The organism is Lacticaseibacillus thailandensis DSM 22698 = JCM 13996, from assembly GCF_001436135.1.
GTDB classification, from domain to species: Bacteria; Bacillota; Bacilli; order Lactobacillales; family Lactobacillaceae; genus Lacticaseibacillus; species Lacticaseibacillus thailandensis.
The window spans coordinates 57,672-113,906 of record NZ_AYZK01000002.1 but is presented as its reverse complement, the minus strand read 5'-3'; the positions used below and the strand labels follow the sequence as shown (position 1 = coordinate 113,906).

The 56,235-nt window shown below is 53.2% G+C and carries 57 protein-coding genes, 1 tRNA gene and 1 other annotated feature (2 of these 59 running past the window's edge); of the genes, 42 read left to right on the top strand and 16 right to left on the bottom strand.

Annotated features, from left to right (window positions below; translation table 11 throughout):
• Positions 1–384 carry the beginning of a dihydrolipoyl dehydrogenase family protein gene (locus tag FD19_RS04205; protein ID WP_056969195.1) on the bottom strand. Its footprint begins 945 nt before the window's first position, so the window shows 384 of its 1,329 coding nt (coding positions 1–384); the start codon lies at positions 382–384; the stop codon falls past the left edge of the window.
• Between the two features lie 78 nt (positions 385–462).
• Complete coding sequence (locus FD19_RS04200; RefSeq protein ID WP_054750009.1) at positions 463–891, bottom strand: MarR family winged helix-turn-helix transcriptional regulator; 429 nt, start codon at positions 889–891, stop codon at positions 463–465.
• Between the two features lie 159 nt (positions 892–1,050).
• On the opposite strand from FD19_RS04200, the gene FD19_RS04195 reads away from it, so the two are divergent.
• From FD19_RS04195 to FD19_RS04180, 4 genes are all read left to right on the top strand, one after another.
• Positions 1,051–1,260, top strand: a complete 210-nt coding sequence (locus FD19_RS04195; RefSeq protein ID WP_054750011.1) for a helix-turn-helix transcriptional regulator — start codon at positions 1,051–1,053, stop codon at positions 1,258–1,260.
• The gene (locus FD19_RS04190; protein WP_054750012.1) at positions 1,241–1,789 is read left to right on the top strand and encodes a DUF3278 domain-containing protein; all 549 of its coding nucleotides are present in this window, start codon (positions 1,241–1,243) and stop codon (positions 1,787–1,789) included. Before FD19_RS04195 ends, FD19_RS04190 begins: the two co-directional genes overlap by 20 nt.
• A 327-nt stretch (positions 1,790–2,116) precedes the next feature.
• A complete protein-coding gene (locus FD19_RS04185) occupies positions 2,117–3,427 on the top strand; it encodes a cation:dicarboxylate symporter family transporter (protein WP_056969194.1) in 1,311 nt (436 codons plus the stop codon).
• A gap of 20 nt (positions 3,428–3,447) precedes the next feature.
• Positions 3,448–4,395 (top strand): phosphoglycerate dehydrogenase, encoded by a 948-nt coding sequence (locus tag FD19_RS04180; RefSeq protein ID WP_056969193.1) that lies wholly within the window; start codon positions 3,448–3,450, stop codon positions 4,393–4,395.
• A 50-nt stretch (positions 4,396–4,445) separates the two neighbouring features.
• Here the strand turns inward: FD19_RS04180 and FD19_RS04175 are convergent, their stop codons facing one another.
• The gene (locus tag FD19_RS04175) at positions 4,446–5,378 is read right to left on the bottom strand and encodes a magnesium transporter CorA family protein (protein WP_054750018.1); all 933 of its coding nucleotides are present in this window, start codon (positions 5,376–5,378) and stop codon (positions 4,446–4,448) included.
• Between the two features lie 120 nt (positions 5,379–5,498).
• Between FD19_RS04175 and FD19_RS04170 the strand changes: the two genes are divergently transcribed.
• The 3 genes from FD19_RS04170 to FD19_RS04160 all read left to right on the top strand — a co-directional run bounded on the left by FD19_RS04170 (position 5,499) and on the right by FD19_RS04160 (position 8,316).
• The gene (locus tag FD19_RS04170) at positions 5,499–6,239 is read left to right on the top strand and encodes a hypothetical protein (protein WP_054750020.1); all 741 of its coding nucleotides are present in this window, start codon (positions 5,499–5,501) and stop codon (positions 6,237–6,239) included.
• Positions 6,240–6,307: 68 nt separating this feature from the next.
• Positions 6,308–6,922 carry a DapH/DapD/GlmU-related protein gene (locus tag FD19_RS04165; RefSeq protein ID WP_056969192.1) on the top strand — a complete coding sequence of 205 codons (615 nt, stop codon included), beginning with the start codon at positions 6,308–6,310 and terminating at the stop codon, positions 6,920–6,922.
• A gap of 173 nt (positions 6,923–7,095) precedes the next feature.
• The gene (locus tag FD19_RS04160) at positions 7,096–8,316 is read left to right on the top strand and encodes an MFS transporter (protein WP_225353468.1); all 1,221 of its coding nucleotides are present in this window, start codon (positions 7,096–7,098) and stop codon (positions 8,314–8,316) included.
• 44 nt (positions 8,317–8,360) lie between these two features.
• Here FD19_RS04160 and FD19_RS04155 read toward each other — a convergent pair whose 3' ends face one another.
• Positions 8,361–8,948, bottom strand: a complete 588-nt coding sequence (locus FD19_RS04155) for a TVP38/TMEM64 family protein (RefSeq protein ID WP_056969191.1) — start codon at positions 8,946–8,948, stop codon at positions 8,361–8,363.
• Positions 8,949–9,293: 345 nt separating this feature from the next.
• Here FD19_RS04155 and FD19_RS04150 point away from each other — a divergent pair, with 345 nt between their 5' ends.
• Entirely contained in the window at positions 9,294–11,831 is a 2,538-nt protein-coding gene (locus FD19_RS04150) for a M1 family metallopeptidase (RefSeq protein ID WP_054750024.1), read from the top strand.
• A 288-nt stretch (positions 11,832–12,119) separates the two neighbouring features.
• Positions 12,120–13,091 (top strand): alcohol dehydrogenase catalytic domain-containing protein, encoded by a 972-nt coding sequence (locus tag FD19_RS04145; protein ID WP_054750026.1) that lies wholly within the window; start codon positions 12,120–12,122, stop codon positions 13,089–13,091.
• Between the two features lie 82 nt (positions 13,092–13,173).
• On the opposite strand, the gene FD19_RS04140 is transcribed toward FD19_RS04145, so the two are convergent.
• Entirely contained in the window at positions 13,174–13,911 is a 738-nt protein-coding gene (locus tag FD19_RS04140) for a LysR family transcriptional regulator (RefSeq protein WP_056969190.1), read from the bottom strand.
• 192 nt (positions 13,912–14,103) lie between these two features.
• Here FD19_RS04140 and FD19_RS04135 point away from each other — a divergent pair, with 192 nt between their 5' ends.
• From FD19_RS04135 to FD19_RS04125, 3 genes are all read left to right on the top strand, one after another.
• Positions 14,104–14,430 (top strand): tautomerase family protein, encoded by a 327-nt coding sequence (locus FD19_RS04135; RefSeq protein WP_082619497.1) that lies wholly within the window; start codon positions 14,104–14,106, stop codon positions 14,428–14,430.
• 232 nt (positions 14,431–14,662) lie between these two features.
• A complete protein-coding gene (locus FD19_RS04130) occupies positions 14,663–15,508 on the top strand; it encodes an oxidoreductase (protein ID WP_054750030.1) in 846 nt (281 codons plus the stop codon).
• A 127-nt stretch (positions 15,509–15,635) separates the two neighbouring features.
• Positions 15,636–16,031 carry an iron-sulfur cluster biosynthesis family protein gene (locus FD19_RS04125; protein ID WP_056969189.1) on the top strand — a complete coding sequence of 132 codons (396 nt, stop codon included), beginning with the start codon at positions 15,636–15,638 and terminating at the stop codon, positions 16,029–16,031.
• A gap of 213 nt (positions 16,032–16,244) precedes the next feature.
• Here the strand turns inward: FD19_RS04125 and FD19_RS04120 are convergent, their stop codons facing one another.
• Positions 16,245–17,213, bottom strand: a complete 969-nt coding sequence (locus tag FD19_RS04120; protein WP_056969188.1) for a dihydrodipicolinate synthase family protein — start codon at positions 17,211–17,213, stop codon at positions 16,245–16,247.
• A gap of 213 nt (positions 17,214–17,426) precedes the next feature.
• On the opposite strand from FD19_RS04120, the gene FD19_RS04115 reads away from it, so the two are divergent.
• The 9 genes from FD19_RS04115 to FD19_RS04075 all read left to right on the top strand — a co-directional run bounded on the left by FD19_RS04115 (position 17,427) and on the right by FD19_RS04075 (position 25,798).
• Positions 17,427–18,863, top strand: coding sequence for an FGGY family carbohydrate kinase (locus FD19_RS04115; protein ID WP_054750033.1), 1,437 nt, complete (start codon positions 17,427–17,429; stop codon positions 18,861–18,863).
• On the top strand, positions 18,863–19,822 hold the full coding sequence (locus FD19_RS04110) for an AEC family transporter (RefSeq protein WP_056969187.1): 960 nt from the start codon (positions 18,863–18,865) through the stop codon (positions 19,820–19,822). Before FD19_RS04115 ends, FD19_RS04110 begins: the two co-directional genes overlap by 1 nt.
• An 18-nt stretch (positions 19,823–19,840) precedes the next feature.
• Complete coding sequence (locus FD19_RS04105; RefSeq protein ID WP_054750038.1) at positions 19,841–20,779, top strand: phosphoglycerate dehydrogenase; 939 nt, start codon at positions 19,841–19,843, stop codon at positions 20,777–20,779.
• Between the two features lie 237 nt (positions 20,780–21,016).
• On the top strand, positions 21,017–21,985 hold the full coding sequence (locus FD19_RS04100) for a LacI family DNA-binding transcriptional regulator (protein WP_056969186.1): 969 nt from the start codon (positions 21,017–21,019) through the stop codon (positions 21,983–21,985).
• 493 nt (positions 21,986–22,478) lie between these two features.
• Positions 22,479–23,357, top strand: coding sequence for a LysR family transcriptional regulator (locus FD19_RS04095; RefSeq protein WP_054750044.1), 879 nt, complete (start codon positions 22,479–22,481; stop codon positions 23,355–23,357).
• A 148-nt stretch (positions 23,358–23,505) separates the two neighbouring features.
• Positions 23,506–23,919 (top strand): cupin domain-containing protein, encoded by a 414-nt coding sequence (locus FD19_RS04090; protein ID WP_054750046.1) that lies wholly within the window; start codon positions 23,506–23,508, stop codon positions 23,917–23,919.
• 4 nt (positions 23,920–23,923) lie between these two features.
• Positions 23,924–24,250: a carboxymuconolactone decarboxylase family protein gene (locus FD19_RS04085; protein WP_056969185.1), complete on the top strand. Its 327-nt coding sequence runs from the start codon at positions 23,924–23,926 to the stop codon at positions 24,248–24,250.
• Positions 24,251–24,289: 39 nt separating this feature from the next.
• The gene (locus FD19_RS04080; protein ID WP_054750050.1) at positions 24,290–24,658 is read left to right on the top strand and encodes an NADPH-dependent FMN reductase family protein; all 369 of its coding nucleotides are present in this window, start codon (positions 24,290–24,292) and stop codon (positions 24,656–24,658) included.
• A gap of 369 nt (positions 24,659–25,027) precedes the next feature.
• Entirely contained in the window at positions 25,028–25,798 is a 771-nt protein-coding gene (locus tag FD19_RS04075; RefSeq protein ID WP_056969184.1) for a DUF2238 domain-containing protein, read from the top strand.
• A 55-nt stretch (positions 25,799–25,853) separates the two neighbouring features.
• On the opposite strand, the gene FD19_RS04070 is transcribed toward FD19_RS04075, so the two are convergent.
• Positions 25,854–27,212 carry an MFS transporter gene (locus FD19_RS04070; protein ID WP_054750053.1) on the bottom strand — a complete coding sequence of 453 codons (1,359 nt, stop codon included), beginning with the start codon at positions 27,210–27,212 and terminating at the stop codon, positions 25,854–25,856.
• A 536-nt stretch (positions 27,213–27,748) separates the two neighbouring features.
• Here FD19_RS04070 and FD19_RS04065 point away from each other — a divergent pair.
• The 4 genes from FD19_RS04065 (at position 27,749) to FD19_RS04050 (ending at position 32,790) form a co-directional block, all read left to right on the top strand.
• Positions 27,749–28,414, top strand: a complete 666-nt coding sequence (locus tag FD19_RS04065; protein WP_056969182.1) for an EAL domain-containing protein — start codon at positions 27,749–27,751, stop codon at positions 28,412–28,414.
• A 262-nt stretch (positions 28,415–28,676) separates the two neighbouring features.
• Complete coding sequence (locus FD19_RS04060) at positions 28,677–30,566, top strand: GGDEF domain-containing protein (RefSeq protein ID WP_056969181.1); 1,890 nt, start codon at positions 28,677–28,679, stop codon at positions 30,564–30,566.
• 90 nt (positions 30,567–30,656) lie between these two features.
• Positions 30,657–31,370, top strand: coding sequence for a histidine phosphatase family protein (locus FD19_RS04055; protein ID WP_054750063.1), 714 nt, complete (start codon positions 30,657–30,659; stop codon positions 31,368–31,370).
• A gap of 247 nt (positions 31,371–31,617) precedes the next feature.
• Positions 31,618–32,790: a GGDEF domain-containing protein gene (locus tag FD19_RS04050; protein ID WP_056969180.1), complete on the top strand. Its 1,173-nt coding sequence runs from the start codon at positions 31,618–31,620 to the stop codon at positions 32,788–32,790.
• 56 nt (positions 32,791–32,846) lie between these two features.
• Here the strand turns inward: FD19_RS04050 and asnA are convergent, their stop codons facing one another.
• Positions 32,847–33,854: an aspartate--ammonia ligase gene (asnA, locus tag FD19_RS04045; protein WP_054750069.1), complete on the bottom strand. Its 1,008-nt coding sequence runs from the start codon at positions 33,852–33,854 to the stop codon at positions 32,847–32,849.
• A 75-nt stretch (positions 33,855–33,929) separates the two neighbouring features.
• Positions 33,930–34,177 (bottom strand) — a binding site (T-box leader).
• 514 nt (positions 34,178–34,691) lie between these two features.
• On the opposite strand from asnA, the gene pnuC reads away from it, so the two are divergent.
• The 7 genes from pnuC (at position 34,692) to FD19_RS09955 (ending at position 40,133) form a co-directional block, all read left to right on the top strand.
• Positions 34,692–35,426 (top strand): nicotinamide riboside transporter PnuC, encoded by a 735-nt coding sequence (gene pnuC, locus FD19_RS04040; protein ID WP_054750072.1) that lies wholly within the window; start codon positions 34,692–34,694, stop codon positions 35,424–35,426.
• Between the two features lie 124 nt (positions 35,427–35,550).
• Positions 35,551–36,267, top strand: a complete 717-nt coding sequence (locus FD19_RS04035) for a deoxynucleoside kinase (RefSeq protein WP_054750073.1) — start codon at positions 35,551–35,553, stop codon at positions 36,265–36,267.
• Positions 36,268–36,471: 204 nt separating this feature from the next.
• Positions 36,472–37,578 carry a GGDEF domain-containing protein gene (locus FD19_RS04030; RefSeq protein ID WP_054750075.1) on the top strand — a complete coding sequence of 369 codons (1,107 nt, stop codon included), beginning with the start codon at positions 36,472–36,474 and terminating at the stop codon, positions 37,576–37,578.
• A gap of 136 nt (positions 37,579–37,714) precedes the next feature.
• Complete coding sequence (locus FD19_RS04025) at positions 37,715–38,548, top strand: putative RNA methyltransferase (protein WP_054750076.1); 834 nt, start codon at positions 37,715–37,717, stop codon at positions 38,546–38,548.
• 12 nt (positions 38,549–38,560) lie between these two features.
• Positions 38,561–39,064, top strand: coding sequence for a GNAT family N-acetyltransferase (locus FD19_RS04020; protein WP_054750078.1), 504 nt, complete (start codon positions 38,561–38,563; stop codon positions 39,062–39,064).
• 367 nt (positions 39,065–39,431) lie between these two features.
• Positions 39,432–39,875 carry a histidine phosphatase family protein gene (locus FD19_RS09960; RefSeq protein ID WP_054750080.1) on the top strand — a complete coding sequence of 148 codons (444 nt, stop codon included), beginning with the start codon at positions 39,432–39,434 and terminating at the stop codon, positions 39,873–39,875.
• Between the two features lie 15 nt (positions 39,876–39,890).
• A complete protein-coding gene (locus FD19_RS09955; protein WP_054750082.1) occupies positions 39,891–40,133 on the top strand; it encodes a histidine phosphatase family protein in 243 nt (80 codons plus the stop codon).
• 54 nt (positions 40,134–40,187) lie between these two features.
• Here the strand turns inward: FD19_RS09955 and FD19_RS04005 are convergent, their stop codons facing one another.
• Together FD19_RS04005 and FD19_RS04000 are read right to left on the bottom strand one after the other, a co-directional pair.
• Complete coding sequence (locus FD19_RS04005; protein ID WP_056969179.1) at positions 40,188–41,930, bottom strand: GGDEF domain-containing protein; 1,743 nt, start codon at positions 41,928–41,930, stop codon at positions 40,188–40,190.
• Positions 41,931–42,036: 106 nt separating this feature from the next.
• On the bottom strand, positions 42,037–42,561 hold the full coding sequence (locus FD19_RS04000; protein ID WP_056969178.1) for a GNAT family N-acetyltransferase: 525 nt from the start codon (positions 42,559–42,561) through the stop codon (positions 42,037–42,039).
• A gap of 201 nt (positions 42,562–42,762) precedes the next feature.
• On the opposite strand from FD19_RS04000, the gene FD19_RS03995 reads away from it, so the two are divergent.
• Both FD19_RS03995 and FD19_RS03990 read left to right on the top strand, forming a co-directional pair.
• A complete protein-coding gene (locus tag FD19_RS03995; protein ID WP_054750087.1) occupies positions 42,763–44,115 on the top strand; it encodes a threonine/serine exporter family protein in 1,353 nt (450 codons plus the stop codon).
• Between the two features lie 198 nt (positions 44,116–44,313).
• The gene (locus tag FD19_RS03990) at positions 44,314–45,270 is read left to right on the top strand and encodes a YihY/virulence factor BrkB family protein (RefSeq protein WP_056969297.1); all 957 of its coding nucleotides are present in this window, start codon (positions 44,314–44,316) and stop codon (positions 45,268–45,270) included.
• An 81-nt stretch (positions 45,271–45,351) separates the two neighbouring features.
• Here FD19_RS03990 and FD19_RS03985 read toward each other — a convergent pair whose 3' ends face one another.
• Together FD19_RS03985 and FD19_RS03980 are read right to left on the bottom strand one after the other, a co-directional pair.
• Positions 45,352–45,873, bottom strand: a complete 522-nt coding sequence (locus FD19_RS03985) for a ClbS/DfsB family four-helix bundle protein (protein ID WP_054750089.1) — start codon at positions 45,871–45,873, stop codon at positions 45,352–45,354.
• A 318-nt stretch (positions 45,874–46,191) separates the two neighbouring features.
• Positions 46,192–46,563 carry a DUF4828 domain-containing protein gene (locus FD19_RS03980; protein ID WP_054750090.1) on the bottom strand — a complete coding sequence of 124 codons (372 nt, stop codon included), beginning with the start codon at positions 46,561–46,563 and terminating at the stop codon, positions 46,192–46,194.
• 230 nt (positions 46,564–46,793) lie between these two features.
• On the opposite strand from FD19_RS03980, the gene FD19_RS03975 reads away from it, so the two are divergent.
• The 4 genes from FD19_RS03975 (at position 46,794) to FD19_RS03960 (ending at position 49,658) form a co-directional block, all read left to right on the top strand.
• Complete coding sequence (locus FD19_RS03975) at positions 46,794–47,780, top strand: Gfo/Idh/MocA family protein (protein WP_054750092.1); 987 nt, start codon at positions 46,794–46,796, stop codon at positions 47,778–47,780.
• A 100-nt stretch (positions 47,781–47,880) separates the two neighbouring features.
• The gene (locus tag FD19_RS03970; RefSeq protein WP_054750094.1) at positions 47,881–49,182 is read left to right on the top strand and encodes a DEAD/DEAH box helicase; all 1,302 of its coding nucleotides are present in this window, start codon (positions 47,881–47,883) and stop codon (positions 49,180–49,182) included.
• Positions 49,183–49,206: 24 nt separating this feature from the next.
• Positions 49,207–49,530, top strand: coding sequence for a PTS lactose/cellobiose transporter subunit IIA (locus FD19_RS03965; protein ID WP_054750096.1), 324 nt, complete (start codon positions 49,207–49,209; stop codon positions 49,528–49,530).
• 54 nt (positions 49,531–49,584) lie between these two features.
• Positions 49,585–49,658, top strand: a tRNA-Arg gene (locus tag FD19_RS03960).
• Between the two features lie 301 nt (positions 49,659–49,959).
• Here FD19_RS03960 and FD19_RS03955 read toward each other — a convergent pair.
• The 3 genes from FD19_RS03955 to FD19_RS10020 are packed head-to-tail and all read right to left on the bottom strand — an operon-like array spanning position 49,960 to position 51,293.
• Positions 49,960–50,292, bottom strand: coding sequence for a DsrE family protein (locus FD19_RS03955; RefSeq protein WP_054750098.1), 333 nt, complete (start codon positions 50,290–50,292; stop codon positions 49,960–49,962).
• 19 nt (positions 50,293–50,311) lie between these two features.
• Complete coding sequence (locus tag FD19_RS03950; RefSeq protein WP_054750100.1) at positions 50,312–51,007, bottom strand: YjjG family noncanonical pyrimidine nucleotidase; 696 nt, start codon at positions 51,005–51,007, stop codon at positions 50,312–50,314.
• 28 nt (positions 51,008–51,035) lie between these two features.
• The gene (locus FD19_RS10020) at positions 51,036–51,293 is read right to left on the bottom strand and encodes an aminopeptidase (RefSeq protein ID WP_054750102.1); all 258 of its coding nucleotides are present in this window, start codon (positions 51,291–51,293) and stop codon (positions 51,036–51,038) included.
• A 295-nt stretch (positions 51,294–51,588) separates the two neighbouring features.
• On the opposite strand from FD19_RS10020, the gene FD19_RS03940 reads away from it, so the two are divergent.
• Positions 51,589–52,188, top strand: a complete 600-nt coding sequence (locus FD19_RS03940) for a TetR/AcrR family transcriptional regulator (protein ID WP_056969177.1) — start codon at positions 51,589–51,591, stop codon at positions 52,186–52,188.
• A 117-nt stretch (positions 52,189–52,305) separates the two neighbouring features.
• Here FD19_RS03940 and FD19_RS03935 read toward each other — a convergent pair whose 3' ends face one another.
• The gene (locus tag FD19_RS03935; RefSeq protein WP_056969176.1) at positions 52,306–52,773 is read right to left on the bottom strand and encodes a flavodoxin; all 468 of its coding nucleotides are present in this window, start codon (positions 52,771–52,773) and stop codon (positions 52,306–52,308) included.
• Between the two features lie 363 nt (positions 52,774–53,136).
• Here FD19_RS03935 and map point away from each other — a divergent pair, with 363 nt between their 5' ends.
• From map to FD19_RS03920, 3 genes are all read left to right on the top strand, one after another.
• Entirely contained in the window at positions 53,137–53,928 is a 792-nt protein-coding gene (map, locus tag FD19_RS03930) for a type I methionyl aminopeptidase (protein WP_054750112.1), read from the top strand.
• A 160-nt stretch (positions 53,929–54,088) separates the two neighbouring features.
• A complete protein-coding gene (locus FD19_RS03925) occupies positions 54,089–55,093 on the top strand; it encodes a YihY/virulence factor BrkB family protein (RefSeq protein WP_056969175.1) in 1,005 nt (334 codons plus the stop codon).
• 97 nt (positions 55,094–55,190) lie between these two features.
• Positions 55,191–56,235 carry the 5' portion of an MATE family efflux transporter gene (locus FD19_RS03920; RefSeq protein ID WP_056969174.1) on the top strand. It continues 308 nt past the right edge of the window, so the window shows 1,045 of its 1,353 coding nt (coding positions 1–1,045); its start codon is at positions 55,191–55,193; its stop codon lies beyond the right edge, outside the window.

The following is a 56,235-nucleotide window of genomic DNA, read 5'->3' as shown; positions in this document are numbered from 1 at the left end:
TCCCAGGACGAAGTTGTCGGCAGTGTAGGTGTCCCCACCGACTTTGACCGTATGTGCGTCGACGAGGGTGGCGTCACCGGTGATCATGGTGATACCCATTTGGGTAAATAGTTGTGTCATGGTCGGGGCGAGCGGGTCGATGACCTGGTGCTTGTAGGTCATGAGGGCCGGCCAGTCGATGGTAGTTGTACCGGTCACACCGCTGCCAGCAAAGCGGTGAAGTTGCTCGGTGAGCTGAAAGGCGCCATCTAGGGCAATCTTGGCGTCACAGCCATAATTGGTGCAGGTACCGCCAACGAGGTCGCGTTCGACAATGGCCACGTGTTTACCCGCCTGTAGTAGTGCCACTGCGGCGTGCCAGGTTGCGTGACCCGAGCCAATCATTATTACGTCATAATCCAAAGTTGTTTCCTCCTAATAATTATTAATCGTGCACGACTGATACGGTGGAAAGCAACCGCCCTAGTTGTTCAGGGCGGCAATCAATTTTTCGTTCAGTGCGAGCGCCTCGCGGTAATCATCCAGTGTCAGGGCGTAGTGACCCAAGCAGTCCGCTAACGTTTGGTGAATCGGGTCCTCGTTAGCACGGGCCTGGTCGGTGAGGCTGACGATCAACCGCCGCTTATCTGTAGCCGGATGGGTGCGGTTGACCCAACCACTTTGGGCCAACCGACGAACGAGGGGCGTCAGCGTGTTGGAGCTGAGGTGCAAAGTTACGCCCAGTTCCCGTAGCTCCTGGTGGTCGTGTTCCCACAACGCCGTGAGCAGTAAGTATTGCGGATAGGTGAGGCCGTATGGGCTCAGCGCCTCCTGGTAGAACTTGTTAAAGAGTCGGTTAACGTTGTAGACGCTGAAGCACAGTTGGTCCGCTAAATGAACATGAGTAGACATGATTTCCTCCGTATCAGTCGTGCACGATTGAGATTAGTATAGGGCTTACCCGCCAATAAGGCAAATGGCGGATAATGTCACATATAATTGACATAAGCAAGTACAGGTAGTATCTTATTGGTGTCAGATATATATGACAGTTAAGCGCGAGGTGGCAGAATGAATCATGTACGTGAATATCGTCGTGCACGGCACTTATCGCAGTTAGCACTCGCTAACGAAATTGGGGTTGCCCGGCAGACGGTTAACTTGATTGAGAACGGTAAGTATAACCCCTCGCTAGACCTTTGTTTGCGGTTAGCGTGGGTGTTGGGGACGGATTTGAACACCTTATTTTGGAGGCAGCAAGATGAAGCAGACCAAAGTTAGTTGGAACGACCGGCTGATCAAGTGGTTCTTTGGTATCCCGGGTGTGGTGGACGAGCACATTCGGGCCGCGGTTGGTCGCACTGCAGTTTGGGGCTTAGTGTCAATATTTCTCTTTGACTTACTCAGTAGCTTTGCGTTGAGCTTGTATGCGGTCAAAGCTGAGCAAGTTAACTTTGAACACCTGTTTTACGTTGCATTAATAACGCAGATGGTGGGTCTATTCGTGGTGGTAGTGGCGGTGGTGCTATTACCGTTGGAGCGCACTGATATCTTTTGGCAAGAAGTCAGTCCCGCGCAGCAGAAGCAGGCCGTGCGGAAGCTCCGACGGCGGTATGCCTACCTACTGCCCATTATTTTCATTGCGGAGTGGTTGCTGAACACGGCGATGGACTACGACCATGGTAGTTTCTGGCGGTTGATGTTCAGCTGGCGCGAATTACATCCAGCCTTGAGGTTTGTCATCATACTGGGTATTGTAATGTATGCTTATGAGCGCTGGCGCATCCGTACGGTCAAGGATGATGATTGAGGTGGCAAAGTGGTTGTGGTAGGTACAGCCACTTTTTTGTTGGACTTGATTAATTGGTATTGGCTTCAGTCTCGCGGTTGAGCTGACGTGCAGCCTCCGAGTGGCAGCGCGCACGCCCTGGAGGGGTTAGTACTGCCCTGTCATGTCGCTGGATCTGAAGGCCTAGTGGTATTGGGCTTCAGTCTCTCGGCTGAGCTGACGCGCAGCCTCCGAGTGGCAGCGCGTACGCCCTGAAGGGCTACGCGCTGCGCAATTTCACAAAAAAGTCCACCATTCACTAACTAATACCATTATAATGAAATCATTCTATTAAGCGGGGTGTTGGCGATGCATACACATAGACGGCTCCATATTTCTACCAGTTGGCAAATCCTCATTGGCCTGATTCTGGGCCTCATCTTGGGAACCGTTTTCTACCAAAATAAAACGGCAATTACCGCCATGAACAACGTGGGGACCATGTTTATCGACCTGATCCAAATGATTGTTTTGCCCATCGTGATCTCCTGCCTGACCGTGGGTATCGCCAGCATGGGGGATGTCCGCAAACTGGGTCGCGTTGGCGTGAAGACCCTGGTCTACTTTGAAATCATCACCACCATCGCCATCATCCTCGGGCTCGTCATTGCCAACGTGTTCCATCCGGGAACCCTGGTCAACATCAAGTCACTGACGGCGACCAACATTAGCCAGTACGTAGCCAGCGCCAAAACGGTAGCTAAGGATGGCAGCCTCTGGACGTTGGTCAAGAGCATCATCCCCACCAACATCTTTGCCTCGCTCAGCGCCGGTAACATGATGCCCATCATTTTCTTCTGCGTGCTATTTGGGCTCGGTACGGCGTCGCTCGGCAGTAAGGGACAAATCATTATTGATTTTCTGGATGCCGTTTCCCAGGTGATGTTCAAAGTCACCAACTGGGTCATGAAGACGGCGCCCATTGGGGTGTGCGCCCTGATTGGTGCCACCATTGCGCAGATGGGCCTGTCCGCGTTGAAACCCCTGGGATACTTCATCTTGTTAACCTACGTGGCCTTTGCCCTCCTGATTGTGGTGGTCATGGGGCTGACTGCACGGTTGTTTGGCTTACGTCTCGCCCACATCTTCAGCGTGATCAAGGACGAAGTGATCCTAGCGTTTTCCACGTCTAGTTCCGAAACCGTGTTACCACGATTAATGGACAAAATGGAAAATTATGGTGTTAGCCGCAGCATTGTCTCGTTCGTCATCCCCACGGGTTACTCCTTCAATCTCGATGGAGCGGCGGTTTATGAGTCGTTGGCCGCGTTGTTCCTGGCGCAGGCCTACAACATTAACCTGACGCTGATGCAGCAGTTATCGTTGGTATTGATTTTAATGCTGACGTCCAAAGGTACTGCGGGGGTCAGCGGCGCCGTCTTTGTGGTCTTGCTGGCGACCATGTCCAGCATTGGCGTGCCAACCTCGGGGCTGGCGTTTATCGCCGGTATCGACCGGATTGTTGATATGGGCCGCACCGCCGTCAACGTCTTTGGCAACTCCCTGGCGTCCGTAGTGGTGGCCAAATCGGAAGGTGAGTTTGACGCTGACCAAGCGCAGCGGTACCTTGAGCAGGTACGTGGTCACAACCGGGCCGTTCAGTCCGGTGCGGCCGAATAAGTAATGGGTAGGTGGAATGGATGCAAGCAAAGGTAATTGTGCCAACCGTCGCGGATAAATTAACGGATCACTATTTAGCGCATCACGGGTACCAGGTGCTGACGGTGGCTAACCCGTCGCAGGAGGACATTCTGCGGTTGGCGCCCGATGCGGCCGCGGTGATGATGATCAGCAAGCGCCTGACCAACGATTTGTACGACCAGATGCCCAATCTGAAAGTGTTAGCGCGGCGCGGGGTCGGCTACGATAATATTGACGTTGCCTACGCTGCCAGTCGTGGTGTGTGGGTCACCAACACACCGGGGGCCAACGCCCGGGCGGTGGCTGAGGCCGCGTTGATGGACATTCTGTTGTTAGCCCGGAACATCCCGCAGACGCAGGCATGCATGCAGCAAAGCGGCTGGGCGGCCGCGTACGGGTTGCTGGGACATGAAGTTGGCAGTGCGACGGTCGGTATTGTCGGCTTTGGGCACATCGGCCAGTTACTGGCGCAATTACTGACGGGATTGGGGGCGCGCGTATTGATCTATGATCGGCACCCGCGGCCCACGCCCTATGGTAGCTTTGTGACCTGGGACGAGCTGTTCCGGCGGTCGGATTACGTGAGCCTGCACCTGGCGGCGGTACCGGACACCATTCATAGCGTTAGCGCCCACGAGTTTGGGCTGATGCCTGAACATGCGGGGTTAATCAACCTGGCCCGCGGTAGTATCGTGGATGAACCGGCGCTGATTGCCGCTTTGCAGAACGGCACAATTGGTGGCGCGGCACTGGACGTCTTTGCTGAAGAGCCCCTACCGGCGGACAACCCGCTGTGGCATCTACCGAACGTGTTGGTGACGCCACACATTGGCGCCAACACGGAGGAAGCTAACCGCACTATGGCGATGACGGCGGCGCGGATGATCGACCAGGTGCTGTCAGGACAGCGACCAGACTTTCCCGTTAACGAACCGCAATTTAAGTAAACGCACAGCAGGGCGGCCCCATTGACGGGCCGCCCTGTTTGTATTGGTCGTTAAAAGTATTTGCGCCGCTTGAGCCACCACGCCACCATGCCGGTTAATGCGGCTGAAATAGCGAATACGATCCAGAAGCCGCTGGCACCGTGTTGCCAAGGAATCCAGGTGTTTTGGCCCCAAATACCACTGATGATGGGTGGAATTGCCAGCAAGATGGAGACACTGGTCAGCATCTTCATGATGAGGTTCAAGTTGTTGCCCACGATGGCCGAGATGGCCGCGTTGTACTGCTCCAAAATTTGTTCGGTGCTCTCAACCAGGGTCAACCCCTCGTTCAACTCGATGTTAGCCCGGTAAAGGAGCTCACCAGCAGTACTATCGGTCGTGAACAGGTAGTCAACTTTGCGTAACTCCGCCATGACCGACTGCATGTGGCCGAGTGCGGCGCTCAGGTAAACCAAACTCTTTTCCATCGCCATAATTTCGAGCAGCAGGTCGTTGTGGGATGAACTAGTCACCCGTTTTTCCATTTTGCGGGTAGTGTCATCAACGGTATCGGCCGTCGCGGTGAATGCATCACAGACGGCGTGGATGGCGGCCGCGGCAAAGGTGGTGACGGTACCGTGCACTTCGGCGAGCCGCTCCCATTCAGTCAGGATGGGCAGCGGGGCGGCACAGGCAGTGATTAGTAAGTCGTCGTGCAGGATGAAGGCCACCGGCATGGTCTCGTAAGCGGTAATGCCGTTGGCAGTGGTTGTTTGGTACGGAGCACGGATGAGGATCAGCGCTTGGCCATCTTCCTTGTTAGCTAGATCCTCCACTCGGGGGTCAGCGTGACTGTTGGTCACGTCGACTAGCCAGGTCGTGGGGACATCGTATCGCTGTGCCAACGCGTTTGCTTGGGTGCGGTTCAAGTCGTCGATGTGTAGCCAGCGCGCCGGTCGTTCTACGGCGGCAGGCGCTGTTCCTAGTGGGCGTGGTTGTCTCATGTGGTTCACCTCCTAATTCCAGTGTACGGGGGCAACCGTATGTAAAGCAACCGCTTACAATTATTTTCATTTTGGCTTAGTTAGTATGTTATTATTACCCGAGAAGAGGAGGACGAAAAGATGGGTAATGATACGCGTCGGAGCCGGCATCAGCGGCGTCGGCTTGGTTGGTTGTGGGTAACAGCGGCTGTGGTAGTTGTCGTGGTAGTGGCATTGGTAGTTATTCTGGGCCCGATGCTGGCGCAGCAACGGGGACGCAATGTGGCGTCGCAAACACGGGTGACCGTTAAGTCGTCGCGCATGTCTGACGGTGCGGGCAAGACAACTAGTAGTGGTAATGCCGATGCGGCGGCCAGTAGTACTCAGCCGCGTGTTGGACGTGCAACTGATGCCACATCAAGCCAAGATACTTACCAGTATGCCGTTGGGGTTGGCGATTTTGAAGATACGACCTACCGCGGTTATGGGGTTGACGAGCCGGCTTCCATCACTATTAACGCCGCACAGGGGGCAAGCTACAACCATATTCTGACCATTGTGTACCCACAAGATTCGCCAGATCCGCCCATGGTTACCAAAGTAGGGGCTGAAATACAACAAGGTCCCACGACGGAGTTTAGGTTGTTTAGCGGTCACGGTAATGATGAGGAAATTCGCACCGTGAAGGCCAATACGCAGGTTAACGTTGTGACAGCCATTGCTACTGACAACGGGCCAGCGGATGATGGGGCGCGCTACGTTGGTGAGCGCTTTTACCTGTTTTACAATGTACACGGTACGCTTTCCTTAGCGACACCCAACTTTGCGGGTAACGTTACTGAAGATCAGTTTGATGTTAAGGCTGAATACGTACAAGAATAGCTATGGTACTGCAATGACGTGCGACTACGGTATAATAAAAGGCAACATAGTTTACTGAGGAGCACAAAATGAGTACTGACAAGGAATATGACCGCATGTTGGCGGGCAAGTTGTACGTGACGGATAAAATCAAGTCGTTTAACCGCGAGTGGCCCGGCAAGCGCTTGGTGCAGCGAATCAATCAGTTGCCAGCCGACCACGTACAGGAAATTATTGCCTTGGAGCGGCGAATTTTTCAGGGTGAACACGATAACGTGTTTGTCCAGCCACCGTTTGAGGTCGATTACGGCCGGCACATCAAGGTGGGCAAAAACTTTTATTGCAACGTCAACGCCATCTTTCTGGATACCAACTGGATCATCATCGGCGACAACGTAAAAATTGGGCCGCGGGTTAACTTGTTGACGGCGGGGCACCCCATCGATGCGGGTGTGCGGACGAGCCTCTTGGAATTTGCTCAACCCATCGTGATTGGCGATAATACCTGGTTGGGGGGTAACGTGACGGTGTTGCCCGGCGTGACGATCGGTAATAACGTGGTCGTTGGCGCGGGCGCCGTGGTGACCAAAGACGTGCCGGACGACGTGGTGGTCGTCGGTACTCCTGCTAGGGTGTTACGCAAGATCACCGACGCCGACCGCCAGTACTGGCAGCGACAAGCGGACGAGTATTATCAGGGATAAAAATTAAGGGAGTTGTCAACTGACCGATGGGTTAGATGGCAACTCCCTTTTGAGACTTGGAGTACCGTTGGTGGCAATGATGCGGACGCCAACCGGGATCAATCGTCGCAGCCAGGTTCCACCCGGTACATGATTTCGTGTATACTGGCCTGGGATTAGAATTACGGGAGGGTATGATGAAAGAATTCTTGCAGTTGGATCGCAACCTCAAGCTGCGTATGCTGACCATGTTTCTGGTCGCCATTTTGAATAGTTCCGTCTTACCCAACATGACTATTTATTACTCACATTACTTTGGTACGCTGGTGACTGGGGGCCTGCTGATTGCGGTCTCGGTAGCGAGCTTTCTGGCGGGGCTGTACGGTGGCCACTTAGCTGATGTGTATGGCCGCAAGCCGGTCATGATCGGTGGCGGCCTGCTGATTGCGGTTGGGTACGCCGTGGCTGCGGCCATGAATAGTCCGTGGATTCATGACCCACAGGTGACCTTTATTGGTTTTCTCGTTGCCGGGGTCGGTTCATCAGGGGCCAATCCCGCCGAACAGGCGATGATTATTGACGCGTCGACGCCGGCTAACCGGCAGTACGTATACTCACTTAGCTACTGGATCGTCAATATCAGTGTCATGATTGGGTCGGCGCTGGGCGGCTGGTTCTTTCGCGACTACCTCTTTGAATTACTCACCGGCATGATTGTGGTGTCGATCGTAAACCTGGGCATCGTGAGCCTGGGGATGCGGGAAATTGAGCACGCCACGGCGGCGGTATCCAATTCCCTACGGTCGCTGGTGCACGCGTACCGGGAAGTCATGACCGACCAACGGTACCTCCTATTCTTGATTGGCTGGGTCTTTGCGTGCATCATCTCGAGCCAGCCGGATTACTACTTGGCGGTGCACCTCGGGGCAGACTTTCACCCGACTACCATCATGGGGTTGCACCTCTACGGACAACGGATGCTATCAATGGTCACCATCACGAACACCGTAATGATTGTGGTGCTGATGGGCGTGTTTACCCGCATCAGTCGCGGGTGGCGGCTCGCCCGCACGTATACGTTGGGGGTGACGTTGAGTGCCCTCGGCTTTGCGTCGGCTTTTGTTGGCGACCGGTTCTGGCCCCTCATTTTAAGCGCCGTGATTCTGACGTTGGGGGAAATGTTTGTGGTACCATCCAGCCAAACGCTGCGGGCTGACATGATGAATCCCGCGCGCATCGGGGTGTATTCCGGCGCGATGATGGCGGTCAACCCGTTGGCGTCAGTAATCGCGGGACTACTCGTCAGCGTCTCGGGGTTGCTGGACAACTGGGGCATGGCCGCGGTAATGATTCTGTGTGGACTAGCGTCAATTGGCTTGGTGGGTAGATCCGCGGGGATGCCGGCCACTTATTAGGGCAAAATAAAACGCTCACGGCAACGTGGGCGCTTTTTATATGGCTAAAAGTGTTGAATCATCAGCATGATCAATTTATTCATCCCCATGCTGTAGGCGAGAATCGTCCACGGCTTGCACAGTACGATAATCCACACGAACTTACGCAGGGACATTTTGGTCAACCCTGCGAGCATGCAGAGAAAGTCGTCGGGTGCAACAGGGAGCAGGATGGCGATGGCAAAGAGACGGTCGAACCGCGGCTGGTTGTCCAGGTAGTGTTCGTACTTGTGGACAAACTTCGGGGGGATGACGGCGTGGATAAACGGCTGACCCACCTGACGCACGATGAGGAACGCTATGACTGAGCCCAGGCCCACGCCAACGTAGTTATAGACAAAGCCCCAGAACGGGCCAAAGATACTGACGGCAGCGACGGTCGTCATACCACCAGGGATGATGGGAAAGGTGACCTGGATAATTTGGAGCCCGATAAAGAGGATGGGTCCCCAAATACCAGCGGTGTGCACCAACGCCTGGATGCGTTCGACCGATGAGAGGATGCCAAAGCGGTAGCAAATGATAGCCAGTGTAATGATGACGGCCAGGCCGCACAGTTGACTGACGCGTTGAACTTTGGTGGAACTCTCCATGCGTTCTGACCTCCTTCGTGGTTTGATAGGACTATTATCGGTTGCCGATGGGGTTTCGACACGGTCTCGACCCAGTTTTAACAAAAAAGTAGGCTTCCACCGCTATTCCACCTTCATTTTGGCAAAATCTGTCGTCCCTGTCGTGGGTCCAAAGTTGTAACTGTTGCGTTGCCGCTAGTTGGTACTGGCATCCGGGGCGACGGGGTCCGCCCTGCACACACAAACCGGCCCGGTTAGGGTAAAGTACTTATCAACCCCATATTGCCAACGTCGCCCAGCTGTCATTGCGCGCAAGGTGGCGTATAATGAGGATATTCTGAACAACATTAAACGGAGGAGAGAAACATGCCGGCATTAACACATTTTTACACGCTATTTCAACCTGAGCATTACGACCTCTACATTGACGTGAACCGCGCCACCAAGCAAATCACTGGCCAGTCCGTCATCAAAGGAAACGCAACGGCGCAAGCCATTGCGATCCACCAAAAGGGCATGACCATCAGTGCCGTCAAGAGTAACGGTGCTAAGGTACCATTTACGCTGGACGAGGACGCGGAGGCCATCCGTATTGAGCTGCCCGCTGCCGGGGCAACCACTTTGACCATCGACTATGCCGCACCACTGACTGATTCCATGATGGGCATCTACCCGTCGTATTACGAAGTTGATGGGGTGAAGAAGCAAATCATTGGCACGCAGTTTGAGACCACTGCCGCCCGTCAGGCGTTCCCGTGTGTGGACGAACCGGAAGCCAAGGCTACATTTAACCTGGCGATCAAGTTCGACGAGCACCCGGGTGAGACCATCATTAGTAATATGCCCGAAACGCACACCGAAAATGGCGTGCACTACTTTGACACGACCAAGCGGATGTCCACGTACCTGATTGCCTTTGCGTTTGGCGAACTGCAAAGTAAGCTGACGCATACCAAGAGTGGCGTTGAAATCGGCGTCTTTGCCACCAAGGCCCACGCCGCCAAGGAGCTCGATTTTGCCCTGGACATCGCCAAGCGGTCCATTGAATTCTATGAAGACTTTTATCAGACGCCATACCCGTTGCCACACTCCTACCAGTTAGCGCTACCCGACTTCTCGGCCGGCGCAATGGAAAACTGGGGGCTGGTGACCTACCGGGAAGCTTACCTGACCGTAGATCCGGATAATACTTCGCTGAGTACCAAGCAGCATGTGGCGACCGTCATTGCCCACGAGTTAGCCCACCAGTGGTTCGGCGACCTGGTCACCATGAAGTGGTGGGATGACCTCTGGCTGAATGAAAGTTTTGCCAACATGATGGAGTACGTGGCTGTCGACGCGCTGGAACCGGAGTGGCACGTGTGGGAGTTGTTCCAGACTTCCGAAGCCCCATTGGCACTGCAGCGTGACGCAACTGATGGCGTGCAGTCCGTGCACGTCGAAGTAGAGAACCCGGCGGAAATCGATGCCCTCTTTGATAGTGCGATTGTGTACGCCAAAGGGGCGCGGATGCTCGTGATGGTACGTGCCTTGTTGGGGGACGACGCCATGCGCGCCGGCTTGAAGGCCTACTTTGCAGCGCACCACTACGGTAACGCGGCTGGGGACGACTTGTGGGCTGCGCTAGGGGCTGCCTCCGGGCTCGACGTTGGGGCTATCATGCACTCATGGTTGAACCAGCCGGGGTACCCGGTCGTGACGGCGAGCGTCGAAAACGGCCAGCTGACCCTGAGTCAGCAGCAGTTCTTTATCGGTGCCGGTCAGGATGCCGGCCGGCTATGGCAGATTCCGTTGAACGCCAACTACGACGCGGCACCAACCATCATGAAGGATGCCACCATTACGTTGGGCGATTACGCCCAGTTACGGCAGGCTAACGGTCAGCCGTTCCGCCTGAACGTGGGCAATAACTCCCACTTCATCGTACGTTACGACGACACGCTGCTGCAGGACATTCTTCGGGAAGCGGACCAGCTCGATCCAATTAGTCAGTTGCAGTTGTTGCAGGATCAGCGGCTGTTGGCTGAGGGTCGGCAGATTTCATATGCCGACGTAGTGCCGTTACTGCCGCGGTTTGCAGCCAGCCAAGCATCGGTAGTTAATGACGCCCTCTACCTAGTTGCAAGCAACCTGAAGAAGTTTGTGGCGCCAGAGTCGGCAGCTGAACAGCAACTCAAGCGTTTCTACGACCAGCTGAGTGCTGATCAGGTCGCACGTCTGGGCTGGACGCCGCGAGCTGGCGAGTCTAACGACGATGAGTTGACCCGGCCGTACGTCCTGAGTGCCGCGTTGTACGCGGAGAACCCAGATAGCATTGCGGCGGCCCACAGCTTGTTCCAGCAGTACGCGGACAATCCTGGGGCCTTGCCGGCCGCAACGCGTGTGTTTGTGCTGACTAACGAAGTGAAGCACTTTGGTAGCGCGGCGCTCTTCGACCAGTTGGTGGCCGCTTCCCGCGCCACCGCGGATGCTATTTACCGGGCTGACATTGCCCAGGCATTGACGACGACCACTGATTCGGTACTGATCAAGCGGTTAGTGGACATGTTTGAGGATGCTAACATCATCAAGCCGCAGGATTTGCGGTCTTGGTTCCGCGGTTTACTAGCGAATGACGCTGGCCAGCAAGCGGCTTGGGACTGGTTGCGCAACGAGTGGTCCTGGCTGGAAGAGACCGTCGGCGGCGATATGGAGTTCCCAACGTATATTACTGTCATCGCGGGCATCTTCAAGACGCCGGCCCGCTTGGCCGAGTTCAAGGCCTTCTTTGAACCTAAGATCAGCGACACGGCCCTGACGCGTGAAATCACCATGGATACAAAGGTGATCGCTAGTCGTGTGGCGCTCGTAACCGATGAGCAGGCAGCCGTTAATGCGGCAGTAGCCACGGCTACGAACAAGTAAGTTTAATATCGGTGCCTAGTTCAGGGACAACGCCCGCCAATCACTTAACTAATTGGTGGGCATTTTTATGGTTGCCCAGGAATCTTGTCGGTATTTACTATGCGGTCAGCCCCAGCGGTCGTGGCGCTTGGCGTTACCCCCATCCCTGTGGATGCGTGCTAAAATAAGTTAACTTTGGTTGGCGGGCATACAATGCGCACGGGTGACTTTGAATGACGGCTTGGTCGAGTCGCTGTTTGACGTGGGCACGCTCTGCAGATCGATCCGGCCAGGGAGGTATGAGGCATAATGCGAGCATTAGTAGTAACAGCGTCAGACCAACGGACAATTGAAGCGTTAACGTGGACCGACCGGCCGGTGCCGCAACCAGGCCCAGAGCAGGTATTGGTACGTACTGCGGCGGTGGGGTTAAACCCGGTCGATTATAAAGTAGTGCAAGCGGGTAACCCCGCTTGGCGGTTTCCGCACACCGTGGGGGTCGATATTGCTGGCACCGTGGCGGCGGTCGGGGCCAACGTGACCCGCGTACGGGTCGGCGACCGTGTGGCCGGACATGGTGACTTGGCTCAGGATGGCACCTTTGCGGAGTGTGCGATCATGCCCGCGGCCGCGCTTGCGGTGATTCCGACCAATGTCAGTTGGGTCACGGCGGCTGGTAGTCTTTGTGCCGGGTTGACGGCCTACCAGGCGTTGTACCGGAAAGCCAACTTGACTGCGGTGGACACGGTGTTAGTGCATGCGGGTGCCGGCGGCGTTGGTAGTATGGCGATTCAGTTGGCGCGTGCCGCTGGTAAGCAGGTCGCAACGACCGTGTCCGCCCACAAACAGGACTTCGTGGGCCGGTTGCACCCGGATTTGATGATTGACTACCGTACGGAAGACGTGGATCAACGCTTGGCCGACTGGACACATGGTCTCGGGGTGGACCTGATCATCAACACGATTGGGCAGCCTGCTGCTGATTTGTCCCGCTTGGCGTATAACGGCCAGTTGGTGTGTGTTCTGGATACGCCGGATACGGCCCCGGGGGCCAAGGCCCTCGCCATCAGTGACCTCAATCTTGGTGGCGCCCATCGTAGTGGTGATCCCCGGCAGGTCGCTGACTTAGGACGGATGGCCCAAGCCTTGTTAGCGCTGATTGCAACGGGTCAGGTGGACCCCCAGGTGGAACGCGTAGTGCCGGCGGCCGACATTGTGACTGGACTACAAATGATTGCTGCGGATAAGGTTGTGGGCAAAGTAGTGGCTACCTTTGCATAATCAACTAATGTTTATTAAAGTGGCACAAGGTTAACGCACATAAAAAAATCCGGTTGGTACATACGGTGCCAACCGGATTTTTTTATTGGCGGGTGTAGGTGCGGTAAGGCACCCGGTAGCCGGGAGTACCGGGGATGCGCGTCAACGTATCGTCTTGGGTGAGGTATGCAGGCAACAAGGCTACCCCCTGACCAGCCCGCACCAGGTTAATGATGGCGGCCCATGAATCAATGGCCTGAGTGGTTACCGGGTGGTGTGCGGCAAAGTGCAACGAGCGGGCGCGAAAAGGACACTGCTGGTCGCTATTGATGAGCAGTGGTAGGCTCGGGGTCGCGGATGGTGCCCGTAAGAACATCGCGGGTAGGTAGTGCAACGGGCCGGGTTGGTAATCCGGTTGCTGAAATTGGGCGTAGGTGATCACGGTGGCTACCCTGGTATTGGTCAGCGTATGGATAGCCGTTGAACTGAGCAACTGGTACTGATAATCCTGCAGGCTAAGTACGTGGCGGTAGCTAGTGAGGTAATTGAAGAGCAATGTGGAAATGATGGCCTGGGGACGGGCATTGTCCGGATGCAGGTGGGCCCGCAGCCGCGCGGTCGCCTTGAGCGCTGCGGTGGCGTACGCGTAAAACTCGGTGCCAGCCTTGGTGGGGGTAATGCCCTGGTGACTACGGTGAAAGAGCTGCACGTTAAATTCACGCTCCAGGCTTTGCAGCCGCGCAGTGATGTTTGATTGGGCAAAGCCGAGTGCGCGGGCCGTAGCGTTAATGGAGTGCAATTCATAGAGTTGGCGGAAAATCTCGAGGTCATTAAGTTGCATGGTTTGCGTACCCCCTATCACTAATTACGATAACCCTAACACATTTTGGTAATATGCACAGCGCTTGAAACCACGTACACTCAAACTAAAGGTAAGTTAAGCAGAATGATTTGAGGAGGAATTAATATGCCATATATTCGGGTACGTATTGCTACTAACCAATAGGATCACCCCACAGATCAGGTCGCCGCTATGGTCACACAATTGGCAGTGAACACGCTGGGTAAGAACGCCGCTGCCGCCGTGGCTGACGTGCAGTTTCGGGATCCGCACACGTGGTTTGTGGGTGGACAATCAATGGCCGCGGCGCACCAAACGGGGTTTTATGTCGAAATTAAGGTGACCGCGGGGACGAACACACGTGACCAGGAGGCCGCCTTCATCCGCCAATCCTTTGCACACATGCAAGACATCTTTGGCGATGTTGCCGAGACTAGCTACGTAGTGGTGCATACGGTGGATTCGGCTGATTGGGGTTACGGCGGTCGGACCCAGGAGGATCGGTACGTGCAGGGGTAGTCGGCACGAACACAGCGCGTCATATTATTATTGATCGGTTTAGCGGCTCGCACTGGATGCATAATCTGGTGGGGGTCGCTTTGATTGTGGTCGCAATATGGGTAATAACTAGCGGTAATGTTAGTTATCTCCAGAAAAATGTCACTTTTTTAAAATAAGTGTTGACTTAAACTCGTGTTTAAGTCGTAGAGTCAGTTTTGTTGATTAGGACACATGACAAAGGAGTAATAATATGACAGCAAAAACATGGTTAATTACCGGTACTTCCACCGGTTTTGGTCGTTCCTTGGCGACGTTCTTGGCTAAACAGCCAGATGTCAACGTGGTGGCCACAGCACGGCACCCAGAACAGTTATCCTACCTGGATGAATTTGATCACGGTCAGATTCTGAAGCAACGCCTCGACGTAACTGACCGCGACGAAATTGCCGCCGCAGTCAAAGCCACCGTCGATAAGTTTGGTGCGTTGGACGTACTCATTAACAACGCCGGCTTGGGCTACTTTGGTACGTTTGAGGAAAGCGACCGTGACCAGGTCAAGTACATGTTTGATGTGAACGTTTGGGGCTTGGTTGACATGACCCGTGCCGCTTTGCCAACGATGCGGCAGCAGCATGAAGGTACCATCGTCAACTTCTCTTCCATTGGTGGCTTGTTCTCCTTCCCTACTTTGTCCTTCTACCACGGTACCAAGTATGCCGTTGAGGGGATGACGGAGTCGTTGGCTAAGGAAGTTGCTGACCTGAACATTAAGCTGATGTTGATCGAGCCAAGTGGCTTCCGGACCGACTGGGCTGGTCGTTCATCCAACAAAGCAATGCCCAAGATTGATGACTACAAGCAGTTTGCCGATTTCATTGAAGGTAACGAAGAGGGTGCGCACCACGAGCCTGGTGACCCTGACAAAGCTGCACAGATTATCTACGACCAGGTGACTAACCACCGGGACAGCTTGCCACTACGCCTGCCCCTAGGCAAAATTGCTAGTGACACGGCCATCAACAAGTACGAGCAGACCCTGGCTGATTTCAAGCGCCTGCACGACCTGTCGGCCTCCGCTGACCAGCCAGAAAAGTAGTCGGTTCGCGTTAATGGCCCTTGTTTCCAGATAATTACACCCGTCATTGAATGATGGGGAGCAAAGTGGCATACTGTAAATGGTTATTAATAGTAAGTTACTGCTGGGAACACAGGAGGTTGGTAGCATGGCACAGATTAAGTTGACGGACAGTTTCATGGACCTGATGCGGCGCAAAGGCTTGGCGGACAAGACTTTGCTGCTGATTGCGGATGATGGTGGTGGGCGCTACTCCCTCCAGGGTGGGGCGTGCACCATCGGTTCGAAGTTCAGTTTAATTGAGCTGGATGCACCGGACCCTGACTACAACGTGCGCCTCGAAAACGATGCGGGGTTAGACCTGTACACGTCAGATTATGACCTGTTCTTCCTGGAACATGGTGCGGTGCTCGATTTCAAGCATTACGCCATTGACCTGAAGGATGACGCTCACCACATCGATGGTGCGGTCACGATGGCCAAAGGTGCGGATATCCTGGCGGCCTTCAAGCAGGGCCTGACGGTTGCTGGCGAGACCTGCTAACACCAATTGACAATGATTCCCCGTGACGCCGTGGCGTTGCGGGGAATTTTTATGTGGTGAGTTCGCAAAACTTGTTCTAATGATCATTCTGCAGATAAGTAGTGCTTCAGATTATATTGTTGGCGAACAAAAAATGGCAACCACTGAGGAGCAGTGATTGCCACTTTCTGTATTGTATAGGTAAAAAATTTGCTTCTTCGATTAAAAACAGACTTACTTTGCTGATGCCGTCGACAGTGTCTCCGGCTCAGGGATATCAAAGTTATATTCCTTAATCAAAGCATCAATGTCGCGGCGGATGCCAGTAATCAGCTTCTTTGCATTATTGATGTGTTCGTCAGTGTAAGGTACTTCCATTGGCGCGCGCGAAAACCCAGCGTAACGTCCCTCAGCCTTAAGGGCTACGTGTGAGGAGATGGTGGAGTCAGTGAACAAAATTTGCTTCCGGAAGTTAGTTGCAAGGGTGTATGCCTTGATTTTTGCTTCATAATTGTTTGTTTCAAAAATCTTCTTAATCTTGTAGTCCACATCTGGGACGTAGTTAGTCATTCCGCCAATGATGGTATCACCGCCCATTTGTGACCAAGTCAACCAACAATTTTCAGTGCCGAGGATAACATGGAAATCTTTGTGATTAAGCTTTGCGTCGTAGAACACTGAGGATAGAAACTTGAAGTCAACCGAGGCGTCTTTTAGGCCTTTAAGGCCAACAGCCTGTAACTTCTTAACAAAATCGAGAGTGAACATGAAACCCGAAGTCTTGGGATTGTTGTACGCATAAGTAGGGATGTTGACAGACTGAATAATCGTCTTGAAGTAATCAAAAATTAAGTCTTCAGAGTACTTATTGTACCATGGTGCAACTGCGGCTACTGCGTCAAAGCCCAATGCTTCGGCTTGGGTTGCCAACTCTACAGCCGACTTTGTGTCAGCGGCACCGACGTGTGCAATTAGTTTACGATCTGGGAACTTTTCACGAGCCTTGACGGCTACCTTAAACAGGCTAAGTCGCTCATCATTTGTCATCAGTGGTCCTAACCCGTAAGACCCAGTTACAAATAACCCATCTACACCATTAGCAAAGAAGTATGTCCACAAATCAAGGGTGGCTGGTTCGTCAACCGAACCATCTTCCTTGAACAACGTAATGCAAGGTGAAATGACACCAGAAATATCTGACATAACAAAAGCCTCCATGTGTTTTGAAATCGTTACCAACTTACATCTCGAATGATAGTGAAAAATATTTCAGTTGTCAACACACAACTTGAAAAAATTCAGAAAAAAGTTTCAGCAAATTTGTTGACAAAATATTTCACTCGGGATAGTATGAATTTCGAAAGGAAGCGCTTTCCTGAATACAACACTTTTTGGTAGATATGGAGGCATTCGCCCATGGAAGAAGCAACACTCGGTCTTGATGTTGGCACATCAGGCTTGAAGGTCAGTGTGTATTCTATTAATCAAGATAAAGTAATTGAAAATTTTGTTGCACGTTATAGGGAACCGGCGATTGATGTTGGTGTTTCAACGGTTAATCGCTTTGTAGATACTATTATTGACTCAATTAATCGTGTCGCAGAAAAACTAATAGTAAAATCAGTAGCGTTATCCATACAGATGTATTCATTTGTTGTCAAGCGTGATGGTAAAGAGGTTGTTTACCAGTGGAATGTCCCGTGGCATAAGGATCCAGAGGTTGAGAAAATTCTAGAAAAATACGTTGATATTTCTGGATGCCCCGTTGATACTCTTTTCCCATCGTATAAGATTTTAGCTGCGAAAAAGGATAATAATTTTCACGGTGAAATCCAACCTTATGGTTTACAGGAAGCAATTATTCGTGCTTTAACAGGAAAGCTTGCAGGAGATTACTGCAACATTTCCTCTTACGGATTTATGAACGTTCGGGACCGTACGTGGAACACTGAGTTACTGCATCTTGCTGGTTTTGATGAAGCGGACATGCCAGAGTTGTATAAGTTCAATGCGCCGGTAGGAGAAGTAATTAATCCCAAGGTCAAGCAAGAATCCCCTATTATGGTTGCTTGCGGATTGGGTGATGGCCCATCTGCTTCGTATGCGTCGGCAGGGACATCGTCTTTAGCGGCGAATATTGGGACGTCTATGGCAGTTCGTGCTTTTGTAAATGATATTTCTAAGATTGATTTTCATCGTGTTTGGACGTACGCAGTTGACGACAATACTTGGTGTGTGGGTGGAATTAGCTCTAATGGTTCTGCGGTTCTCGATCACTTTCGTGATGTTAATGTTGTCAAAGATTGGACTGTTTCTCCTAATAAAGCAAATAACACAATTAAGTTCTTCCCGTGGAAATATGGTGAGCGAACGCCTTATTGGTCAAGCTCCTTAAAGGAAACTATGTTGGGCGGGAATGATAAGTCCACACTTAACGATTATCAAGCGGCAATTTTCCGTGGTGTGGCATTCACATTAGCTTCAATGTTTAACGAGGCTTATAAAGTTGTCCACGATAACAATGAAATGCTTGTTGTGGCTGGTGGTGGTGCCAAATCTGAAATTCTCATGGAATATCTGGCTGGTGTTATGCCGGTGCCTATGGGAATTCTGGAAGGATTTGATTTTCTTGGTTCTTATGGTGCCGCATATGTTGCCGCTGAAGCAATTGATCAACACCCAACTAAAAGTCAGTATTTAAACCGGGTTTATAACCCGACGATGAAGTATGTACATGCTTATGGGGAATGGAAGGAAATGGCCGACTATCTAGCAAACTTTTATAACTCGACTGATTTCCATGTCAATGAGGATAAGAGTACGTTTGCAGCACTGATTGGGGGCGAAAAATAATGGGTATCAACATGTTGGCCGGCTATCAAAAGATAGTTACGATCATTCTCCTTATTGCAATTGGTTTTGTTCTAAAGAAGATCAATGTCATCTCCCCGGAATTGCAGAAAGGTCTGAATAACTTTCTGATTAAGTTCATTATTCCATTTGCGGTTTTTGCAGCTTTTTTAACTCCGTTTGATTGGGCTAAGGCAAAGACGTCTATGGTTCTTATTGGAGCGGCTATTCTCTTCTACCCTGTGATGCAATTAGTAGTTACGAAATTGTTTTACTTTTTTGTCAAAGATGACGATAAGAAACGGCTTTTCCAATTTGATACTACTTACAATAATGGTGTGTTCATGGGTTATCCATTTGCTCAAGCACTTTTTGGGAGCAATGGTTTGTTCTTTGCATCGGTATTTAATTTGCCATTCAATATTTACCTGTGGTCCATTGGTTACGCTCAGTTTACCAAACAGCCGATGAACAAAAAGGGCATTTTAAACACTCTAACTAATCCTGTGATTATTGCTTGTGTTTTGGGGTATGTTTGGTGGATTTTGCAAAGATTTGTTCCAGCCAGTGCTAACGTAGTATTGGACCCTGTTAAGGACGTATTTACTACTGTTTCAAGTTGCAATACACCGATGTCAATGGTCGTAATCGGTGCCATGCTAGCTGATTCTAAAATTGGTGCAGTTCTTAAAGATTTTCAAGTTTGGTACTTTGCGGCTTGCAAGCTGCTGGTCGTGCCAGCCTTAATGCTAGTAATTTTGTACTTGATCGGTGCACGGAGCTGGACACTAGCTATCCCAGTTGTAATGACTGCTATGCCTACTGCTGCTACGGGGGGTATTCTTGCTGGTCAATTTAATATTCAGAAGGAGCTGGCTGCATCATTAATCACCTTTACTACGTTACTGTCGGCGGCCACAGTGCCTATTTGGTTAATTTTAGTGTTGAATATAGTTGCTTAATAATTGGAGGTTTTAGTCATGACAAAGGTAGTAAGTTTAGCACGTTCATTCGCAAAGCTGGACGACAAGCCAATTCGGATGTTGAGAGATGCCGGCTTTGATGTCGAAATTAAACGTAACTTTGATGTTTATGACGAGAACAAAATTGCTAAACTGATTGGTGATGCTGACGCGGTTATTGTCGGTTCCGATAAGGTTGGTCAGGTAGTTTTTGATAACTGCCCTAATCTCAAGGTAGTTTCCAAACAAGGCGTGGGGTTGAATAATGTCGATCTTGAACTAGCCAAGGAGCGGGGAATTAAGGTTACAAATACGCCTGGAGCTAATCGCGAGAGTACCGCTGAAATGGCCTGGTTGTTACTCATGGCTGCCAATCGTAACCTCTACCATGAGGCACATGAGCTCAAAGCAAAGAATGGGGATTACGGCGCCACTGCAATTCAGAGTGATTTGTTTGGTAAAACAATTGGTATTATTGGGTTTGGTGCAATTGGTCGGACCATTGCGCGGATTGCGATGGGCTTTAACATGAAGGTTATTGCCTATGATCCATTCTTGAAGCTGGGCGCTGCGAAAAGTGGGGATTATGATGCAAACATCGTTTCGCTTGATGAAGTTCTAACAAAGTCTGATTTCATCACGTTGCATTCTCCGGCAACCAAAGATAATCATCACATGATCAATGCAGACGCTATCAAGAAAATGAAGGATGGGGTCATCATAGTTAATGCAGCACGTGGTGAGCTCATTGATGAAGATGCCCTTTTTGCGGCGTTAAAGTCTGGTAAGGTTAAAGCTGCAGGGTTGGACGTTTTTGAGGGTGAACCCCCCGTTGGTAACAAGTTGTTGACTTTGGACAACGTTATTGGGACTCCACACGTTGGTGGGCAATCCGTTGAGTCTAGTAAGAATCTTGGATTGCATGCCGCTCAGAATGTGATCGATAATTTGAAATGATGTCTATTTGATATGGTGGCTTTTTATGCGGGAATGCCTGTAACGACATTCCTCTTTTTTTTACATAATCAAAGTTGTGCAATTATTGAAAAATTAGCACAAATAAGTGGCTAAGTAAATTGCAAAAAAATATCAGTACAAGTAAAATATCCTTAAAGGTTGTTCAAACTAAGTTTTAAAATCAGTTGATTTGCCGATTTGCAAGCGGTTAATCTAAATTACTAGGTGGGGTTGTGTATGAGTAAAGTCACGTTGAAGGATATTGCGAAGGAAACTGGCTTTTCTGTTTCAAAAGTATCACGTGCGATTAGTGGCACTGGTGCCATCAAAGAAGAGGATCAGAAGATAATCCTACAGACGGCGCAGCGTTTAGGCTATAAAACGAGTGTTGTGTCTAGCAAATCGGATTCGGAAAATCTACTGGATAGAATTGCAGTTTTGATTCCTAAATTCAATGCATACCTCACTTCGGACTTTATTCAGCGATTGAATGATCGGCTACTGAAGAATGGGTACGTTGTCGATTACTACACTGTTGAAGGTTCAACTAGGCCAGAGGCCGAATTGTTGCAATTTATCATTAACAAAGGCTATAAAGCGATTATTTACAAACCGCGACGGGTTCGCAAGGATGTGCAGGCAGTGATTAATACAACTAGCACACCAATCTTTTCATACGGTCAGGTTTACGGAAATTGTATCAATATCAATTACGATAATTCTCGGATGATGTATGAAATGACAAATATTGCAATTGGTGCGGGTGCTAAAAAAATTTTGTACGTTGGCACTTTTAAGGATGATATCGAGGTTGGTTCCAAACGTTTTGACGGGTTTATGCGAGCAGTTGAGGAGGCCAAGCTCACTTACCATTATCTTGAATGTGAATGCAATATCAACAAAGCTTATGAGATGGCTAGGGACATTGAATTTAAGCAGTATGATGCAGTGGTGACTGCTATGGATAAACTGTCACTAGGTATTTTTCGCTATTTGATGGAAAGTAAAATAATTCCAGGCAAAGATATTTTGCTTTCTGGCGTCGAAAACTATGATGTTACTAACATCATCACACCTTCAATGACCACTGTAGAATTGAGTAAGGCCAGTGTTGTGGATATTATTATTGAAAGGTTGACGAATAACGATTTTCGTCCTCAGAATTTGAGCGTGCCGTATAAGATTATTCGGCGTGAATCGATGTGATACTAAATAAAGACAACAATCCTCGTAACTTTTTTTGAAGTTGCGAGGATTTTTGGACTTTTGCGTGGGAGTGGGAAAGGAAGATTTATGTATGCATCTTTGATGGGGCAATTTACGGTCATATTTGGTGCTACCTTAATATCCTTGAGTCTCTACCATGTAGGTGTCCAAGGGTGAAAAACACGAAAGGTGGATCAAATTGTGGCTTGCACAATTATGGTGTGTATTTCCTTTAGGCAGGATCAGTACGATAAATTGAAAAAATTGCTGATATTACGGCCCAGGTTCACGTGCGGACTAGCAATGGTAGCATCGTTGTACGGCAAGTCGTTGTAGGGTGAATTGTAATATCAGTGGCAGTCATCATCATGATGGCTGCCGTCTTTGTCGGTATTACGGCCTGTCGGTCAGAAGTTACCCCACGGTGCCGCAGTGCTGTATAATATACGCATGGTGTATAAACGGAATTAACTATTGAGGGCAGGTATAATCCATGGAGTTGCGGTTACTCGAATATTTTTGGACGGTGGCGGATGCCGGTACGGTTTCCGAAGCGGCGCGACGCCTGCACGTCACCCAGCCAACGGTGAGTCGTCAGATTCAAGCGCTGGAAGACGAGTTGGATACGCAACTCTTTGACCGGGAGCACAACCGGCTCACGTTAACCGAGGCGGGGGTCTTTTTGCGGAGTCGGGCCCAGGAAATTTTATCCCTCACCCAGCAAACTGAACAGGCGTTTACGGACCGCCAGCGCGCCGTCATGACCGGTAATCTACGCATTGGTTGCGTGGAGGCCGATAATTCCGCTACCATGGCGATGATGCTGGAGGAGATGACGGCGGAGTACCCGGAAGTAACCTTTAGCATTACCACTGGCGATGGGGCTATTATCACGGATCAGCTGGACAAAGGCTTGGTGGACGTGGCCGTCCTGCTGGAGCCCGTAGATACCACTAAGTACGAATCGCTAAGACTGCCGCGGGTTGAGCGTTGGGGCTTGCTCATGGCCCGGGAAGCCTTTTTGGCAACGCGTGACGTCATCACGCCCCAGGATATGGGCGGCTTACCCCTGATTATGTCGGAACGGCCAGCTGTGCGGACCATGCTGGACCACTGGTTGGCGGGGGCGGAACCGCCGCACATTATCGGGCATTTTAACCTCAATTTCAACGTCGTGCCACTAGTTGAACGACAGGTCGGCATGGCGTTGAGCATTGAGGGCGTCAACCGCGACGTAGATCACGACCGGCTCAAATTTTTGCCGTTGTCCCCGACGTTATCGACCCATTGCGTGCTAGTGTGGCGGCGTAACCGGGTATTGACGCCGTTGGTGGCGGATTATATCCGGCGGTTCCGGGAAGCTTTTAGTTAAATCAGTACGGTTATAGACGGCGTCAAGCCGCCTTTTTTGTACCTATACACACCGCGTATAGATACATGTTAACTAGGCATTTCACGAATAAGTTGCAAGAGTGTAGAGTTACCCTTGTAATCAAAACGTGCATAGGAGGCACAAACTTATGGCTAACAATGAAGCAGCCGTTAAGAACGGCATTTTCCCGATGGGCGACAAGGACGACTCGTACGCACAGTATTTCGTCGGGCAAAGTTACTTGGCGTCACTGGTCGCTGATCCGGACGTGAACGTGGGCGTCGGCAACGTCACCTTTGAGCCTGGTTGCCGCAATAACTGGCACATTCACCACAATGGCTACCAACTGTTACTCGTTACGGGTGGCGAAGGCTGGTACCAAGAAGCCGGCAAGCCGGCGCGGAAATTACACCCGGGCGACGTGGTGATCACGCACGATGGGGTCAAGCACTGGCACGGTGCCACTAAGGATAGCTGGTTCAGTCACATTGCCATCACGGCGGGCACGCCGGAGTGGTTGGAACCAGTCAGCGATGCGGAATACGCAGCATTGGAGGACTAACGTCATGGCTAAAAAACAAACTGCTGGACGCGACCAGTTGGGCGACTTTGCACCCCAGTTCGCGGCTTTGAATGATGACGTACTGTTTGGCGAAGTGTGGGCCAAAGAGGACGAGTTGTCTGCGCGGGACCGGAGCCTCATCACGTGTGCAGCGTTGATGGCCCAGGGATTGTTCCCACAGCTGGAGGCCCACATGCGGATCGCCAAGCAAAACGGGGTTACCCGCAAAGAAATGGTCGCGCTGATCACCCACCTGTCCTTCTACGCCGGCTGGCCAAAGGCGTGGTCCACATTCGGATTGGCCAAGGACATCTTTGGTGAGGACCAGTAACGGTTCCCTCCTGAGTCGCACACGGGAGGTGGCTACCGCATGACAACATTGGCGTATTTTTCCCGTGCGGGGATGGACGTTGTTGCTGGGCAACCGCAGCGACTAGCGGTCGGGCATACGGCACGGTTGGCTGACGACATTGCGACGACCCTGGGGCTGCCAGCACAGGCTATCGTGCCACAGCAGCCCTATCCGGACGATTACCAGGCCACGATCGACCGCACGCGGCGGGAGTACGAGCAACGGTCATGGCCAGATGTCTTGACCCCGGCACCATTGCAAGGTGACGTGTTGCTACTTGGATTTCCGATTTGGTGGGGGGGACTTACCCCGCCCCGTGGCGTCGTGGCTACGGCAGGTGTACCAACCGCACATGACGATCCTGCCGTTTTGCACGCACGCTGGTAGTCGTTTTGGCACCAGCCTCACGACCATTCGGCGTTTGTGCCCCATGGCGGTGGTCGCAATGGGCCTCCCGGTGCGCGGGGACCGCGTCGACCAGGCCGGCTGTGCGGTGACGCACTGGCTCAGAGAGGCTGATCTGACTAGCGGCCGGTAATACACAGACTAAATAAGTTAAAGTTGTCACTACGCTACAAGGGAGCATAGTAGCAACTTTTTTGTGGACACCAATAGTTGCACACGCACCACGTGCAGGATCATGCTACTGCTGGTGCCAGGCTGGGCATAAGATTGGCCCACAGTCTCGTCAAATGTAGTTAGGGCAACCAAACGTACTCCCCAGCCTGTTAAAATAAAGGCAAGGGGGTGAACGGTGTGAATCCCAACTGGCAACACTCCGCCGTGGCTGTCCGGCGGGTCCACCTATTCTTTAGTGTCCTGGTCTTGGTGACCATGGTGCGGCAGTTTTTCCTGGGTAACTTTGAGGGTATCCTGATGTGTCTGTTGACACTAGGGCTATTTGCTGTGCCCACGTTAATTCGCCGGCACACGCAGATCGATCTGCCCATCTTGCTGGAAGTGTTGGTGTTACTGTTCATCTTTGCAGCCGAGATTTTGGGTGAGATTCATAATTTTTACGGGACCTTCCCTTATTGGGACGTCATGTTGCACGTGATTAACGGCTTTCTGGCGGCGGCCATTGGCTTGTCGTTGGTGGAGATCCTCAACCAAAAGGACCTGTTTCATTCTGAGCTATCACCGCTGCTGCTGGTGTTGCTGGCCTTCACGTTTTCAATGACCATCGGGGTGCTCTGGGAGTTTTTTGAATTCACCATGGACCGCTGGTTCAACCTCGATATGCAAAAAGATGTGGTGGTGCACACCCTGCGGTCGGTGCTACTCAACCCCACGGGCGCTAACCGTCCGGTCACGTTGCACCATATTACGGGGATGACCGTCACGGCGGGGGGCAAAGTTGTGCGGCTGCCGGTACATGGCTACCTTGATTTAGGGTTGGTCGACACCATGAAGGATTTGATGGTGAACTTTATCGGGGCGGTCGTGTTCTCGATCTTTGGCTGGCTGTACCTGCACAACCGTTACAAGTGGCGGTTTGCCGGGCAATTTATCCCACGGCGGCGGTAACGTGAACGATAATTATGCCCCCAGCGTGCTAGTGCAGCACTGGGGGCATTTAGTATTACTGTACGCGGTGGTGGGGCAAGGTTAACAACCGGTGGTAGAGGTACCAGTTGATCAGGCCGAGTGCCACCAGCATGGTGAAGGCCCAGCGGCTCCCGGCGGCTACGTTAGCGGCGTGGCTCACGTGTGAGTGGTGCACCATACCCATCATGAGGGCTAACACCGTCGTCCCGATGGCGCCAAAAACCTGCTGGCCGGTGTTGTAGAGAGCGTTAGCGTCGTTCTGAACGGCTTTGTCCATTTGTTTCAGCCCGTACGCCACGGTATTACTAAAGGCCATCGAGCGGCCGATGGCAAAAATCATGTAGGTGATGGTGACTCCCAGCACGCCCATGTGGCTGCCGCCAATTGCCAGTGCGGCGAGTGCCAGCGTGAAGAGGGCGTCACCCGTATAGAGGGGTGCCTTGCCACCGAGGTGGTCTAGCATCCACCCGTAGACGGGTTGCCCAAGACCGTTGAAGAGGCTACCGGGTAGTAGCACCAGCCCACCAATTAGGGATGTAGCACCAAACACCTCCTGGACGTAGTTGGGCACGAGAAAGTTGATGCCAACGTTGGCAAACTGCAGGAAGATGTAGGGCAAGAAACTATACAAAAACGCCGGGTCGCGGAAAACCTGGAGTTCAAAGAGGGCGCGCGTGGGGTGACGGGATAGGCGGACGAACAGGAGCAACCCGACGATGGTAATCAGCAGTAGTATGGCAAAACTCAGCCATCCCCCGTTTCCGAGTTGGTTCAGACCGACAATCAGACTGATCACTGCGATGGCCAGGACGGTGAAGCGGGTCCAGTCAAAAGCGTAGTGCTGAGTGGGCGCGTATTGCTTGATGCGGCCCTGCCCCAAAAGCAACAGGACGACGGCCAACGGCAGGGTGGTCCAGAAAATCATCCGCCAACTGGCAAAGGCCACGACGGCACCACCGAACGTGGGACCCAACGCCGGGGCAATCAGGATAATGACGTTAGCCAGACCAATGTAGGTGCCCAGTTTGGGCCGCGGTACGACGTCGAGGATGATGTTGACCATTAACGGCGTACACAGGCCCACACACCCTGCTTGAATTAAGCGACCGATAAGCAAGACGGGGTAGATGGTGGCTGTGGCACATAGTAGGTCACCGGTGATGAAAAGCAACGCGGAGGTAACAAAGAGTTGGCGGTTAGTAAACCGGCGCTTCATATACGCGGAGGTGAGCATGACCAGCGCGGCCATGAGCAAGTACCCGGCGGTGACCCACTGGACGGTACTGAGGCTGACTTGAAACTGGCGTTCCAACGTGGGGAAGGTGACGTTCATGGACGTTTCCGTGAGCACCCCCATGAACGACATCAGGGCAACGATGGTCACCACCAACATGGGGTTGGTGGTAGATTTTTGGTTGTTAGTGGCGGTTGACAAGTGTTTCAATCCTTTCATGGTGCATGGCATATTATTTCCATTATAATGCAAGTCACGCCGGGATGAACCGGACCCAGCAGCCAGGGCGTTACTGGGCGCGTGGTGTAGTTGATGATCATCACGGGCAGTCAGCGCCAGGTGGGACGGATAGTAATGACGGCAAATTGTTATTTTAAAATGGTAATGAGCCGCACTTGCAGACTGGACCCTGGCAATGCTCGCTGGCCCCGTAATATGCACATTGAGCCGCATTGACTGGCTAACGGGGTGTAACCACACCATGTGCGTACATATATTTCTGAAATTATTGTGTTTTTTTCTTGGCTTATCCCAAAGAAAAAATATTTATCAGTTATTTTTGATTTGTTATATAATAGTTACAATTGTAGCGTGGCACTTACATATTGGGATAATTTTGTAGTGGTTAGGTTTGATGTTTAAGTTACCGTTGCGCTGGATTGGAGAGCAGACCGCGCAATTATTGGGGGCAATACATGACGGATTTTGATCAGGTTGAGCACACTTTTTTTGTTCAGCCAATTGTAGATATCGATACCGGTAGTACTTTGCGGTACGAGTTGTTGCTACGGGAGCGGTGCGCAGCCGGGTGGCGGTTGCCGTCCTCGTTTGGTCTGTCGTTTAGTGACGTGCGCCGGCTAATGTGGCAAGCACTGGCGTCACTGGAGTTGAAACGGCTTACGCTTAACGTGACCGTGGCGCAATTTGTCGATGCCCGGTTTATTGATCAACTGGTTACGCTCAGGGAGAATACGCCCTTGTTGGATTGTCTGCATGTCGAGTTGGCTGCTTTACCAGACATCGCGGCGATGCAGCGTACGGCACGGGTCCTGAATAGTGTGGGCATCCGGGTCACGGTTGATGATGTTGGGGCCGCTAACCTGACGGAGGACGTCGAGGACTTCTTTCCGTACCTACATGACATTAAGTACGCAATGCAAAACGTACGGGTGCCGGGCAACCACGCGGACGTGGAAGCTCAAGTCGGTTACTGGAAGCGGTTGGCCGATGAATATGGGTTGGGGTTCACGTTGACCGGGATTGAGAGCCATGCGGACGTTGATGTGGCCAATCAGTTGGGAATTACTACCGGTCAGGGTTTCTACTACGGGCGGCCAGTACTACCGGGACGGATGTTTTAAAACAGTATCAGTGGGCGTGGTGTCGCGACAGAATGGTTGTCGTTATGGTCACGTTTTTTTGTTGCTCGCTGCAAGCAGCATTACCGGAATGTTACCGATTGATTATCGGCGATTATTGTTTTCATTTGGTGGTATCATGAGTCTGATTTATAACATATTACATCGATGCAAGTTACATTGATGCAAGCAGCAATAAGCACGGGTGTACTGGGTATGGGGATACCGGCTTTTCAAAGTACGCAAGTGCTTGGGGAGTGGGCTTATGAATATGGATATGGCGACGGGGTTACCGGCCAGTGGGGCACCCCTAAATTTTTGGCTATGGCTAGCACAGCTTTTTATTACCACGGTCTTTGCGACTGGTTTTATCACCTATTACCAACAGGGGTGGCACAACGCCCACGAAAAGTATGGGCAGCGGCCCGTCGTGAGTTGGATGATTCGGCTCACCATGTTGGTGGGCGCCATTGTCTTGGGGATTGCGTTACATATGATCGGCTGGCGCGTTTTTGCTAACACCACGGGATTGATGTTTCATAATTTGGGCCTATTTACGCTAACGTTTACGTTACTAGTAGAAGGCGAAGCGCTCTGGGAATACCTCGTGCAACTGGTCGCGGTGCTGTTCGTTTGGAATATGCACCACATGGGTTATTACAGCGACCCCAAGTACACCATCTCGCTGGTGATCTTGGCTATCCTAGCGGTGATCATTTGGTTGCACAAAAATGATATTCGTTACTACGTGGTGCGCAACGTCGGTTTGTTCACCGTCATCGGGTTAGATTTTTGGACGTTGCTACCACGACATTCGGCGGGCTTAACGATGACGCCTTTAATTGCCTTTCAGGGTTTTTCTATGTACCTAGGCATGATTATCGCCACCGCGTTTTACCTACGGGCAGACCACCTAGCCGAAGTGCGCAACGAAGAAAATGACCAGACAGCGCACTTTGATAGCCTCACGAACGCCAAGAGTTACGCCACGTTCGAAGAAGAGGTGACGGCCGCGTTTAACCGTGCCCGTCAGCAGGGCCAGCCACTGACGATGGCCGCACTCGACATCGATTACTTCAAGCAGATCAATGATCACTACGGTCACCTGGGCGGGGATGACGTCCTCGTGGGCATCGCCCAGCAACTTAGTGCTGTCCTGGCCCGTCATGGGAACAGGGCTGCGTTGTACCGTACCGGAGGCGAGGAATTTAACGTGGTGTTGCCAGCAATGGACGTTAAAGCCGCGCAACCCATCGTCGAGGACTGCTGGCGTTCGGTGCGCCAGGGCCACTTTCATGCTGGGGACAACATTGTGCGGTTGACCATTTCCATGGGTGTAGTGGACATGGTGGACGCCGACCGCAACATTGAGGACCTCTACCGTCGGGCCGATGAGGGTTTATACCAGAGTAAGCACCACGGGCGTAATACCATTACGGTGAACGGTCGCACGGTGGCCGGTGATCCGGAACGGCGGCCGATTGCGATTCGAACCATCTTGACCCAGCGCGTATATGATACCCAAAGTCAGCCGATTGTCGCGACACACGACGAGGTGATTTTGGCGACCTACGCGCAGCCGTACGATCGGTGGGACTTTCCGGATGACGTGGACCTGCCGCTGTCGGTGCAGCTGGATTACGTGCAGCGGCTATTGGCGGCGGAGTGTTGTGGCCGCGTCATTATGAACCTGACCCAGAAGCAGTTTTTGGACGTGCAAACGCCAGCGTACCTGGCACGCTTTCAGGCTCACCACCCCGCCCTCAAAAGGTTGGTGTTGGAACTAGGTAATTTACCCTCTGCTGCACAAATTGCGGCGCGGACGCGGGCATTTCACGAGTACGGCTTGCGGATTCAGTTGGAGGACCTGGCCCCCTTTGGCGAGGATAAGCTGATCCGGGCGGTCCTGCCGGTGGTGGACGGGTTAAAGTTCAACGTCGAGCGGGTGCGGGCCGCGGTGGAAGCCGGCCAGGTTAAGCTGCAAGTGGATGACTTTAGGCAGACCATGGCCCGGTATAACGTGGTGGTGGTTGTGAACGGAATTAAAACAGTCATGATGCTGATTACGCCCGGCAGGTATTGGGTGCGCGGTATGTTGAAGGGTATTACTACGACCGGCCGCAATTGCCCCGGTTTGCCTGATCGGTCGGGATGATGCTCACGCTGGTTTATAGCGCTAGATTATGCCATGATAGTAGGTGAAGAGGTAGACAACTGAGCAAGGACAATAGGAGGGTATCTTATTATGGTAGAACTTTGGCTAACCCGTCACGGTGAGACTGAGTACAACGTGAGTGGTGTGGTGCAGGGTGTGGTTAATTCCAACCTGACTAAGCGTGGTGTGGCTGATGCTCAAGCGTTAGGGCGTGGCTTTGCAGCTGCTGGGGTGAACTTTGATGCCGCGTATTCTAGTGACTTGCAACGGGCGGCGGACACCGCCCAGCTAGCTTTAGCGGCGGCACACATTGACCTGCCGGTGACCCAGATGGCAGGGCTCCGGGAGCAAAATTTTGGTCTGTTTGATGGTCAGCCGGAGTCACAGCGACAGGGCGCACTCGCGGACATGTTGCGGGAGGCCGGGGTGCCGAACGTGGAGCGGCTCAACATGAAGCAGCTCGTCGATTTGGTGCGCATTCTGGACGTCCATCGTGGTGGCGGCGACGCCGAGAACAGCCACATGAGCCTGAAGCGGTTCAACCAAGCAATGACGACAATCAGCGAAACGGCGGTGGCTCAACACCAGGATAACGTGTTCGTGGTCGCCCACGGCGCGATTATCTGGTTGTGGCTCAACTCGTTGGGGATGCCGGATACGGCCGATTTCATCAGGAACGTGGCGGTATCCAAAATTGTTTACGGCCAAGGTCGCTTCACCCTGCTCGGCTATAACGACCGGCGTTACGTGGAAAATGGGGGTGGCACGCGCGACGTGCCCGCCCAGGAGTTCAAACTCGAATAGATAATAGGGAAGGGGGTGCCACTAGTTAGCTGGTGGCACCCCCTGTTTTTATCTAGGGCTGGTTGATGAACATGACATTTGTGCGTCTTGCGGTTAAGTCAGGGTAATGCGTGTTACAATCAGTCCGTAAGTATTGACGGAATAATTAACCGTTATCATTTAAGCAGATGGTGAGGTAACTAGCGTGTGGGGACGCGGTGCACCATTGGCGCTGGTTGCGGTTGGTTCAAGGGGAGTTGAGGCGAGCATGAATACCGGTATGTTCCGTATGGCGGGCGCGTTTATTGTGGTGCTGCTGACCAACGTCACGGTGTTGTTGGGTATTATTGCCTCAGTGTACTGGGTGGATCTGCAGACGCATCCGTCCTGGGTGGCGCGTTGGCGACCGCAGATTAAAGTTGCATTAGGGGCCGTCTTTTTAGCGTACCTTTACACCGAGTCGTGGATCAACAACAACATGGGTCCACAGGTTTACGGCTATCATTGGGCCTACATGAACATGTTAGCGGTGACCATCTTTTTGGTGGTCACGGGCAGTCGCCGCTGGTGGCAGTTGGTGGGTGTTGACGCCATCGTTTGTTTGTACGCGTGGGCGCGGACGGTCCATAATGGGCCGGCTGTGTGGATTAGTTTGCTCCTGGTATTGGCCTGTACGACGGTGGATTATTTATGGCGTGACTGGACCAGACAATCACGGTTCGTTCAGTACGGTTTGCTACTATTAACTGGGGCCGCCGCCGTTATGCTAAATCATGCCATGTTGGTGAACGAATCGTTTACGGTGGTGCCGGGCTTTTGGCTGCGACAGTGGCTCGGACTGCTTATCCTAGGGGTCGTGGCCCTCGAGTACTCAACAACGCTCATCAACGCCCTTGAGAATACCCGTGAACTTGCGCGGAATGCACGCGTGGACGGGTTGACCCAACTGAACAACTTTAACACGTTCAACGAGGCCCTAGTGCAACACTTTACCGAGTATGAGGAACACAAGCAGGGCTACTCGGTCTTTGAACTGGACGTGGACTGGTTTAAGCGCATTAATGACACCTACGGACACTTGGCGGGCAACCGCGTACTTGCAACCGTCGCGCGCGGTTTAAGTAACTGTACCGCGGGGGCACCGTGGCCCGCCAAGGCGTACCGTTTGGGCGGTGAAGAGTTTGGTGTAATCATGGACGTGGCGTTGAATCCACACCAAGCCGCCGCCGCCGCGGAACACTTTAAGCACCGGGTGGAAGCCATGCGGTTTAATAGTGTTGACCCCCAACTTAAGATTACGGTATCCATTGGGCAGGCGAATGTGCACGACAGTCACTATAGCTTTAACGACGCCTACAAGCAGGCGGACCGCAACCTCTACCGGGCCAAGCAAAGTGGACGTGACCGCATCGTGATTGAGGACCCAGAATTGGTCAAATAGCATAGAACAAGGCGGGGACAGTCGTAACGTGGCTGTCCCCGCCTTGTTGGCTCAAGTTAAAGAATCTGAATGTTTGCCGCCGCACACTGGTCGAGCATCTCCTGCGGCCAGACGCTCGCCTGGACTTCACCGACGTGGGCCTTACCCAGCAGTAACATGCACACGCGGGATTGGCCAATGCCGCCACCAATCGTGTACGGTAATTCGCCGGCCAGGAGTTGCTGGTGGAATGGGAACCGTAGCCGGTCTTCCGCGTGGGCAGCTTTGAGTTGCCGCCGAAGCGCGTCTTCGTCAACGCGAATACCCATGCTGGAGATCTCCAGAGCGTGCTGCAACGGTTCGTACCAGAACAGGATGTCACCGTTGAGTTGCCAGTCATCGTAGTCGGGGGCACGGCCGTCGTGGCGCTTGCCGCTCTTGAGTGGGCCGCCGATCTGCATCAGGAAGACACACCCCAATTCCTTGGTGATGGCATCCTCGCGTTCCTTCGGCGTCTTGTCGGGCCACCGGTCTTCCAGTTCCTGTGTGGTGACGAAGTGGATGGCGTCGGGTAAGTGGTACACTGCCTGCGGATACTTGTACCAAACTTCGTGTTCCATGTGCTTCAGGACCTTGAAAATTTGGCGTACGGTAGCCTTCAGGGTATCCAGGTTCCGTTCGTCTTTGGCGATGACTTTTTCCCAGTCCCACTGGTCAACGTAGATGGAGTGGATGTTGTCCAGATCTTCGTCCTTGCGAATGGCGTTCATGTTGGTGTACAACCCCTCGTGCATACCAAAGCCGTAGCGTTTCAGCGCGGCGCGTTTCCACTTGGCGAGGGAGTGCACCACCTCAATATCCTGGTCGGGCATGTCCTTCATGCTAAAGTGAACGGGTGTTTCCACGCCGTTAAGGTTGTCGTTAAGGCCCGTGGATTGTTCAACAAACATGGGCGCGGACATCCGGGATAGGTTCATCGCGGCACCGAACTCGTCCTGGAAAGTTTCACGAATATAACGAATGGCCGCCTCAGTCTCCTTCACGGACAGCTTCGGGTTGTAATCAGTAGGAATAATCAAATGCATGGGCGCAGCTCCTTTGCTAAATCCAATTGTGACATTCAACGCGGGACCAAAGAAAAAAACCTCTTTCGTCCCAAATCATGGGACGGAAAAGGTTTCCGCGGTACCACCCAAGTTGTTTATTTCAAATAAACCACCTCATAGAGTACTAACATACTCCGCCGGCCATAACGTCCCGGTGACGACTAAGCCTACTCAGGCAGTGCCCTTTGGGTTAGCAACTAAGAAAGTGTTGTTCGGATTCTGTCCATCCCGATTGAGTTTCCACTAGCCTCAATTCACTGGCGGGGGCGCTAAAATCTTACTGGTCTTTCCTCTGTTTTTAATTTATTTAATTGCCAGTATCGTAGCACGTCCCCGGCGCAGGTGCAACACCTGGGGCAATTTTTTTGTGGTAAGTGGTTTTGATTGGGGTAGGGTGATGGCATTGTTACTGCTGGATACCCGCACAGTCTCACCATGACTGCGCCGTTCGACCACCAGTCTGAAATTGGCGTTAGCGCGTGTGCAATTCAATTCCTGCCTGTGGGGAGAAGCAAGTTTCGGTAGGGGCAACCATGGCTGGCCGGTGGGGCACAGTTAGTCATATGCCAAAATTTATCATCACCGTGCAATGTTTGTGGTGCACCCCCGTGTGAAAAGCGTTAACATGTACGCCTCGCGGCCAGCTAGCGGGTTTATTGTGTGTTGGCCACTAGCCATACTATATAGTGGGTCAGATGTCTCCATAACATCAATATCTAGTGTATTCAAGACTTTAATTCAAAAAAGTTTCGCTGCATAATAATCAGCAGTTGTTCTAACAACGAGATTTTTATATAGCGAAGGGGATTTTTTGCAATGGATTCATCAGAGAACTATTTCCAGTGGTTGTTCAAGCAGTTAAAGGGTTGGCCACAACAGAATTACTACCTGTTCTGGTTCGCATTGGGCTGCCAGATCATGACCTTGGTTAACGGAAAAATTACGGGGTTGACCGTCATTACGTTCTGCGGGACCATGCTCGGGGTGTTGTGTGTGCTGGCCATCAACGCCACTAAGGCCGTCAATGGCTGGTTGGGCCTTGTCAGTGCTGCCTGCTTCATCATCGTCGGTTTTTCTGCACGCAATTACCTGTCCATCTTTGAACAGATTGCGTACGTGGTCACGCTGGACCTGCCCGTCCTCATCAGTGTACGGAGCTGGAACGACGACACCAAGAATCACCTGCGCAAGTTTGGGGCCAAGGAATGGGTCATCTCCCTGGCCTTTACCCTGATCGTATGGGGTTTGAGTGCTTACCTGATCGGTCACCTGACCAACGATCCACGTCCCGTTTATGATGGTTTAGCCTTCTCCATCTCCTTGACTGGTGGGATCGTCTGTTTCCTGCGTTACAGCAACCAGTACTTCTGGTGGTTGTTCAGTGGGATTGCGCAGCTGGTGCTTTGGGCAATCACCTTTGCTCAGGGCGACGCCAGCCTGGCCATGGCCATCAACGCCAGCATCTACGTTATCAACGACATCCTGGCCTTCACGGTCAGCCCGTGGTTTAACGCCGGCCGTAAGCGCCTGGGTCTTGACACCCTGAAGTAGTACTCATTGATCTGTAATTGGTACTACCAATTTACGGCAAAACTGGTAAAGTGAATAAGGTACATTTGAAGCGGGCGGCGTGCTCGCTTTTGGTAGTTAACAAGAAAAAGGCGAGGACTAGAACATGATTTATATTCTTGGTAGTATCGGCGCAGGTAAGACGTCGCTGACAAAATTGCTGTCCGCAGACTTAGGGACACCAGCTTATTATGAAGACGTAGAAGGCAACGGCATGATTGCCAAGATGTTGCAAAAGTTTTACGCAGCTGGTGAAGATAGTCGTAAAACGACCGGGACGATTTTGCAGATTGCGTTCCTGACGTTCCGCTATCAGCAGTTGAAGAAGGCCGTCATGCAGGAAAACGCCGTGCTGGATTCCTCCCTAGAGTCAGACTTCGTGATGGCTTCCCAGTTACACCAGAACGGTGAAATTGATGACGTAGACTTCAACATCTACGTGACCTTGTCACAAGAAATGCAAGCCAACGTCAACGGGAGCCCGTGGAACGGGTTACCAGACCTCGCCGTTTACCTGCAAATTGACCCTGACCATGAAATTGACGAGATTCAACACCGTGGCCGGGAAATGGAAGACATCCGGGAGAAGCCGGAACTGGTTTCTTACTACAACCGGGTCAACAAGGCGTACCGCGAATGGTCTAAGGGCTACACGCGTTCCACGCTCTTAACTGTCGACCGCGACAAGTACGACTTTGTGAACGACCTTGCTGACCGGAACACGGTCTTGAACCAGATCGAACAGCAGCTGGTTGATTTGGGCAAGCTGTCTCCACAGCGCTTTGCTGAAATCAAGGAGCACCGGACCGTGCCCGTCGAATAATAACGTTAATTGTAGGGGTGCCATTCCGCCACCGGTTTAACCGGTAGCATGCGGGGCGGTGCCCCTTTTTTAATGCGCGCGCCCAGTGCACGCGTGGTGCCGTTTTTTAATGTTTTTTGTCGTTGATAAGTCCCGATGATTCGCTATAATGTGGTGGATAATTTACCGTGAGCAGTCAATCGCGGTACGGGGAGACGAAAAGTGATGTTGGCAGTAACTGGCTTTACTTGGGTCGTGATGACCTTTTTCAGCGTGGCGTTTATCGCTCTATTGCAGCAATTGATGCACTGGATCGATTGGGACGTTGAAGAAACGGTCACCTGGCCGTGGCGTCACGAACTGGCGTATACCGCCTTCTTAGCGGTAACGACGACGGTTATTTTGAGTATGGTCGACGTGTTGCCACTGCATACGGTGGGGTTAATTTTGACCAACTGCGTGTTGCTGATCATGACGACGTACAATAACGTGATTATGACGTTGCGGAACAAATTACTGGCGACCGGTTGGACCTTCGCGTTGATCAGCGTACATTTTGGTACCATCAGTTGGACCGTGACGCTCCTGTTTATCGGGTACGCATTATTGCTATGGTTAGAACAGTTACGGTTTGTGCCGTTTGACACGCACCCCGTGGTCACCATCTTGGTGCAAGTATACCTGGGCGCAGGTTTCTGGGTGCTGGCCGACCCGACCTACCGGTTGCAGGGTAATCTGCTCGTTTTGCTCGTCAGCTTTGGCCTGAGCGTAGTTGCCTGCTATGTTTTCACGGTACTGTTGCATAACGACCACGTCAGCAGCATGGACAGTGCCCGCAATGCTCGCACGGACGGGCTGACGGGAGCCCGTAACTGGATGAGTTTTCGTGATGATACCCTGCAATTATTCCAAAGTGGCACGCCGTACGTCATTATCGCTCTGGATATTGACCACTTTAAGCAGATCAACGATACGTACGGGCACTTGGTGGGTAACCGTACCCTGGTGAGCTTTAGTAGCACCATGCAGATGCTGCTTAGCGACGTGGATGCCCGGGCACGGCTCTACCGCACGGGCGGCGAGGAGTTTATGGTGGTGTTGCCCGAGACCACGCTGGCGACGGCGCGGGGGTTGGCGGAACGCTGCCAGTTTGCTATCCGCCAATTGCAGATACGTACCGATGATGGGCAAGTGGTCCGCATAACCGCATCGCTCGGGATTAGTGCCACTGTCCCCGGTGATGAACGGGCCAACGCGGTGTTCCGCCGCGCCGATGGTCAATTGTACCGGGCTAAGCAGGGCGGCCGCGACCGCATCGTGGGTGGTCGATAAGCTGACCCATGTTAAAATGAACTGCGAGTATGAGTGCATGCCGCAATGGTGGTGCCAATGAGTGATTGGCAGGGTACTTTGAACGCTGCGACCCGCAGCACCAACGGAACGGTCAGGATAGAACGGAGGTAGCAGTGTGCGTAAAATCGAAAGCAAGGCCCAGATGGTGGCGGCGCAAGGACCGCTGTTTGCTTGTCCCGTGTGCCACGCACCGTTGACGATGGTTGGCACCAGTCTGGTGTGCCCACAGCACCACCAATTTGATCTGGCCAAAAAGGGGACCGTCAACTTTCTCAACGCCCCGGTGGCCACCGAGTACGGCACGGCCATGCTGGCAGCCCGACGGCGGGTCTTGCAGGCGGGGTTCTTTGATCCTTTCGTGACGCGCATTGCGTCTGCGTTGACGCCGGACGATCGGTTCCTCGATATCGGTTGCGGTGAAGGGACGCCCACCGTTAAATTGGCGGCGCACGGAGCGACGGGTATCGGCTTCGACATTTCGGCACCAGCCATCAATTTGGCCGGGGCGCTTGATAGCACGGTGTTCTTCTGCGTGGCGGACCTGGCACGACTGCCGTTTTTGGCGCAGACGTTCAGCGCCATCATCGACCTCTTTTCGCCTGGTGCTTACGCGGAGTTCAACCGGGTGTTACGCCCCGGTGGCCGGATCTTCAAGATTATTCCGGACGCAGATTATTTACGGGAGCTGCGCCAAGGCCTATACGCCGGTACGCCCAAAGGCAGTTACAGTAACGCCAAAGTATTGGACCGGTTCCTGGAGGTCTATCCTCACGCCACGGTGACGCCGATTACTTATGACTTTGCGGTGACACCGGCACTGTTTGCTGACGTGGTGGCAATGACGCCGCTGACGTGGCAAGCCCCGGTGGATGCCAAAACCGCGCTCCTGGCGACGCCACCAGCCAGTGTGCACGTGGCGGTAGATTTATTGCAAGTGCAGGTAGATTAGGGGGCATTGGCAATGGGCAAAATTGAATGGCGACCGGTGCGGTCCATGGCGGATCGGCACACGGTTTTGGACCTGTATCAGGGAGCAGCAGAGTATTTCCGCAACAATGGTGATCCGTACCCAGACCGGGCGATGGTGGAGCATGATAGGACTGCCCGTCCGGACAACGTGCCAGCCGACCAAAAGCACTTTGGTATTTTGCAATTGGCTGGCGCGAATATCGGCGTGTTGGACTTACTGGATGGCTACCCCGACGCGCAGACGGTGTATATTGGCTTACTGCTACTACCAGCGCAGTACCAACACCAGGGTCTGGGTACGCGCGTGGTGACCGGATTGGCCCAGCATTTTGCTGCCGCTGGTCGTCGGCAATTGCGGGTGGCCGTTGTGACCACTAACCAAGCGGTCCGGTCGTTCTGGCTAGAACGTGGGTTCCAGGTGGTGGGTCAAAGCCGGGCGGCGCTGACGCCGCGAAACATCCAGACCGTGGACGTAATGGATTTATCACTCAAATAGTTTTTATCCGAGGTGCTTGGTAGTACGTTTTTTCGACGTGCTACGGAGCACCTTTTTAGTTTTATGGACCACATTCGGCGCGGGGATGGGTACACCAGGTGCAAGCACCACGTGGCGGATTTTATGGTTGGTATCCACCACTACCCGTGCTTAGTGCCAAGCTGAGGTTAATTTGGTCTAGTTACTTGGTACATACGCAATGGCGTTAGGCCGGGGACTAGCGCCCATATTGACAAAATTGGGCTGGACCAAAATTTATGAAAAATGGTAAAGAAAGCGGTACCGGGTGGCCGGGGCTGACCAGCCGTGGCACAATTAAGCTATCTAGTAATCACAATTACTTGCTTGAGTGAGAGGGGTTGGCAGCATGGTTGAACTTTGGGTAGCACGGCACGGCCAGACTGAATACAACGTGCGTGGCATTGTGCAGGGGATCGTGGATTCACCGCTGACCACCAGCGGTATCAACGATGCCATGGCGCTCGGGCGCGGATTGGCGGCTGCGGGCATCAACTTTGATGCCGCCTACAGCAGCAACTTACGCCGCGCGGTGGAGACGGCCAATCTGGCCCTCACGGCGGCACACCAACGGCTAACGGTGCACAAGTGGTTTGGCCTGCGGGAACAAAGCTTTGGTGTATTTGAAGGCCACAGCGAAGCGCAACGCGCCGCCGCGATGATCGAGCTGACCAAGAGCACCGACCGCTTTGGGCAACCCGAGTTTACCGTGGACCAGGTGGCCGAGTTATCCCACGTGGCTAACTGTCGGTGGGGCATGGGTGGTACGGAGAGCGTCGCCACTATTCAGTAACGTTTTAACGACACTGTGGGCATCATCGCCCAACGTGCCGCTGCGACCCACCAGGACAACGTGCTGTTAGTTAGTCACGGGGCCGTGATTTGGTTGTGGCTGGCTAGCTTGGGCATGCCGATGGACAGTGCCGCCATTGGTAATGCGGCCGTCGCTCACGTCAGTTACACGCAAGGGGCGTTTCGATTGCGTAGCTATAATGACCGCCGCTTTGTGTTGGCCGGCGCCGAGCGGTGGGACAACGCGATTATGGGGTAATTAAAAAGGTAGTACATTCATTCATTGAGTGGACGTACTACCTTTTTTTGATTGTTAAACGATGCGTGGTAAGACGGAACGGCTAAAGTAATAACCCTGACCGTACTTAATGCCCATGGTGCGGGCTAGCTTCAAGTCGCGGTCGGAATCGATGCCGTGCATGACGAACGGCAAGTGGTGACTTTCCGCCAGGTTCCGCCATTCGCTGATCTTGGCGAACTGCGTGGGTGAGTACCCATCCGGTCCCGGTTGGTCCATCGTGAACTTCACCATGTCAACCTGATCGATCACGGCGCAAGCGTCGGCGTAGGAAATGTCCCAGCCGGTGTTGGCCAAAGCAATGTGGATACCGTACTGGCGGTAGTCACGTGCCACCTGGAGGAACGTGGCTTGGTCGGGGATAGCAGTTAGCTCGATGGTAAACGTCACGTTGGCGTCGCGGTTGAATTCAATCAGTCCGTCGTGGATGGCGGTCGTTTGTAACTCGGCCAACGAGAAGTCGCCGTTGAGGCGGTGTACGGACAGTTGCTCGGCTACGTGCATCAAGATGTGGGTCAACGTAGAAGCACCCACGTTGAAGTCGTCGGCTCTGCGCCACTCGCCATCATCGTAGGTCCGTAAGCGTAATTCGCTCGCAAAGACGTCAGCGGTATTGATGTTGACGATGGGCTGCGTGTAAAACGCGTACGTCAGCGTGACTTCGCGCAGGTGACTGGTTTCCGGTGTTTGGTCGTTCATGGTGATACAGTCGCGGCCACGTTGTTTGGACAGGTACAGGTTATGGTCAGCCCGTTGAATGATATCGTTCACCGACTGGTCACCGGGGTGCCATTCCGTCATGCCCATGGAGACGGTGAGGCGGTTGCTACGTCCGTGGTAATCAAAGTGGGCGCGGCGGACGGTTTCCAAACATTGCTGGGCCGTTGGTAGGAACTCGTCAGTAGTCTGGCCTGGCAACAAGACGGCAAATTCTTCGCCGCCGGTACGGTAGAGGCGGTAGTTCGCGTCAACGTCCTGCAAGAAGTCCTCCAATAGGGCCGCCATGTGGATCAATGCGGCGTCACCAGCGGGGTGGCCGAAGGTATCGTTGACGTTTTTAAAGTTGTCGATGTCCATGGCGAGGATGGTCATAGGTGCGTGATGTTGTTGGGCGTCGGCAAATTCCTGGTTGGCGTCGGCGCGAAACTTGCTGAGGCTACCCGCGTTAGTCAAAGTGTCGTAGTTGACCTTGGCAGCCAACGCTTCTTTGGCCTGGGCCTCACGCTGATCGTGGGACCACGTGATGAAGGCGTAAGCATTCATGACGAGGTACATCAAGGAGTAACGCACCTGGATGGCGATGGTGGTCCCAGGCATGTGGTACCAGAACAGGCAGCAGAGCCATAGGGCAAAGATGGTGTTGGCCCACCAGCGGTAGTGCACCGTATTGCGGATGGGGTAGACCACGGCGGCGGTGAGTGCCAATAGGGTACCAACAGCTAATGCGGTCGGGTCCAACCACGGGTGGTTGACCCACCAAAAACCGAAGATGACTAGCCACCGCAGTACGTAGTGCGGTGCAGCTAGATCATCCGCTAAGACTGGGTACGCAATAATCAGTAATTGTAAGCTCATGTACAGGTGCTGGCCGGTGGGCACGGTCATGATGAGGGCTTGCAGCAGCAGCGCAATCACGATGGTGACCAGCGCCTGCGGAACGGGGGTGAGCCGACGGTACCAGGGGGCGTTGCACATGGCCATGTACCCAGCCACAAAAAAGGAACCTAACAAAATGTGGCCAAGCCAGATGCTGAGCATGTTGTTTTTCCCCCTTAGCAACGATGTAGTGTCTAGTTCTAAATCTACTCGTTCCCAGCGGGTATGTAAACGAGCAAATGAATGGATGCGGCTAATCAGTAGGAAATTAAAGCATTAATTGGTACACATTGCGCAGATCTTGCGGGTCGTTATCCATGCGCACCACGCCTGAGTAAGTAAAACCGGCTTTGAGCAGTACGTGCTGCATCCGCTTATTTTTAACGTGGGTGTCAATGCGCATTTCGCGGAAGTCTAAGCGGTACGCCTCACTGGTAAGATTGCTGAAAAAGAGGTCACCCAAGTGGGCACCCGCGTGACCAGGGGCGATAGCAATGCGGTGAATGGTGGCGTAGTGGTCACTAGTGCCGGGTTGCCAGGCGCCGTCGTAAATGGTGGCGTAGTTAGGGTCGGCAGCCTGGAATAAGGTAGCGGTGCCCACGATTGCGTGGTTCGCGATGAGCAGGTAGGTGTACTGGCGGTCAATGTCTCGGGTCACGTCGTCCTTGGTGGGATAGGCGCCCTGCCACTGGGGGATGCCGTCCGCGGCGAGCAGGTGCTTCGCCTGCTGGATGATGTCCATAATGGCGGGCACATCAGTGGTGGCGGCCAGACGAATCATTACACTAGTCATACTGTGATACCTCCAACAAAAATATATGCCCCCATTCTACTCCATGTTCGCCCCGGCCGCGCCACAACTGTGTGATTACTGTATACCGGCACTGGTAGGGGGAGTGGTCTGGGGCACTGCGGCTTTCCCAATGAGGGCGATTAGTGGTAAATTACAAGTAATTGCCATTTTCACAGTCTAGTTTTCATTCGGAGGTTAATCATGGACCACTCATCGGATAATGAGCCACATTATCACGTGCCGCTTTCACAGCACCACCACATGTCGATTCCCTGGCATAACTTGGTGGTGAACCCCCACGCACCCGTGACCGAGAGCAGTTTGACCGAGCGCTCCAGCATCGTTGGGCGCGTCGGCATTATTATGCTGTCGTGTGGGACGGGGGCTTGGCGGGTCCGTGAAGCCATGAATACCATCGCGCGGCATCTTGGCCTCACGTGTGCAGCGGACGTCGGGTTAGTATCCATCCAGTACACCTGTTTTGAAGGCCACCGCCACTATTCCCAAACTCTGTCTCTACCTAAGAGTGGTGTGAACACCGACAAACTCACGGCTGTGGCCCAGTTTGTGGCCCACTTTGGCGATGAATCGCTGGGATTGACTGCTCATGAGATACATCTCCAGTTGGACCGTATTCAGCAAAAGCCAGGCAACTTTAGCGCCTGGCAGGTAGGGTTAGCTTCAGCTTTGGCATGTAGTGCCTTCGTTTTTCTGCTCGGTGGTGGGCCCATCGAAATGCTGTGCTGCTTCGTTGGGGCGGGCGTCGGTAACTACCTGCGTCGGCTGATGGGCGAGCACAGCATTACCTACATCGCTAGCACGGCGGTCAGCGTGGCTGCCGCCTGCATCTCCTACCTGCTGCTGTTTAGCGCGTTGCGGCTCGGACTACACGTGGCACCGGCGCATGAAGCTGGTTACATTGGCGCGATGTTGTTCGTAATTCCCGGCTTTCCGTTTATTACCAGCGGGCTGGACATCGCCAAGCAGGACATGCGGTCGGGCCTTGAGCGCATGGCGTACGCCATTAACGTTATCGTCGTGGCGACCCTGACTGGCTGGGTAGTCGCGATGCTGGTTCACTTCCAGCCGGCTAACTTCATCGCCCTGGATCTCAGTACGGGGACGTTGCTGGTATTCCGGTTGCTGGCCAGCTTTTGTGGGGTGTTTGGTTTCTCGATTATGTTTAACAGCCCCGTAAAGATGGCAACCGTGGCGGGGTGCATTGGGGCTGTTGCGAACACGCTGCGGCTGGAACTAAGCGACGGGCACGTCCCGGCAGCGGCGGCCGCCTTTATTGGCGCACTGGTCGCTGGACTCCTAGCATCGCTCATCCGTCAGCGCATGGGTTATCCCCGGATTTCGCTAACGGTGCCGGCCATCGTCATCATGGTGCCGGGATTGTATATGTACCGGGCCGTGTATAACCTGGGCCTGAACAACTTTGCGGTCGGGGGTTCCTGGTTGATCAAAGCTGCGCTGATGGTCGTAGCCCTGCCGCTGGGCCTCGCCGCAGCACGAATTATTAGCGATAACGAATGGCGCCATTGTAATTAGGTGGTGCCGCAAAGACGCGGTTATCCCGCCAAGGGGCCGCGTCTTTTTATGGTCCCAGTGTTGTCCGTCATGGCTGTGATGGTGGGGCGGCTCTGATATAATTAAGTCAGTGATTAAATTGGTAGGGAGGTGGGATCCATGCGTAAGCAGCGACGGTGGCATTTGCGCCGCGTTCCGCGCACGGCCGTTATCCGTAAAATGGGAATTTCTGCGGATGACCAGCGACGGGTGCGCGAAAGTCCGCAGCCACTGGCACGAGTAGCAGCGGCGCGGCGGGCCAAAGTCTGGGCGTTTCTCGTCCGGGCGTGGCGACGTTATAGCGATGCGGAAATCAGTACGCGTTCGGCGTCCGTCACGTACTACACGGTCTTGAGTCTCTTTCCGTTACTCATCACGGTGGGGAACCTCTTGCCCCTCTTTGGCTTGAGTTACAACAACATCTCGCAGTACTTGGTCCAGGTGGTGCCGGCGCGCATTATGACTTGGCTCAATCCCATCATCAAGAGTTTACTGACGAGCACCAGTGGTAGCGTGCTGTCCGTGGGGGCAATCGCCACGTTGTGGACCGCCAGTTTGGGCATCACGGAACTCAAGAACGGCTTTAACCGTGTGTACGGCGTAAAACCGGCGCAGAACTTCATCATTAAGCGGCTGGTGTCCATGCTGCTGTTACTGACGTTGGTTGTCGTCATGGGCGCGGTCTTGCTGGCCTTTACCTTTGGCAACCAGTTCTTGGAGTGGCTCATCCCGTTGCTGGGCCTGGACGACACTTGGATCCGCGCCTTCAACGATTGGCGCTGGCCGGTCACCGTGGTCGCCATCGTGGTGGTGATCGTGATCGCCGACTACGCGTTGTCTAACGTGAAAATCAAGTTACGCTTCGTCCTCCCCGGTGCGGCTTTTTCCGTGGTGACGCTGTTGGCGGTAGCGCAACTGTTCACGTTGTACATGCGCTACTTTGGGACCCGCTACAGTTCTTACGGGACGATTGGGACCGTCATGGTGTTGATGCTGTGGCTCGACCTGTCCGCCATGCTGCTGATTATCGGCGCGCTGATCAATGCGACGGTGGCCGAGTACTTTCTCGGCCGCCCACACCAGGCTCGGGGCAAAGTGTACGACTTGGTGGACCACCAGCGGCGCGAGTTACGCTAAATTTGGTTGAACAAACAAATAGGGCGTTGCCACTACCAACCGGTAAATAGTTGGTAGTGGCAACGCCCTATTACGTAGTCCTTATGCTTGGGTGGTAGCCCGCTTCTGGCGTTTAAAGAGGCGCAGAATCTTTACGGCCCAGACGTAGTTTCCGTACGTGATGGCTGTTGCGTAGGCACCCAGGTCCGTGGACCCAGTCCACTTGTAAAAGCCAGGGATGAAGAGTTGCTCGTTGATCAGGTCTTCGATCTGCTGGATAACTTTCGCGTGGGATTCCTCCAGTGCAGTCTTGGCATCGGCTAACGTGTCGTCCTGATGCTCAGCCAGAATGTGCTGATTGAGGGCGGCGTAATCTTGCCACGTGTATGGCCGTGGTAGGAAACGCACGTGGTGGCCGTCCAGATTACTGTTACTCCACTTCAGGTACATTTGTTGCCACGTGGAGAGGTGCACCAAAACGTCGCGAACGTTCCGCTCGGGGATGTTAAAGTTGAATTCGCCCGTCGCCCCTTGCTCCGGTAGCGAGTTGATCAAGTTCCAAATTTTGTCGTATTCTGTACGCGCTGCAACCAATAGTTCTTTTCGTGATTCAGGTTTTGCCATTACCGCTCCTCCTCCATCAAAGATACATATTAGTAGACTATTCCAAGTACATAATGAATCTTTTTGTAAGTGTTTGCAAGGGTCGAAAAGGCTGGGTGGCGTTATTTTTATTATGCGTTTTGTGCGCTGAACGGCACCAAATGGCCACATATCTTTTACTCACCGTTATTAAATTTTGTTTTTATCTTGTGATAGGTGCGGTTAGTAACACCACATTTTGGGTAAAGCAGGATGGCGTTGGGCATAAAAAACCACCTGACGCTACGCATCAAGTGGGTGTGGGTACAAATCAAATAATTAACGTACTACGGTTGAACGTCACTCCGTGGCGTCTTCATCGACGGCATCCGGGTAAATGATGGCGTACGTTTCGTCCTCGGCCTCATCGTAAATGGTCTCGGGGATACCCCCGGTGCACCGAATGATGAGGTGATAACCGAAGTGATCAATAAAGGTCAGCGCGTCCCGGGTGACACCAACAATCTGTCCGGGTAATTGCTTGTTATCAATTATGATATCGAGGTTTGCGTTCACGGCCAAACGGTGGCGGCGGTTAGTAGCACTGTCGATAAAATCAAAGCTGCCTTCATAGATCTGGGCTAGCGCCAACGCGGGATTGCTGTCCGCGTCACTAGCGTGGTGATTCCGATGTGCGTTAATCGATCGTAAAGAGCGCCAGATATTGACCATGAATTTATACCTCCTTCTTCATCATGATAGCACCATGGCCGTTATTTGCGACGGCAATTTCATTAAATATTTTTGACAGATTCGTGTCTGTCGTCGTGATCGGTGAAAGTTGGTGGTTGTAAACGGCGGCTTTGTTTGTTTAAGCCTATTCTGGAGGTTGTGTAAACTGTTACAATAAGAGAAAAATTAATGCGTTTACAACAACGGATGTACCTAGAGGAGGAGCACGTATGTTACGTTTAGGTATCATTGGTACCAATTGGATTACCAAGCAGTTTATTGATGCTGCCCAAGGGACGGGCCGGTTTGAACTAACCGCTGTATATTCACGCCGCCTAGCCAAAGCCCAGGAATTTGCTGCCCAGTACGAGCAGGAAGTCGGGCTCTTTGACGACCTGCACGCCTTTTTCAGTAGCCCTGATTTCGACGTCGTTTATATTGCCAGCCCCAACAGTCTGCACGCACAGCAGACGCTGGCGGCGGTGAATGCCGGTAAGCACGTCATCGTGGAAAAGCCGATGGTGGCCAACGTGGCGGACTTTGACGCGCTGGATGCGGCCATGGCGGCCCACCCGGACGTCTTTGTGTTTGAGGCTGCACGTCACATTTACGAAGACAACTTCCACCGCGTGCGTCAATTTGTGGATAGCCACGAGGTCACGGGGGCCACACTGGTTTACATGAAGTATTCCTCCCGGTACGATGCCTACCTCGCCGGTAAGGAGCCGAACGTCTTTACCACCAAGTTTGCGGGGGGTGCAATGATGGACCTAGGGGTTTACCTGGTCTATGCCGCCATTGGTTGGTTTGGTGTTCCGACGCACGCCACCTACCTGCCGACTATGTTGCAAAGTGGGGTAGATGGTACCGGTGTGATGCACTTGAGCTACCCTGACTTTGATGTCAACATGATTTGTGGCAAGACCACGCAGAGCTACTTGCCTTCCGAAATCTACTTTGGCAAGGATACGCTGCGGCTGGACGCACCCGAAAGCATCACCCAGATGGACTTCACCACGCCGGAAGGTACGGCCCAACTGGCTGGTCCCCAGGAAGACAACCCAATGGCTCCCGAAGCGGCGTTCTTTGGCGACACCATCACTAGTGGCGACCACGCGGCGGCAGCCCGGCAGTTACAACTGGCGCGGCAGGTGCACCAGGTGATGACGGATATGCGCTTAGCCGCCGGCGTTAAATTTCCGGGCGACAAACAGTAATTTTCTGGTAGAATAAGAGCCGGAGCAACACGGAACTAGGCGCACGCGGCCGGGCGGAAGGGATCCGCCACGCCGCGTGCGTTGTCTATAAGGAGCATTTATGACAGTAGCAACACCATTTCAATCACTCTGGGCTAAGGCCGGCTTTAAGGCCGAAACGCCCATTCAGGCGGCTGTGGCGGCACCTTTGCGCAACGATCAGGACGTCATTGGCCTGGCCCCCACCGGCTCGGGGAAAACGCTGGCCTTTGGGTTACCATTACTGGAGAAGGTCACGCCGGGTGATGGTATTCAGATTATCATCCTCTCGCCCTCCCAGGAATTAGCAATGCAGACGCGGGATGTCCTGCAGCCATACGCGCAGGCAATTAACGTGCACGTCACCGCCATTACTGGTAGTGCCAACGTGGCGCGACAAAAGGAACAGTTGAAAAAGCATCCCGAGGTCATCGTGGCGACGATAGGTCGGTTATTGGAACTGGCTGACGACGGGGTCGCCAAGCTGCACAACCTCGAAACGATGGTCATTGACGAGGCCGATGAGTTGTTACGCGACCCCGGCTTGGGTCAAGTGCGTGACCTGTTGGAACACGCTCCGGGTGAACTGCAGCTGGCCTTTTTCTCGGCTACGGACGGTCCCATTCTGCACGAACTGCACAAGTGGTTTGGTATCGAGCCCGAAGTGATTGACGTACGGGCCATCGACCATACGCAGGGCGCAGTGCAACACTACTTCCTGCGTGGCGGTCGTGAACACCAGGTGGCCTGGTTGGGGCGGTTAGCCCACACCGAAGGCTTCCAGGCGTTGGTCTTCTTCAACAAGAATGCCAGCATGGAGCGCACTGCTAGCATTTTGCGGCACCAGCACATCAAGTTTGCGGTGCTGTCCCGTAACGCGCGGGCGCAAGAACGCAAGCAGGCGATGGTCGGCTTCCGCAAGGGCAAAATCAAGTTGCTACTGGCCACCGATCTGGCTGGTCGTGGCTTGGACTTGATCCGGTTGCCCGCCGTGATCAACTTTGAAGTGCCGCGGACGGCTACGGCGTACATCCACCGGGCTGGCCGTACCGGCCGGATGGGCAATCCGGGGACGGTCATCACGATGGGGGATGACCACGATTTCCGTGATTTGAAGAAGCTGGTTCCTCAATATAACGTTCAGCGCGCTTACGTGGGCAACCACGGATTGACGACGGAGCGGCCAGTGAGTGAGACGCCGCCAGTACGGAAGGCGTCGGCAGCCGCTAAGACAGCCACGACCGGTGTTGCGGCGACGAATACGCGCAACCATGGCGAGCGCCGTACGCTCACGGCGGGTGTGACAGCATCAGAACCCAAGCGGCGCCCACACAAGAAGAACCGGGCGCGGAACCGTAAGAACAAGGGTAAGCCCAAGAAGTAGTGGTCGGTAGAGGAGGTAGTGACGATGGCGCAATCCAGTGCGGATGAGATGATGACGTTGATTACGGCCGGGGCAAACGCCCGGGACGCGGCGGTGGCAGCCATGGCGGCTAGCCGTGCGGGTAAGTTTGCGCAGGCCGAGAAGCGGCTTAAACTCGTGGCTGGGTTTGTACAGCAGGCGCAGGACGCGCACAACCACTTGTTGACGCTAGAGGCACGCGGTGAACTACCTCAGGTCAAGTTGCTGTTGGTGCACGCGGAGAACTACTTGACCAACGCCACGACGATGCAGGCGGTCGCAACGGAGTTCCAGGCGGTGTACCAACGGTTAGCGGCCGCAAATATTTAGGATTGATTGACGCTCACAGTGCGTTGTGGCACAGTTATCTAGTGAGCTTTTCCCGCACCCCTAGCTCAGCAGGATAGAGCGACCGCCTCCTAAGCGGTAGGTCATCGGTTCGATTCCGATGGGGTGCAGAGCGCAAGCAAGGGCGGTCAGCATCCGCAGATTAACGTAAAATCGCCTAGTCATCTAGTTTGAGGGATGGCTAGGCGATTTTGTGTTAGGTGTAGGGTTCTGCCCTCGATTGCGCATTAGTGAGGAGTTTATATGTTTGGCAACGCCAGTACCACTGCTCCCTAACTCCGAAAATCAAACAGAAAACAACAGCCATGTATACCCCTAATTTTGGTAAAATAATGTTTCCCACCGAAAAAATGGCCCGGACAATCCTCTGTCCGGGCCATAAGTAATCTACGCTAATATTATTTTTCTAATTTATGGTCGAATATAGGCGTAACCGGCCTGTTGTTTTTGTGCTAATTCAATAACGCCGACCGGTACCACCGTCACGCCTGCTTGCAGTTGCCGCTGATCAATGTGGCGCTGGTTCAGCGAGTTGGCACAGACCGCCACGACGGTGCCAGCTTGGGCTACTGGCGTTAGCTGGACGTCACTACCGGTCTCGGCGCCCCTTACGGCGTCACCATTGGCGAGAATCTCGACGTGTGCCGTCTGCTGGTGCGCAGTGAGCCACTCATGGTAGTGCATCACGTTGTTCAGTACCATTGGCCACTTGGCCATTTCGTCAATATGAAAAATAACATTCATTGCGTTTCCTCCCAACGTTTTATGCGGATTGTACAAGAATTTGGTCAAGCTCTGGCAACGAGTGCACCTCGCGGGTCGGGTGTAATGGTGTGGTGTTTTGCTGGCCGTGCAGGTTGACCCACACGGTGCGTAGCCCGTAGTTAATGCCGCCCCGGATGTCCGAGTTGAGGCCGTCGCCAATCATGATGGTGTTTTGCCGCGTGGCCTGGGGCTCCGCGGCAAAGATGGCGTCAAAGAATTGGTGGGACGGCTTATCGAACCCGATTTCCTGCGAAATAAAGACCCCGTCAAACAACGGCCCCAGGTGACTGTGCTGCAATCGTTGGTGTTGCGTGGTTGCCAGACCGTTGGTACCAGCCAGGATGCGAAAGCCGTGCTGGTGGAGGTCGATCAGGAGCGTTTTGGCTCCCGGTACGCGGTCGTAGCCGTGGTTGAGTTCCACGCGGTACGCCGCTTCCATATCGTGAGCGGGTGCCGGGTCGCGGCCAATGGCGTCCAGAAACGTTGCGAAACGGCGCGCAAAAATCTGCTCACGCGTGACGTGACCGCGCGCCAGCTCGTTCCAGAGGTGGGTATTGATCTGCTGGTAGGTGCGCTGAGTTTCATCGGTATAGGGGATACCGTACTGCACAAAAACGCGTTGCAGGCCGTGCAGTTCGCTGGCGGTAAAGTCTAGCAGGGTGTCGTCGAGGTCAAAAATCAGGTTCGTTGTCATATTCAGTATGCCTTCGCTTTCTTTGTGATTACGCCCAGTCGCCGTTGCGGAAAAGCGCGACCCGCTGACTGTCGCGGGCGATGCCAGCAATATTCATTTGTGCAGACCCCATCATGAAGTTCACGTGGGTGTCGGCCAGATTCACCTTGGCAGCCCCGGCGCGGTAGGCCGCGGCGACGATGAGGTGGGCCAGCTGAGCTCGGGTGACGTTGGTCTGGAGGTAGACGGTATCACTAGGTTTAACCGCGACGCCGGTCTCAACGGCCAGGTCAGTGTATTTCGCCAAGTTACGTGCAAAATTTGGTCAGGTCCTAACTCATTCCTCCTATTGTTAAGGAGCAGGCCGGGAACATAACAACTTGTGCATGTTATTGCAACCATTTTAGCATACCGACCGGTGGGTGGGGCTCAACGCCCGTGCCGATAGCCTTATCACCAGGTATTAAACAACAGAAATCATTTTTATTATTTTGTGACTATTGTTTTATTTGCCGATTCTGATACAATGTGTTTTGTAACTGCTGATGCTTAGGGGAGCATCGTTTTTTTGATGAATCAAACTTTATTTGGGGAGGCATAACATGGCACGAAAGAAAACCATTACGCGCGATCACATTTTGAACGCTGCGTACAACTTAGTCATTGCGGAGGACTTTAAGAAGTTCACCGCTCGTAACATCGCTGCATCGATGGGGTGCTCCACGCAACCTATCTACCTCGAATTTGCCAACATGGCAGATTTGCGGCAGGCGGTGGTTGATCGCATCAAGTCAGAACTGACGGAACGGTTCCAGCGCACCTATACTGATGACCCGCTGATCGACATGGCGTTGACTTACATCGACTTTGCCATCGAGAACAACAGCTTGTACCAGTCAGTGTTCGTTGAGGATCACCTCGGTGTTGACGACATGCGCCAGTTTGCCATGAGTGCCGCCTTGAAGCGCCTCAACAAGTACGACTCCGTTAAGCAGTTGACTGAATCTCAGAAGAACAACGTCATTACTGGCGCCTGGATCGTGGCTACAGGGATTGCGGACTTGATGTCTGCCGGCTTCATCCACATCTCCCACGCCCAGATGATCGAGATTTTACAGTCGGTACTGAAGGACTTTATTGAGAACAAGCGTTTCGATGGTGCAGATAGTGACAACATTATTTCCATGGCTCGCGCCAACTAATTCAAGGGTACGATACGATTAAGGACGATGCTTTCTAGCATGGCCCTTTTTTAATGCCCGCAAAGTCGCCCAGGGTAGCAAAACGGGGCCCAGAAGCTGGCCCCAGAGGTGGTGCAATTATTGAGCTGCGATTTCTTGCTGCTTGGCAACGATTTGGTTGACGAACTCTTCAAGGCGGTCGATATCCTCGGCTTCGGGGGCTAAGTCAACTTTGACGCTGTCGGCACCCTTCACGGCTCCATCGGCGGCGAGGACTTCCGCGAAGTCATCAACACTGGTGGCAAAGTCGGTGTAGAAGTGGTCGCCACTACCGGCGCAACCGAACACCTTGCCGTGGAGGTCGACGTCCTTGAGTTCCTCGTAGAAGTCAACGGCTTCGTCAGGCAACATGCCGCTACCGGAGTCGCTAAACGTGTAGGTGGCCACGATGCAGATGTCGACGTCGGCAAAGTCGTCGGCAATGGCTTGTGACACCTCGGTGGTGGTCACGGACACGTTGTGTTTCTCCAGCTCTTCCTCGATAATTTCGGCAATTTCTTCAGTATTACCAGTCATGCTGGCGTAAACAATTCGTGCTGTAGCCATGTGTGCGCTACCTCCTATTAAATGTTCCCAAACAGTATAGCAGATTTGTGCTCCATGGTCACAGTGTGCTCCAAACACGGTGCGTGGTGCCGGCGTGGCTCCGATAGCTGGGGTGTGACCCGTGCCGGTGGCGTCTAGATTGATGGTGCGTGTGCACTGTTAGCGTTTAGTCACAACAAGCAGGGGGGCAATACGGCAGCACCGTCGCGGGTTGAAGCCTGCGCCAGAAAGCGGCTATCGTGGCGTGGTTTAGCAAGCAAGGATAGTTCAACATGCCCGCTCAGTCACGTGGGCGCCCCGAACATCGCAATGGGGATATGTTTTGGTGTATCATGGTGGAGATAGCAAATGGAGGTAGAGAATTTGATTACCATTAAGACAGACCGTGAAATTGACGGTATTCGTCGCGCTGGCGCCGTTTTGGCCGGCGTGCACCGTGGCTTGCGTAACATCATCAAGCCCGGTATTTCTAGCTGGGAGATTGAAGAATTTACCCGGCAGTACATCAGTGACCACCACGCCCACGCGAGTGAAATGGGCTTTGAGGGTTACCAGTACGCGACCTGTGTATCCGTTAACGACGAAGTAGCCCACGCTGAACCGCGCAAGGACCTGATCCTGCACGATGGTGACATCGTGGCCGTCGATATGTGTGTGGACAAAGACGGCTACATCAGCGACTCTTGCTGGAACTACGCCGTTGGTAACATCAGTCCCGAAGCCCAAAAGCTGATGGACGTGACCAAAAAGGCTTTGTACCTGGGTATTGACCAGGCCGTTGTCGGTAACCGTATCGGTGACATCGGCCACGCCATCCAGCAGTACACCGAAGTCGAAAATGGTTACGGCGACGTACGCGAACTGATTGGTCACGGCATTCAGCCGACCATGCACGAAGCACCTAACGTGCCGCACTACGGCAAGCCCGGTCATGGTCTGCGCCTCAAGGCCGGCATGACCATTACCATCGAGCCGATGATTACTACCGGCACCTGGGAAATTGTTGCCAAAGAAGACCCTAAGACTAACTGGGAATACTACGTTACGGCCGATGGCTCCCTGTGTGCGCAGTACGAACACACCATTGCCATTACCAACGATGGGCCTAAGATCCTGACTAGCCAAGATCCAGAATATGATGCTAAGTACCTTTAGCAAATAACGTGCCGCGACCATCTTGGTGGTGGTACTGGCGGCCAATTGTGCGGTGGTGGGTTATTGCCCATTGCGCGCCGGTTGGCCGTTTATTTGTTTACTGAGGGTAGTAAAAGCATGGCCGCAGTGGCGGTCGTGTCAGTGATAAAGGAGGAAGCCCATGCCTAAGCGCACGGTTTTCGGGCATCGGGTCAGTGCAGCCTCGTGGCAAGAGCTACATGACCGTAATGAACAAAGACATCAGCCAATTCACCGCCAGCACCTAACGCCTAAACAACGCTGGGCGGCAATACTCGACCTGCTGGGCCGGCGGGTCAACGCCGCACAAATCGACCAAACGGCTGCAGCAATGGCGTACTACGCGATTCTATCGGCATTTCCGGCCGCGCTGATCGTGTTTAACCTAGTATCCCGAATCGGGGTCTCTAGTTTTGGCCTACGCACGACCGTGACGCAGGTGGTCCCCGCCAACGTGATGGCGACGATTCGACCCGTGCTCGCATCACTCGCGGCAAAGCCCAACACTACGTGGGTGGGCATTGGGACTATCTTTACGTTGTGGGCGGCAAGTCTGTGTATCGCCTCCATGCGGTCGGGGTTCAACCGGGCGTATGGTATTCGGGCAACCGTGCAGAATTTTTTCATTTCGCGTCTGGTATCAATGGTGCTCACGGTGATCCTAATTGCGGTCGTTTTGGCCGTGGTGTTGGTGTTTACCTTTGGGCGGCAAGTGCTCGAATGGGTGGTAGAAAATACCAGCATTCGTAATTACTGGGTGAGTGCCTTTCAGTCGGTCAAGTGGCCGATCACCATCGTGGTGTTGGTGGTGGCTTTCACCTTGTGTTACTACCTCATGCCTAACGCCAAAATGCGGTTCTGGACCATCATGCCCGGAGCGGTTTTTGCGACCGTGGGGTGGATCGTGGTGTCGTACGCTTTTTCCCTGTACATGCGCTACTTTGGTAGTGGCTTCAGCGCGTACGGTACACTCGCAGCCTTCGTGGTGCTGCTACTGTGGCTGTTTGTGAATTCGTTCATCGTTATGGTGGGCGCCGTGCTGAACGCGTGTGTCTACGAATACTTTTATGGACAAATTCACGGCAGTAAGGGCCGCGTCCACGACTTTGCCCAGACGCGTATACATTGGCATCCGCACCACCGTTAACGTTGTTGGTTTTGTCCCCGGTGATTGTTAACCGAGGGCTTTTTTTGTAGTTGGGGATGAGTATAATGGCGTTGATATGGACAAAGGAGGCATTAGTTTGCGCACATTGACGAAGGGTAACCCAATCAAATTGGTGGTATTATTTACCATCCCCCTCCTGATTGGGAACGTATTCCAACAACTGTATAGTTTCATGGATGCGCTGATCGTTGGGCGGACGATTGGGGTGAACGCACTCGCGGCCGTGGGGGCCACGGGTAGCCTGACGTTTTTGGTTATTGGCTTTGCCCAGGGGACTTCCTCGGGGCTGGCGATTCCCACCGCCCAGGCGTACGGTGCGCGCGACTTTCGCGGGGTGCGGCGGAGTTTTGTCGCTAGTATTTGGCTGGCCATTATCATTACGGTAATCGGCACGGCGCTGTCGGTAACGTTCACGGTGCCGCTGCTCCACCTGATGCAGACACCGGCCAGCATCGTCCACCAGTCGGCATCCTTCGTGCGTGTCATCTTTATGGGGTTCGGTGCCTCCATGGCGTTTAACGTGCTCAGTAACCAGATTCGTGCGCTGGGTGATTCACGCACACCACTGATTTTCCTGGTATTGTCCACCATTGTTAACATTTTGCTGGAATTGCTGTTTATCCTCAAGTTGCACATGGGGGTTGCTGGTGCTGGCTGGGCGACGGTGACGGCCCAGGTCTTTTCATCGCTGTGCTGTTGGTGGTACATTCGTCGGCGCATCCCGATGCTGGTGGTGCGGCGGCATGACATGACCTTCGACCTGGTGGAAGTGCGTAAGCAGATGACCATCGCGTTGCCGATGGGCTTTCAGCAGTCAATCATTGCCATTGGCGCGGTGATCATCCAGGTAATGCTCAACACGCTGGGGACCGATGCGGTCGCGGCCTACACCGCGGCGGGACGAATCGACCAGTTGGCGTCACTACCGGCGGCCTCGTTTGGGGTGACCATGGCGACGTACGCGGCGCAGAACAAAGGTGCGCGGGAATTCGGACGGATTCGGCAAGGTATCCACCAAACGATGGCCCTGAACATGACGACGTCGGCGATCCTCGGGGCGTTGATCATCATCTTTGGACGGCCGCTGGTGAACCTCTTTCTCGGTAACGGGGTGCTGCACG

Excerpts from the sequence above, each read along its gene's own strand:
- asnA (WP_054750069.1), bottom strand. The coding sequence starts at position 33,854 with ATGCATTTGATTATTCCTACTGATTACAACCCGAAGCTGTCCGTGAAG.
- FD19_RS04195 (WP_054750011.1), top strand. The coding sequence starts at position 1,051 with ATGAATCATGTACGTGAATATCGTCGTGCACGGCACTTATCGCAGTTA.
- FD19_RS04060 (WP_056969181.1), top strand. The coding sequence starts at position 28,677 with ATGAATATGGATATGGCGACGGGGTTACCGGCCAGTGGGGCACCCCTA.
- FD19_RS04140 (WP_056969190.1), bottom strand. The coding sequence starts at position 13,911 with ATGCAACTTAATGACCTCGAGATTTTCCGCCAACTCTATGAATTGCAC.
- FD19_RS03970 (WP_054750094.1), top strand. The coding sequence starts at position 47,881 with ATGACAGTAGCAACACCATTTCAATCACTCTGGGCTAAGGCCGGCTTT.
- FD19_RS03940 (WP_056969177.1), top strand. The coding sequence starts at position 51,589 with ATGGCACGAAAGAAAACCATTACGCGCGATCACATTTTGAACGCTGCG.
- FD19_RS04160 (WP_225353468.1), top strand. The coding sequence starts at position 7,096 with ATGATGAAAGAATTCTTGCAGTTGGATCGCAACCTCAAGCTGCGTATG.
- FD19_RS04165 (WP_056969192.1), top strand. The coding sequence starts at position 6,308 with ATGAGTACTGACAAGGAATATGACCGCATGTTGGCGGGCAAGTTGTAC.
- FD19_RS04070 (WP_054750053.1), bottom strand. The coding sequence starts at position 27,212 with ATGTTGGTGGTGACCATCGTTGCCCTGATGTCGTTCATGGGGGTGCTC.
- FD19_RS04175 (WP_054750018.1), bottom strand. The coding sequence starts at position 5,378 with ATGAGACAACCACGCCCACTAGGAACAGCGCCTGCCGCCGTAGAACGA.
- FD19_RS04170 (WP_054750020.1), top strand. The coding sequence starts at position 5,499 with ATGGGTAATGATACGCGTCGGAGCCGGCATCAGCGGCGTCGGCTTGGT.
- FD19_RS04185 (WP_056969194.1), top strand. The coding sequence starts at position 2,117 with ATGCATACACATAGACGGCTCCATATTTCTACCAGTTGGCAAATCCTC.
- FD19_RS04020 (WP_054750078.1), top strand. The coding sequence starts at position 38,561 with ATGGGCAAAATTGAATGGCGACCGGTGCGGTCCATGGCGGATCGGCAC.
- FD19_RS03925 (WP_056969175.1), top strand. The coding sequence starts at position 54,089 with ATGCCTAAGCGCACGGTTTTCGGGCATCGGGTCAGTGCAGCCTCGTGG.
- pnuC (WP_054750072.1), top strand. The coding sequence starts at position 34,692 with ATGGATTCATCAGAGAACTATTTCCAGTGGTTGTTCAAGCAGTTAAAG.
- FD19_RS04200 (WP_054750009.1), bottom strand. The coding sequence starts at position 891 with ATGTCTACTCATGTTCATTTAGCGGACCAACTGTGCTTCAGCGTCTAC.
- FD19_RS03975 (WP_054750092.1), top strand. The coding sequence starts at position 46,794 with ATGTTACGTTTAGGTATCATTGGTACCAATTGGATTACCAAGCAGTTT.
- FD19_RS04065 (WP_056969182.1), top strand. The coding sequence starts at position 27,749 with ATGACGGATTTTGATCAGGTTGAGCACACTTTTTTTGTTCAGCCAATT.
- FD19_RS04095 (WP_054750044.1), top strand. The coding sequence starts at position 22,479 with ATGGAGTTGCGGTTACTCGAATATTTTTGGACGGTGGCGGATGCCGGT.
- FD19_RS04115 (WP_054750033.1), top strand. The coding sequence starts at position 17,427 with ATGGAAGAAGCAACACTCGGTCTTGATGTTGGCACATCAGGCTTGAAG.
- FD19_RS04135 (WP_082619497.1), top strand. The coding sequence starts at position 14,104 with ATGGTCACACAATTGGCAGTGAACACGCTGGGTAAGAACGCCGCTGCC.
- FD19_RS03935 (WP_056969176.1), bottom strand. The coding sequence starts at position 52,773 with ATGGCTACAGCACGAATTGTTTACGCCAGCATGACTGGTAATACTGAA.
- FD19_RS03965 (WP_054750096.1), top strand. The coding sequence starts at position 49,207 with ATGGCGCAATCCAGTGCGGATGAGATGATGACGTTGATTACGGCCGGG.
- FD19_RS04035 (WP_054750073.1), top strand. The coding sequence starts at position 35,551 with ATGATTTATATTCTTGGTAGTATCGGCGCAGGTAAGACGTCGCTGACA.
- FD19_RS03995 (WP_054750087.1), top strand. The coding sequence starts at position 42,763 with ATGGACCACTCATCGGATAATGAGCCACATTATCACGTGCCGCTTTCA.
- FD19_RS04190 (WP_054750012.1), top strand. The coding sequence starts at position 1,241 with ATGAAGCAGACCAAAGTTAGTTGGAACGACCGGCTGATCAAGTGGTTC.
- FD19_RS04005 (WP_056969179.1), bottom strand. The coding sequence starts at position 41,930 with ATGCTCAGCATCTGGCTTGGCCACATTTTGTTAGGTTCCTTTTTTGTG.
- FD19_RS04050 (WP_056969180.1), top strand. The coding sequence starts at position 31,618 with ATGAATACCGGTATGTTCCGTATGGCGGGCGCGTTTATTGTGGTGCTG.
- FD19_RS04030 (WP_054750075.1), top strand. The coding sequence starts at position 36,472 with ATGTTGGCAGTAACTGGCTTTACTTGGGTCGTGATGACCTTTTTCAGC.
- FD19_RS04180 (WP_056969193.1), top strand. The coding sequence starts at position 3,448 with ATGCAAGCAAAGGTAATTGTGCCAACCGTCGCGGATAAATTAACGGAT.
- FD19_RS03985 (WP_054750089.1), bottom strand. The coding sequence starts at position 45,873 with ATGGCAAAACCTGAATCACGAAAAGAACTATTGGTTGCAGCGCGTACA.
- FD19_RS09960 (WP_054750080.1), top strand. The coding sequence starts at position 39,432 with ATGGTTGAACTTTGGGTAGCACGGCACGGCCAGACTGAATACAACGTG.
- FD19_RS04055 (WP_054750063.1), top strand. The coding sequence starts at position 30,657 with ATGGTAGAACTTTGGCTAACCCGTCACGGTGAGACTGAGTACAACGTG.
- FD19_RS04105 (WP_054750038.1), top strand. The coding sequence starts at position 19,841 with ATGACAAAGGTAGTAAGTTTAGCACGTTCATTCGCAAAGCTGGACGAC.
- FD19_RS03980 (WP_054750090.1), bottom strand. The coding sequence starts at position 46,563 with ATGGTCAATATCTGGCGCTCTTTACGATCGATTAACGCACATCGGAAT.
- FD19_RS04145 (WP_054750026.1), top strand. The coding sequence starts at position 12,120 with ATGCGAGCATTAGTAGTAACAGCGTCAGACCAACGGACAATTGAAGCG.
- FD19_RS03990 (WP_056969297.1), top strand. The coding sequence starts at position 44,314 with ATGGGAATTTCTGCGGATGACCAGCGACGGGTGCGCGAAAGTCCGCAG.
- FD19_RS04085 (WP_056969185.1), top strand. The coding sequence starts at position 23,924 with ATGGCTAAAAAACAAACTGCTGGACGCGACCAGTTGGGCGACTTTGCA.
- FD19_RS04120 (WP_056969188.1), bottom strand. The coding sequence starts at position 17,213 with ATGTCAGATATTTCTGGTGTCATTTCACCTTGCATTACGTTGTTCAAG.
- FD19_RS04155 (WP_056969191.1), bottom strand. The coding sequence starts at position 8,948 with ATGGAGAGTTCCACCAAAGTTCAACGCGTCAGTCAACTGTGCGGCCTG.
- FD19_RS04125 (WP_056969189.1), top strand. The coding sequence starts at position 15,636 with ATGGCACAGATTAAGTTGACGGACAGTTTCATGGACCTGATGCGGCGC.
- FD19_RS03950 (WP_054750100.1), bottom strand. The coding sequence starts at position 51,007 with ATGACAACGAACCTGATTTTTGACCTCGACGACACCCTGCTAGACTTT.
- FD19_RS04130 (WP_054750030.1), top strand. The coding sequence starts at position 14,663 with ATGACAGCAAAAACATGGTTAATTACCGGTACTTCCACCGGTTTTGGT.
- FD19_RS04090 (WP_054750046.1), top strand. The coding sequence starts at position 23,506 with ATGGCTAACAATGAAGCAGCCGTTAAGAACGGCATTTTCCCGATGGGC.
- FD19_RS04150 (WP_054750024.1), top strand. The coding sequence starts at position 9,294 with ATGCCGGCATTAACACATTTTTACACGCTATTTCAACCTGAGCATTAC.
- FD19_RS04100 (WP_056969186.1), top strand. The coding sequence starts at position 21,017 with ATGAGTAAAGTCACGTTGAAGGATATTGCGAAGGAAACTGGCTTTTCT.
- FD19_RS04080 (WP_054750050.1), top strand. The coding sequence starts at position 24,290 with ATGACAACATTGGCGTATTTTTCCCGTGCGGGGATGGACGTTGTTGCT.
- FD19_RS03955 (WP_054750098.1), bottom strand. The coding sequence starts at position 50,292 with ATGAATGTTATTTTTCATATTGACGAAATGGCCAAGTGGCCAATGGTA.
- FD19_RS04000 (WP_056969178.1), bottom strand. The coding sequence starts at position 42,561 with ATGACTAGTGTAATGATTCGTCTGGCCGCCACCACTGATGTGCCCGCC.
- FD19_RS04110 (WP_056969187.1), top strand. The coding sequence starts at position 18,863 with ATGGGTATCAACATGTTGGCCGGCTATCAAAAGATAGTTACGATCATT.